Consider the following 57671-nt stretch of genomic DNA (forward strand, 5'->3'; position numbering starts at 1 on the left):
TCCTTAGCTAGTAAAAAAAACCGACTTACCTCGCTGCTTTCTGCTGTGATTGATCGCGTGCATACACTCGCTCTCTCTAGATTGATCTGGCAAGTAAGCCGTTCTCAAAAATCTATCTCAGAAAATCTAAGGCTGGTTGCCAATTTGGCAGCTTAATTATTAACGCAAGTTGCTACTTATAAACTTCGACGTTGCTAATTGCTAATTGCTAATTGCTAATATAGGATTTTTACTGATTTCGCCATTAGCCTCGTGACCCAGGCGGTCGCCTGGGAACGCCATTAGCTTCTATTCATGAGATAACTAGCAACTTGAGTTATTAGTAATTTTTGGCACGTACTTTGCTTCTTAGCGAGCGCTCACCCCGATCTATAATCTTTTTGTAACATTTCTTGACAAAAACCTCACAAATTACTCACATTCTTTGTGTATCTTAAAATGCGGAATTGTTAAGAGAGCGACGGACAGGGTGCAATTAGAAAAATGAGCCATCGCACAGAAACTTCCCATAAAAACAACCACCCTTTGGTTCAGCCAATCCACACCGCTGTCAAGGGAAGGGCTAGGTTTAAAGTCAACGGACTTTACCATTCGGAATCTCTCAAACAACACTTAGAATTCAACCTGGCTAAGGACTTTGGCATCGTGCAAGTTCGTGCCAACCCCTTAACTGGCAATATTCTCGTCTTTTTCGCTCCAAATCGCAGCTTTTACCATATCGCCACCCAGATCGAACGCCTTGTATTAGACTACAGAAAACAAGGCGGGGAATATAGGCTGTGGTCGCAAGAAGTTGGTAGGATGAAACTAGGAGCAGAGGCGCAACTTGCACTAACTACCATTGACCGCACCCGGAAATATATAGTAGGAACAGACCTCCCTGTTGTCTCAACCCAAGAACGGGTCAAAAATCTACCTAAAGACAGAAGCAATTTAAGCCAGATTATGGTTTATGTGGAAAACCCGCTCGCTGCGGCTCAAGGGCAAAAAATTGCACCCTGGCATCTAAAATCGGCAGACTCTATCATTGCTGATTTTAAAACATCAAAAACAGCGGGATTGTCGAGCAAATCTGCGAGAGAAAAGCTCAAGCAATACGGGGAGAATGTTTTATCCGAATCGGTTCCGCGCTCGGGATTAAGTATTTTTATCGACCAGTTTAAATCCCTTCCAGTCGGTCTTTTAACCGTCGCGGCAGCTTGTTCGGTTGTCACGGGAGGAGTTGCAGATGCAGTGGTGATTATGGGCGTGGTTGTTATTAATGCCATCATCGGTTACGCCACAGAAAGCAAATCAGAAAAGATAATTCATTCGCTGAAAAGTCTGGTTAAACCATCAGCATTGGCAATCCGAGATGGGACTCAAATAGAAATTAGCGCTGCTGAAGTTGTTCCGGGGGATATTTTAGTACTCAAACCGGGCAGTTATGTCGCCGCAGATGCCAGATTAATCGAAGCAAATCGTTTGAGCGTGGATGAATCTGCGCTGACGGGTGAAAGTATGCCGGTGAATAAAACAATTGAAACCCTCGTCAGCGAAGATGTTCCTTTGGGCGATCGCGCGAACATGGTTTACATGGGAACATTAGTCACCGGGGGACAAGGTTATGCCGTTGTCGTCGCCACGGGAAAATATACCGAAATGGGCAAGATCCAAACCCTCGTAGGCGAAGCGGAAATACCCGAAACCCCAATGCAAAAACAACTCGACCAAGCTGGAAATCAACTCGTTTTAATATGCGGGGCAGTCTGCGGCGTTGTCTTTGCGATCGGACTTTGGCGCGGATATGGTTTCCTGGAAATGCTCAAAACATCCATATCCCTGGCAGTTGCAGCAGTTCCCGAAGGACTACCAGCAGTTGCTACCACCACCCTCGCCCTGGGTATTGCCAAGATGCGGCAGCACAACGTCCTCATCCGCCGCCTCGATGCCGTAGAAACTTTGGGTTCGGTTCAGGTTATTTGCATGGATAAAACCGGAACGCTGACGGCAAACAAAATGTCGGTGGTAGAAGTATGCACGAATAATCAATGCATCAAGGTTTCTGAGGGTCAATTTATTAGATTGCTCCCTACAAAGTTAAGGGCAGGCGAGACGCCTACCCCACAAGATTTTGAAGAGAATTCTATTAGACCTATCCCAAATCTACAGTTAAGGGCAGGCGAGACGCCTACCCCACAAGATTTTGAAGAGAATTCTATTAGACCTATCCCAAATCTACAGTTAAGCGCAGGTGAGACGCCTACCCCACCAGAGTTGGAAGAGAATTCTATTAGACCTATCCCAAATCTACAGTTAAGGGCAGGCGAGACGCCTACCCCACAAGAGTTGGAAGAGAAGATCGACCCCTATGCTTGCGATGAACTTTTAAAACTAATTCACGTATCGGTTCTCTGCAATGAAAGCGAAGTCAACGGACAGCAAAATGGCGAATATGTCGTTCGCGGATCTGCTACGGAAAATGCCTTAATCCATCTGGCAATCGGTGCGGGGGTCAATGTCAAAAACCTGAGAGAAAAATATCCGCTGGTGGACATCAAGCACCGATCCGAAACCCAAAATTACATGACCACGCTGCATTTGAACCAGCACCACCAGTTGCTTGCGGTTAAGGGAAGTCCCACAGAAGTGCTGGATATGTGCAGCTGGCAGATTAAAGATGGGGAAATTGTTCCCCTCGCAGAAGCAGATAGACTGGCGATCGAGACCGAAAACGATCGCATGGCAGGTAAGGCACTGCGAGTGCTGGGGGTCGCTTATGCTCATTTCGAGAATGGCGAAAATCTCCCCGCGTCCCCCATTCCCCCCGTCCCCGCCTCCTCTTCCTCCCCTCCGGAAAACTTGATTTGGTTGGGACTTATCGGTATGGCAGACCCCATCCGCAGCGGCGTCAAAGCGTTGATAGGCGACTTCCATCAAGCGGGAATCGAGACGGTGATGATTACCGGCGACCAAAGTCCTACCGCCTACGCCATCGGGAAAGAATTGAATCTGAGTCAGGGCGAACCTCTGGAAATTATCGATTCTACCCAGTTGGGCAAACTCGACCCAGAAGTGATGAAAGCATTGTGCGATCGCATCCATATTTTCGCTCGCATCAGTCCCGCCAATAAACTACAAATCGTCCAATCTTTGCAAAGTGCGGGCAAAGTAGTCGCCATGACGGGAGATGGCATCAACGACGCCCCCGCTTTAAAAGCAGCTGATGTTGGCGTTGCAATGGGACATACGGGAACCGATGTCGCCAGAGAAGTCGCAGATGTTGTCTTGCAAGACGATAAGTTAGAAACCACCATCATCGCTGTCAGTCAAGGGCGCACCATCTACAACAACATTCGCAAATCCGTTCATTTCCTCCTTTCCACCAACATGAGCGAAATTATCGTCATGCTTACCGCTACCGCAGGTGGAATAGGTCAACCTTTAAATGCGGTGCAATTGTTGTGGTTGAATCTAGTTACCGATATTTTCCCCGGTCTTGCCCTCGCCCTGGAACAACCAGAACCAGATGTATTGAGTCAACCACCCAGAAATCCCGATGAACCTATTATAAAAGCATCGGATTTTAAGGGAATTTTATTAGAATCGGCGACTATTTCTGCTAGTTCCTTGGCAGCTTACGGTTACGCCCTGAGCAAATACGGGATCGGCCCCCAAGCAAGTACGATCGGTTTTATGAGTTTAACCTCGGCGCAACTGTTGCACGCCCTCTACTGTCGGTCTAAAACACACAGTATTTATAGCGGCAAAAAACTGCCCCCCAATCAATATTTAACCCTTGCCCTCGGCGGTTCTTTCGCCCTGCAAATTTTAGCCGCAGTTGTACCGGGTTTGAGGGGTCTATTGCAAATCGCCCCGATCAATATAGTTGATACTGCTGTCATCGGTACAAGCGCCGTGCTGCCTTTGTTACTCAATGAAGCAACAAAGGAATTAGCGTCAGCAGAACAAATGGCTAGTAGTCATATCATGTCCCCATAGTTAGGACTGACGCAAAGATGCAAAGACGCGGGGACGCTCTGAGTTTTAATTAAGGGTTATTTGCCGGACATGATATCAGAAGTCAGTGAAAATCAGCCAATTACCAACCAGCAATTACCAATTAGCAATTAGCAATTAGCAATTAGCAATTATGAAAAAAGACTTCATGTTCACATCCGAGTCCGTCACCGAAGGACACCCGGATAAACTATGCGACCAAATCAGCGATGGGATTATCGATCAATTCTTGCGGCGAGACCCCTTTGCCAGAGCGATCGCAGAATGTGCCGTATCTACGGGTATCGTCTTTATATCGGCGAGGTTTGAATCCGATGCGATCGTCGATTTCACTAAAATCGCCCGACAAGCGATTAAACAAGCAGGTTATGAGGAACCTGATTTTAATGCCAAAACTTGCAGCATCATCACAAGTTTAAAAGAATTGCCGCCTAACAAGCAGCGCTATTTAGATGAAAAACAACTATCAGAAGCAGAGATCGAACAAATTCCCGTGCAGGATCAGGTGACGGTGTTTGGATTTGCCTGCAATCAAACCCCCGCCTTGATGCCCCTACCGATTTGGTTAGCACACCAGTTAGCAAAGCGGTTGACTGCCGTGCGGTTGGAGAAAATAGTGCCATACCTTGCCCCGGATGGCAAGACACAGGTCGGGGTGGAGTATTGCGATCGCAAACCCAATAGAATTCACAGCATCACCATTCTGGCAAGTCTGGATAAACTCTCAGCATCCGATGCACCCGATTTCCAGCAACTCCAGAAGGAAATTCGGGAAACCGCGATCGATTTTGTCTTTCAAAATCTAGCAATTAAACCAGATGAAAAAACCAGAATTTTCATCAATTTTGACGATCCCTTTGCCATCGGCGGTCCGGCGGTGCATTCTGGACTGACGGGGAGGAAAAATGCCATCGACACCTACGGAGAATATGCGCGCCACAGCGGTGCCGCCCTCAGCGGCAAAGACCCGACCCGCATCGACCGAGTAGGAGCATACGCCGCCCGCTATGCTGCCAAAAATATCGTAGCAGCTGGTCTTGCCGATGAATGCGAAGTGCAGTTGAGCTACTCCATCGGATTTTCCAGACCTGTTAGTATTCAGGTAGAAACCTTTGGCACGGGCAAAATCCCCGATGAGGAAATTACCGGAATTTTACAGCAGTATTTTGATTTCCGCCTCGCCGGAATCATCAAGCAGTTTAATCTTAGATTCCTACCTGCGATCGTCAAAGGTGGATTCTACAGAAAACTAGCAGTTTACGGTCATATGGGTCGCATCGATATTCCGCTTGTTCCTTGGGAAGAAACAGATAAAGTTCCTCTTTTGCAGGGATTGATTTTTCAGTCCTTGAAATAGTGATATCATGTCCGGTTACATCGGAATCATTAGTAGGGAACGTCAGTAAGCTTTGTCGCCAGCGCCAAGTTCCTCGGTTGCCGTGGCCCTACAGCTGTAATTCCAATGCAACCGGAAACGATATGAAGTGCCGCCAGGAAAATCGACTTTGGTTTCAAAAAGGGATGGTTATCGTAACCCATCCCCAAAAAAATTTTGCTAGCTTTGCCATCAGCTTCCTTCGCCCTTGTTGTTGGTCGCTAAGCTAACCAACCTCCGGATGAGTTACACTCGCTTCGAGTTCCTTCACCTTTTCCGCAGCAAGTTCGGCCTTAGCTTCGGCTAGGACATCCTCAAAGTTTTCGCCAACTTCTGCCAGCACTCCCTTGCCCTTTTCATAAAGGACAATTCCACCTTTGATCATTGTCTTGGCTATCGGCTTACCCATCCCTGCCGCCACTGGAATAATGACAGGCAGAAGCACGATCGCTGCAATACCAGGAACGCCAAGACCTTCGACTAAATCTTCAAGTTCGGGGACAATTTTAGGTGCCATAGGTTTTTACCTCTCGGCTCCATGCACTTTTATTCTATCACCCTTGAACTAAAAATATTTAAATCCTGAATAATTTATATTAATATTTATGTGTAAATTAGGCTGGAATTTGGGAGCAAAAAGGATACATAATTATATTGAAACAATTCTCAAGTTGCTAGTTATAAACTTGGGGGTTGCTAATTACTAATTCCCAGAGATATTCGTAATATCACGATTGAGCCATTAGCCATTAGCCATTAGTAGAAACAATACAAAGGAGGAGATGAGCCGATGTCAGCCTCTAAAGCTTCAATTTCTGAAACAGCTGCTCAGTACCTAGTGCCGCGAGTTCCCTTTGCCTTCGCCGAAGATAGCGTGGGCTCGACCCTCGCCAGCCTTCCGGGCAATGCCTTCGATTCTATCGAAGCGGTTTACGTTCTGGACAGCCAAGGGCATCTATGGGGTTTAATTCGCTTGCTCGACTTGCTGAGAGCGCCAAGAGACAAGACCTTAGGCGAGGTGATGACTGCTCAACCCCCAATGGTTAATCCCCAGGAGGATCAAGAACGGGTGGCGGGGTTGGCAGTACAATACGGTTTGACTGATGTCCCCGTGGTCGATATGCAAGGACGCCTGTTGGGAGTTGTCCCAGCACAGGCTTTAATTGGCATCTTACTCCCTTCCCGCCGGAAGAATTTGTACTGAATGAACCGCGAAGACGCGAAGAACACGAAGGAAGAGAAAAGAAGAAGTACATAATTTTCTAGCGGGATGGGAGTAAGAAGGGAACATATCGAGGATCTGGATCGGCTGGCAGGTATTCAGCGAGAGAATACTCACGCGCACCACGCCCTAGAGGCTGCCCCAACTCGGAGGGCAGGCGATCGCCTGCCGTGGCTGCTGGTTGGACTCGTCGGCAGCATCTTGGCTACATTCGTCGTCTCGCGCTTTGAACAAGTTCTCGCAACCCGCGTCTTTGTTTCCTTTTTCGTACCCGGAATTGTCTACCTGGCAGATGCCATCGGCACGCAAACAGAAGCAATTGTGGTGCGGGGCTTATCTTTTAACCACTCCTCCTTGCAGAAATTGCTAACCGGGGAAATATGGACGGGATTGCTGATCGGACTTGCTCTTGGTGGCCTGAGTTTTCCTTTGGTATTGGCAGCTTTTGGCAATCTCAAGCTGGCTAGTGCGGTGGCGCTAGCCATTCTGACTGCTGGGGGAATTGCTACCACCGTTGGTCTGCTTTTTCCCTGGCTGCTCTTCCGTGCTGGCAAAGACCCAGCTTTTGGATCGGGGCCAGTCGCCACCATCATTCAGGATGTGCTGAGCTTGCTAATTTATTTCATCATTATTCAACTTCTTGCGGTCTGAATAGCTTAACCAAAACAACCCTTCACATATTGCTCGGTGACCTCTTGGGTCGGACTTTCAAAAATCACACAGGTGCGGTCGTATTCCACCAGTTCGCCTGTACGGCTTCCTTCTTTCATTTCCAGGTTGAAGAATGCTGTCATGTCGGCAAGTCGCGAAGCTTGCTGCATGTTGTGGGTGACGATCGCAATCGTACAAAAGTGCTTGAGTTCCCGCATCAAGTCTTCAATTTGCAAGGTCGAAAGCGGGTCGAGAGCAGAACATGGTTCATCCATCAGAATGATTTCCGGTTGCAAGGCAATGGCTCGCGCAATGCACAACCGCTGCTGTTGCCCACCTGATAGATCCAAACCGCTATCTTTGAGCTTATCTTTGACTTCATCCCAAAGAAACGCCTGACGCAATGACTGCTCTACCATCTCATCGATGTTACCTTTGTAGTCGTTAACCCGAAGACCAAAGGCAATGTTGTCGTAAATAGACTTGGGAAAGGGATTCGGCTTTTGGAACACCATGCCAATGCGGCGGCGAATAGCGATCGCATCCTCTTGCGGGTGATAAATATTGCAACCATTAAACAGGATTTGCCCTTCTAAGCGAGTCCCTGGAATCAGATCGTTCAGACGATTAAAACACCGCAGTAGGGTACTTTTGCCGCAGCCAGAAGGCCCAATAAAAGCTGTAATCTGGTTTTTGTAAATCAGCAGGTCAACATTACGTAACGCCAGGGAATCACCGTAATAAAACTCCCGCACCTGCGCGTGCAAGATCGCCTCTAAAATAGTTTTAGAGGCCGTCGCGGTAGGAGAATCTTCTATCATAAGTCCCTCCTAAAGATATACTAGAACTAGCTGCGCTCACCGCTTCCCCATTCGCAACGTTGTTGCACCAACGTTGTTGCATATCCCAGATGCTGAATTACATACCAAGCGGTAAACAAGCAACTGGCTAAACAAGCAACAGAACGATATCTTTAACCGCAGGTTAGTCCAAACCAGATGATTAGAGTTGATATTCACTATTAATTTTAATTAATTTCATATTTCCAAAATTAAAGAATAGGTTAACTTTTAATTAAATTTAGGTTAAGCTGGGTCAGATATCCGGTTTATTGGTAGAAAGAAGATGAGTTGGGTTGTGCCTGTCTTGCACTCGCTCCCCCATTTATTCTTTGAAAAAAATACTTTTAATTTCTTCTATACACCCAGGACTTTCCATGGCTTTCTCCACTCACATCTTGCACCAGGGCTAACACCTTAGTTTCTGGCAAATAGCTCAACTATACAGCCTAGATTTTTCGTCAAGAAACAAGGGTTTCAAGGCTTGTTGATAATCGTGCAAGATCTGAGTCCACTAACTCCGCAACAACGGTATAAAAAATAACCTTTAATTAACCTTTAATTAACCGAAATTTAACCTAACAATCCGCTGTTGAAGAATATCCGGATAGACATGATTATCTGTGTTTATACTAAGATAGATAAAATCAGGTGCATTGCAGAAGACCTAGCGATCTCTTTGAAATCGCTGTGTAATTAGTTAGACATCAATCAACATTAAATCTAACCCCCTAATCTTTTCCCACCATACCCAATCCACGATAGGGTTTTAGGTGTAGTGGGAATGGAGTGTTGCGTCCCTCTTGTTTTAAGAGAGGGGATGAAGGATAATTGGGAGCGCTATATATGCTGATGCTGACCAAAAGTGTACTGATGGAGCAAGGGCTAAAATTAATCGTCCAATGGGTGATAGAATTTGCACCTCTGATTGCTGTCTTGCTGCAAAAGCAAGATGAAGAAGCTCTCGGTAAATTTAAAACCTTAAAAGCTGGGGACATTCAAGAGTTTCTTCAGAACGTCAAGGGTATGATTGAAACAAAAAATTCACCGAGTAGCTTTGAACAGGAAAAAGCGCTACAGCAGCAATTAGCTGACTACCACCGGGAGACGCAATTAAAATTAGCCGCCTATCAACGGGAAACAACGCTTAAATCCCCGGAAATTCACAAAATAATCGATAACTGGCCTTTAAGATTATACCCTTCTCAAATTCTAGAGTCTCACCCTAATAGCGGACTGATACCCCTGAGAATTTTTCTCAAACCGCCCCAATTACAGCTAGATCAATTTGGCAATGAAATGCCGGAAAATATAGAGATTGAAATGGGGTTAGCTGAAGGAATGCGAGAATTTTTGAATCATCATTATTCTCTGCACAATCAAGTTAGACCTACAGAGTTTTTAGCAGGAGCTTGGGAAAACAAGCAGTTTCACGGTGAAGCTAGCATTAAAGCTTTGTTCGGAATGCTAAAATCAGAACCGACATTAATTTTAGAATCAGAAATTGATGGAAATTATCTGATTTTACGCATGGCATACTGGGGGTTAAACCAAGATAATTACTATTACAAAACCATTGCCAGAATGCCTTACAAAGAAATAGTTTACGAGTCGGCAAAGGAGCGTGCTTTAGCGTGGAAAGAGATTAGGGACAAACTTTTAGCCTTGGGAGAACCAATTGATGAAGTAAACAAGCTGGGAGGAAATAATGCAATTAATTTAGAAATTTTAGAGAAACAAGAAAAATGGAAAGCGCATGGAATTGACGCGAGTCAATTATCGCTACCATACAAAGTTAAGCGGGAAGATTTTGCCAAATTATGGCAGTTTTTAATCAACTGTCACTGTTTGGTAGCGGGTTGGGTGACAGATACTTACCATCTCGTTCATCATGACGTGCCTCCCTTACTGCCAAAATTGTTACCCAATTTGATGCAAGATGTTACTGACTTGCAACTAATACAAGCCATTGTTTCTGGCTATAGACAAGTGTACCAGGCTTTAGCAGAAGAAAGACGTTACTGGGTGCCAGAATTGGCTTTGCAATTAGCTGAAAGTCTGATGCATTTACCCGATAAATCTTGGAGTAAAGAGCAATTCGAATATTCGGTAAATTCGTGGGTGCAACTGCACCAAGTTACACAGGTAGAAGGAAGCGATAGTTTAGAGGCAATGAAGTCAGCTTTGAAGATAGAAGATTATGAATATGTCGAGAAGCTGAAAGAATATTTTGTCGCAATTGAGGATGATGAAAGCGTTGGTAAAGTGCAGGAGTTGTTGCGTGGTATTGCCGATTTAAAACGCAAGTACAGTCTGGAACATATTTCCCCAATTTATAACCTATCAGAACAGACTGGAAAAGTTGCATCAGTTGCCATCAGCGCCGATGGAAATATTCTAGTCAGTAGCTGTTTGGACAAAACAATTAAAGTGTGGGATCTGCAAACGGGAGAACCCATCCGCACCCTGACTGGAAACACAGAAAAAATTGCCTCAGTTGCTATTAGTCCAGACGGGCAATTTATCGCCAGCGGCAGTTCTGACTCTCCTGGAAGTAATGTTAAAGTATGGAATCTGCGGACTGGTAAACTGCTGCCGCTCATTTTTGGGCATAATAATCCAGTCAAATTTGTTGCGATTGATGCCAAAGGACAAGTTGTTTTCAGCGGCAGTAATAAGATAAAACTTTGGAACTTGCAAACAGGAGAACGACTTTGTACCCTATGGCATTCCTGTGCGGTGAATTGCGCTGCAATGAGCAAAGACGGTCAAATTATTGCCAGCGGTCAGAGTGACGGTAAAATTAGAATTTGGCATCCCCAATCAGGGGAACCACGCCGCACTCTTAGCGGACATTCAGGGGAGGTTTATGCAGTTGCAATTAGTCCGGATGAACAAACTTTAGTCAGTGGCGGTGCAGACAAAACAATCAAACTTTGGCATCTCGGCACTGGTGAATTACTTGGCAATTTAGAAGGACATTCACAAGCAGTTTACTCCCTGGCAATTAGTGCCGATGGCAAAACTTTGGTCAGCGGTAGTGCCGATAAAACCATCAAAGTTTGGCATCTGGATACTGGTAAATTGCGCGGCACTCTCACCGCACATTCGGCAGCAGTTAACTCCGTAGCGCTGAGCGCCGATGGGAAAATTTTAGCCAGCGGTAGTGCTGATAAAACGATCAAAATTTGGCAGTTATCTTAATTAGTAACGCAAGTTGCTAGTTATAAACTTGCTAATTGCTAATGGCTAATTGCTAATTGCTAATACAGCATTTTTCCTAACAATAGCCATTAGCCATTAGCCATTAGCTCCAAGTTTGAGATAATATCATGTCCGGTTGCATCAGTTGTATATAGTTAATTGTGGGAAACACTGTTTTTTCCCTCCCACCTGCTCACCCTAAGCTTAACGCTACCGAAGCAAGCGGACATGATATATAGCGGATTTCATTCGGATGAGGTACACCTTGGTTTGTGTAGCGGCACCCTTAAGGGTGCCGCTACACAAACCAAGCGAAAACGCTGTACCTCACGCGGCTGCAAGCCGCTGTAACTAGCAACTTGAGTTAGTAGTAAGGCACCATCTCGACCTAAGTAATTAGTAGGGTGCGTTATCAGCGGAGTACGGCACCATCTCGACCAGATCTGGCTGCCTAATATCATGTCCGCGAGAGATCGGTAGTGTATGGATAGCTAATTGCAAGCTTGCTAATTGCGAGCTTTTCAATTGCCAAAAGAGCTGCTCAGTAATTATTGACTGTTTCTTTTTTATTTAGCCATTAGCGATTAGCTATTAGCAGTTACACTATTGGACACTATATAAGTTGCTGCGTTACGAAGAAAGCTAACGCACCGTACATTTAGCGAAAATTAACTTTGGCGAAGTGCTTCCACGAGATGACGTATCCGTTCAATATCAACTAAGGCAGAATTGAGTTTAGTTTGCCTCAAATCTGGTGATAAATCGGGTTGTTGAGCCAGACTTTCTATGCAAACTTGGATGGTAGATAAAAGATCGTTCAACTCATGATTGGCGTTCGTGCATTGGTTGCAGTGGGTAATATCGCCAGTTACAAGCGCTTGGGAAAGTTCGGATTGTTCTCGCTTTAGTTGCTCAATCGTGCGCTGTAATATTTCGATCGTCCCGTACATTTCTACAGGGTCAAACACGCGCAGCAGATCTGTTTCGGTGATGATTCCCAATCCTTGACCCCAATTCCAAGATACAACTAACCGTCGCACGTTACGCTGTTGCATTTCTTGATAGGCTTTGTATAAAGAATCTTCAGGACTGAGCAAAAATAGCGGCGTACTCATGACAGTCTGAGCTTGGGTAAGCGCGAAATCAATCTGTAATGATTGCAATTGCACGATATCTCGTTCGGTGACAAGGCCAACGGGTAGAATATTTCCTGCCTCATCTTCTTGTGTAATCACTACGCAACTGATGTGATGGCTTGCCATTAATTGGGCTAAACTCAGTACCGAAGCCGTTACAGGGGCATGAATCGCTTCAGTTGACATTAATTCAGATACGCGGCGTCGTTTGAGGAAATTTGCCGGTCGCAATACCCGCCGAATACTTTCCGGTGAAACGACCCCGATCGGTTCGCCTTTGTCGTTGACAATCGGCAAATGGCGAATCCGATACCGCCGAAATAAAAATAACGCGGCGGAAATATCCTGAAAATCAGCTTGACGTAAAACGATAGGCGCTTGCGTCATCACCGATCCTATTTGCACCCCTTCAAAGTTTACGCCTGCTGCTGTCAGCCGCACGATATCCCGTTCTGTAAAAATTCCTAATAATTCTGTATTCTGCATTACCAATACGTAGCTGGAGAGCTTTGCACCGGAAGTCAGGGTGTCGGATGCTTCCCCCCTAGGTTGAGCGACACCAAGTAGCCGCGTTTGGTTCATCAAAGCGATCGCATTCACCAGCGGGGTGTCTGGTGTCACGATCCGCAGCTGACGGTCAATTGCCGCCTCTACAGCAGGGGCAAAAATCAGCGGGTTATCGAATTGCATAACTGATTTATATAGCGATCGCCAATAGACACTAAAACGATCGGTACTTATAATGAGGGATGTTACAAATACGCAAACTAGAACCCTTACTATTTAATGCTTTGATTTACTTTAAGGTTATGGAGATGAATTTTGCAACTGACCGATTCCCAGGTGTTACGACATTATCTGCTGCACTCAAACTTGGCGGTGCGATCGAGATCACTAGTTTCAAGGCGCTGACGGATCGCTCCCCGTACCCGTAGTTTTAGGGGTTTGAGTCGCGCTAGATACCTTGGGTGTTTTGCCATACAGTCGGTCTAGAACCCGCTTGACGGAGATCCGTTTCCACTGCTGACCCCGCTTGGTGCAATACCCTTGCTGATTCAGCCAGTCGGCTATCTGTTGCAGCGACTTACCAGACTTGTGGTGACGGCGAATTAGCTCGATTACCTGCATCTCGACTGGGTTTTCCACCAGTTCGCCATTGACAGAGGTTTGACCGAAAGCTGGCGAACCATAACCCGCATAGCCACCCTTCGCAGCTTTGAGTTTTCGTCCTCGTTCTAGCCTTTCCCAAGTTGTCAGGTTTTGGAAGTCTTCAGCAGTCATTCTTGTCAAGATTGAGTGTCTTGAATATATAGGGTAAACCAGTCAATCTGCTGGCGAGCGCGATGTATTAAACAACACAATTTATTTGTGTTATGAAGGAAAATTTTGACTCTTACGGGTTGAGGAAATCGCGCTCGCCACAAGACCATCCAGCGATGGTGTAACAACTCTTGGGTTTAACAGTCTTTTAGTAACAACTGCAACAACTGTCGAAACACCAATTCTTGTGAGGAACGCAAATGAGCGAAGTCTGGGAAATTCAAGATAGCGAACTCGATGCAATTTTAACCCGTGAAAGATTTGTTATAACTTATTTAATGACTCCTCGGTCTGACTCATGCCGCCAGCTCGCTCCCATTATGGCTCAACTAGCCCAAGCCTACGAAGACCGTGCCACAATTGTCAAGATCGACATCAACAAAAACAAGATCGCGCCTCAAAAATTAAACGTCTACATCATTCCTGCCGTTCTGATTTTTCAAAATGGTATACTTAGAGAAAAATTATTGGGTGTGGCTACCTATGAAAATTTCAGAACCGCAATTGACCAACATCTTTAGCTCTGATTATAAATAGATCGCCCTATTTTATACCAGGAGTATAATCGATTTGCGTGAGTCACTGACCAGGATAGAGCCTTGAAAAAAATTTTATTGATAGAAGATGATGAATATTTGCGGTTACTGATAGAAAGTTTCCTGAAATATGAAGGATTTAATGTTTTGACGGCAGAGAATGGATTTATTGGTCTAGTTTTAGCTAAAGAACAAAAACCAGATTTAATTGTTTGCGATATTAAGATGCCCGTGCTTGACGGATATGGAGTTCTAGAAAATTTACGCAAAGATTTGAAAATCGGCAAGATTCCTGTATTTTTTATGAGTTTTTATGCCGATGAGGAAATGATCGAACGTGCTTACCAACTCGGGGTAAACGATTATCTCAAAAAACCTGTGGATTTGAATGAATTATTGGCGAAAATAAGGCAGCAATTGAATTTAAATTAAAAGGGATTCATCCGAAAAGCTGACTTGCGGTGCTGATGCTGGCATCGCAATTATCCAAATGCCAACACAGTTTACTAATGTCAGTGTCTGCCATTTCATCTGGTTTTGAACTAGATCTGGTCAAGGTCTGTAGGGCGAAATGAGCTGCGCCATCAAGGATTTTTCTCTGTAACTATAAGAGGATGCGAAGAGACGGTGTTTTAACCCGCCTATTCGCATCCTCTTAGAATCCCCCTTTTTTAGATGGGGGAGAAGTCAATTCTATTACTCGCGATTAAAGCCGCAAATCGGGAGGCAATAGAACCTTGTCAATTACGTGGATAACGCCGTTGCTGGCATTGATATCTGCCTGGGTGACTCTGGCATTATTCACCGTGACTCGATTACCGCTAACTTGAACGTTAACCGCACCTTTTTCAACGGTGTTGACTTCTCCAGATCTTAAATTACTGGAAAGAACCCGCCCCGGAACCACGTGATAGGTCAAAATCTTCACCAGCGTGTCCCTGTTCTGCGGCTGCAACAATTGTTGCAAAATACCCGGACGCTGACGCTCCAGTGCCCCAAATGCGGCATCTGTGGGAGCAAAAACGGTAAATGGCCCTTCTCCAGACAGGGTTTCAGCCAATCCAGCTGCTTGCACAGCTTTTGTCAGCGTGCTGAACGAAGCATTACCAGACGCTATGGTGACAATATTTTGCCCTGGGGTATTTTGACTTGTACGTTCCGATACTGTAGTGGCTTGAGTACCACTAGAACAGTGGTTCTTTACCTGCGCTTCTCCTGGAACGCCGATGAGGACACTCGCTCCCAACACTCCTAAAAGGTAGGGCATCAGTTTCAGCAAACGGGTGCGATTTTGAACAAGCATTAAAAACCTCGCTTTGTGCAAACAAAAAGAACTCGTTTTCCCGCTAGAGGACGCCAATCGGGTCAAAACCCCGACTGCACCCTCTAGCAGTTGGTCGTGGCTCCTTGAGCGCTGTCCCTTCACCTGAATGTCGGCAGCCTTTATGTATTTTAATATTTATTTACAAAAAGTAATAGTTTGGGCAAATTCGAGTCATCCCCCCAGGAGGGGAAAAAGTAACATTTTCTGGAATTACTGGGTGAATTGGTAGAAAAATGGGAAAATTTGGCTGCTCAAACAGTTGTGGCTTCCGCACAAATCTTTGATAGCGATTGGCTCCTAGAAACCGGGTTTCTTTTTCAAGAAACCCGGTTTCTTTGCGTAAGTTCTGAAACCTTTAAGTTCTTAAGTATCATCTGTACCTTTTGGCTATTCCTTCTGATAGAGGTCAGCATTTTAGCCGGTTTGTTAATTTAGACAAAGTTAGGTAAAAAACGAGCGAATAAATCGGAGTGAATACCATGACAGTTGTTGACGCTATTGCTTGGATTGTTTTAGGACTAATTGCGGGAGCGATCGCTAAAGCTATCTACCCCGGTCATCAAGGCGGCGGTATTCTGGCAACTATCGTTTTGGGTATTTTGGGCGCATTGGTAGGAGGCTGGCTGGGTCGCGTCTTGTTCGGGACGAGTGCAGGAGCTTCAGTGGCAGCCTTGACCATACCTAGTATTCTTTTTGCCGTCCTGGGTGCGATCGTTGTCCTTTTTATCTGGGGTTTGTTGACCCGCCAAAGCGCTTAATGATAAAAAGGTCGCTGCTCTTTTACGATCCCGTTAAGAAACCCTCAATCCAATCTGGGGGTTTCTTAGTTTGTAAGTATCAATTGCAACATTAATACCCAGGGGAATTGTCAGGGTAGCACTTAAACTTAAAATTATTGTAGATTTGAGATTTGAGATTGTAGATTTAATTATAGAATATGCAATCTTTAACAAGGTTAAACGCAACGCTAGCAAAAAGAAAACCGGCTTAAAGCGTAAGAGATGGATTAAACTTTAAACGGTGAGCCAGTAAAGGTATTTCAATCAACTTGTTAGGGAGACGCGAATGTTAGAGTTATACCAATTTGAATTGTCACAATACTCGGAAAAAGTACGGCTGATTCTGGATTACAAGGGGCTGGCATACCGTAAAATTGAGGTGACGCCAGGGATTGGACAGTTAGATATTTTCAAAATGTCGGGTCAGAGAAAGGTGCCGGTGCTAAAAGACGGTAACGAGGTAATAGCTGATTCGACAGCGATCGCCAAATACCTCGATCGCAAATACCCAGACCCTCCCCTCATCCCCGCAGATCCCCAACTGCGCGGAGTCTGCTTGCTGATGGAAGAATGGGCAGACGAGTCGATCGGGGTAAAAAGCCGTAAAGTACTATATGGCGCATTGAGTCAAAGCTTGAGTCTCCGCACCGCGCTGTTACCCTCAGCTACACCCGATGTACTCAAAATTTTAGTCGGTTCCGTCCCCAGCGAATTGGTGAACATCCTGGGTTTTGGCATTGGCTACGGCCCCGATGTCGTACAATCGGCTACCGAGGACATCAAGCAAGATCTAGAAGCCCTCTGCCTGCTATTAATGAATAGACCCTATCTAGTCGCAGATCATCCCACCCTGGCAGATTTCGCCGTCGCCGGATTGAGTATGCTGCTGAAGTTTCCCGAGGGAAATTATCTGGATATTCCAGAAAACCTCAAGGGCAAAGGCATCCCCGGTATTGCTGATAGTATGGCTTACGAGACATTTTTCAACTGGCGCGATCGTCTCTACGCCGATTATCGCAAAACCCTCATCCCCAGCAGCAGCACCAGCGCCCCTTCCGCCCCCACTTCAATTCAGATAGATTAACTTAAGTTGCTAGCGATCTTGCGCTTTGCGGCTAATTGCTAATGGCTAATTGCTAATGGAAAGAAGAATGCTAAATTACTGTGCTGATACCGAGCGGGATTAGCTATTAACTATTAGCGATTAGCAAAATCCAAGCTGTAGGGGCACGGCATTACATACGTTGTTAAACTATCCGAGACATCTAGATTGCCGTGCCTCTACTCGCTTTATCCCAACTTCACATTTCGACGCAAAAACCCGCTGTATTGTAAAGCTTTCATGAAGAGAAGCTATCTTAAAATCCCCATTATATTTTCATAGCTTTTCCTTAACGTAGTTCCACTATGTTTTTAGAGTTACCTTCTGTAGTAATACTGATTCCCTGTGAGTAACTTTACAGCGGATTGCTTTTCGAGTGAGGGAAAGCCTTATGGCTTGTTTGTATAGCGGCAGCATTAATGCTGCCGCTATACAAACATGTATAGCGGCAGCAAAAATGCTGCCGCTATACAAACGAATGCGTACCATCAACGGCGGCAATCCACTATATCCGGGGTTTACCAAGAAAGGGAAAAGGAGAGAAATATCAATGCCGAAACTGCCAAAATTGCTATTTGGCGGCTTGCCAATTGCGTGTGCGCTTGGATTTCAAATATTGGTGAGTTATCAAGCGATCGCAGTCGAATTAGTTGGGCGTGCTGTGTTACCCGCCAATACGTTTGCCCCTGGACCAACTTCAGGTCAGTTGATTAGTGGCTCTAGCAATGGTATAACAGTTCCCTTCATTAACAAGCAACCAATACAGGGATTTTCTGCTGTTTTACCCGGCCCTAAACCGGGTACGTTTTTAGTCATGGCAGATAACGGTTTTGGAGGTAAGGGAAACTCTCCCGATTTCCTATTGCGTTTCTATGCCGTACAACCTGATTTTACCACAGGTCAGGTTTTTCCAGTTAATCTTAAAACCGGAGAAAGGCTTGATAGTTTCACCAGCGAAAGCTTTTTCCAACTGAACGATAAAGCAGGCAAAATTAACTTTCCGATTGTGGCAGACCAGGCAATTTATCCAGGTAGCATAACCGCCACAAATCCGAATGGTATCGTTGTAGATCCGGCGATCAAATCCGGTCGCTTACTAACAGGAGGCGACTTGGATTTAGAGTCATTCCGCCGCGTGAGTGACAATACTTACTGGTTTGGAGATGAATTTGGCCCATTTTTAGTACACGTCGATGCTAACGGGCAAGTAATTGATGCACCAATTCCTTTACCAAATTTTCTAGGTTTGGGTGACAAATCTTTAGTTCAATCTCCGGATAATCCCAACTTAACGGGTACTGCAAACCTGCCAAGTTCGAGAGGATTTGAAGGCATGGCGATCAATACCAGCGGCACTAAACTTTATGCCATGTTGGAAGGGGCGCTAGTGCCAGATCGAGAGCGCGATCGCTTGTTGATTAATCAATTCGATTTGGCAACCAAGCAATATACGGGAAAGACTTTTTCCTATCGGTTGGAAAATCCGAATTATGCGATTGGGGATTTAACCGCAATCAATGACAACGAGTTCCTAGTCATAGAACGCGACGGCAAACAAGGCGATCCGAATAACCCAGCTTTCACCGATCCCGCTCAATTCAAACGCATCTACAAAATTGACATTAATAAATTGGACAGCGCCGGATTTGTCCAAAAAGACTTGCTGGTCGATTTGCTAAATATTGCCGACCCCAATGGCATTGGTGGAAATGGCACAGCCAACAACAGGTTTACCTTCCCCTTCGTAACAATTGAGGATGTATTGCCCATTGATAACCAAACTCTACTGGTGATTAATGACAATAACTATCCATTTAGTGTGGGTCGTACTCCCGGTCAAGCGGACAACAGCGAATTTATTCTAATCAAACTGGATAAACCGCTGGCTCTTGCTAATTCTAACGCAACTTCTGTACCTGAATCTAGTAACGCAGCGGGTTTAGGTTTGGTGGGTTTGGGAATGCTAATCGCGCTGAAGCGTAAGTCACGCAAAGAAACCGGGTTTCTCTAAAGAAACCGGGTTTCTCTGAGCAGATTAAACAAATCATACCCAATCAATTTTGGAGTGCATTACCATGTTTCCTTTTGCCAAATTGGCGTTATTAGTGACAGGTGCTTTAACAGTTATACCCGTCGGTGAAGCAGTGGCGGCAACTTTAACAGGTGCGCCGCCGATTGTCATTGGACACCGAGGCGCTAGCGGTTATCTACCAGAACATACCCTAGCAGCTTATGAGTTAGCAATTGATATGGGTGCTGATTTTATTGAACCCGACTTAGTTTCAACAAAGGACGGCGTTTTAATTGCTCGGCACGAAAACGAAATTTCTGCCACCACCGATGTAGCAAATCGTCCAGAATTTGCTAATCGCAAGACTACCAAAGTGGTGGACGGCGTTTCAATAACAGGTTGGTTTACCGAAGATTTCACATTAGCTGAAATCAAGACTCTGCGGGCAAAACAAAATTTCCCGTTTCGGGATCAATCCTTCAATGGATTGTACGAAGTTCCTACCCTGCAAGAGATTATCGATCTAGCCAAGCGGAAAAGTATTGAAACAGGTCGCACTATTGGCATTTATCCTGAAACTAAACACCCAACTTATTTTGATTCGGTTGGGTTGTCTTTGGAAGAACCATTAGTAGCAGTCCTCAAAGCTAACAACTACGATAAAAAAGATTCGCCTGTCTTTATCCAGTCGTTTGAAGTTGGCAACTTAAAAGACTTGAACGCGCTGATTGATGTGCCTCTGGTACAACTGTTAGATGCATTTGATGTTGCCCCAGATGGCAGTTTGATTGAGATTCAACCCTATGATTTTGTGGTCAGTGGCGATCCTCGCACTTACAAGGATTTAAGAACACCTCAAGGATTGGCTGATATTGCCACTTATGCCGATGGAATTGGTCCTTGGAAACGGATGATTGTTTCGGTTAATTCCAATAACCAACTCCTTCCTCCCACTTCCTTGGTTACAGATGCTCATGCTGCTGGTTTACTCGTACATCCTTATACTTTCCGCAACGAAAGTAGATACTTAGCCGCAGATTACAACGGTAATCCAGAACTGGAATACGAACAGTTTTTTAAATTGGGGGTTGATGGCGTATTTAGCGATCATCCAGATACTGCCGTTGCTGTCCGTAACCGCGTCGCTGGTAATCCCACCCAATCGGTTCCCGAACCGAATTTGTTGCTAGGATTTGTCTTTTTACCCCTAGCAGGACTGTTGCGCCGTCGCCAAACTTCGCTGAAAAAGTCTTAAATCTATTCCCGCAACAGTCGGAGAGAGAAACCGAGAAACCGGGTTTCTGGTGAGATATCTAATTATTCAGAGAAACCTGGTTTCTTTACTTACTCCCATCCCACTAGAAGATTATCTACTTCTTCTTTCCTCTTCCTTCGTGTCCTAATTCGCTATCGCGAATCGCTTCGCTAACGCGTCTTCGTGGTTCATTCAATACAAATTCTTCCAGCGGGAAGGGAGTAAGCGCCAGCTTTATGTCCAAAAAGGTTTGAGTTTTGCTCGCAATCAACTCTGTTCTATTCACCGATATTTGAGGAGTGTCACTATGTTTCGTTTTTCCCGATTACTATTGCTAGTCACAGCAGCTATGGCAGTTTTTCCATCTGGCGATCTGCTAGCAGCAACTTTAACAGGTGCGCCACCAATTGTGATTGGACACCGAGGCGCTAGCGGTTATCGTCCCGAACATACGCTAGCAGCTTATGAGTTAGCGATTGATATGGGTGCTGATTTTATTGAACCGGATCTGGTTTCGACAAAAGACGGGGTTTTGATTGCTCGTCATGAAAATGCGATCGCCATCCTCAATCCCACAACAGGTGCGATAACCGAGGCAACTACAAACGTCGCTGAACTGCCACAGTTTGCTAACCGCAAAACCACCAAAGTAATTGACGGCGTATCAATAACTGGCTGGTTCACTGAAGACTTTACTTTAGCAGAACTTAAAACACTACGCGCCAAAGAACGAATTCCCCAAATTCGTCCCCAAAACACAGCCTTTGATGGACTATTTGAAATTCCCACCCTTCAAGAAGTCATCGATTTAGCCAAGCGCAAAAGTGCAGAAACAGGTCGGACAATTGGCATCTATCCAGAAACTAAGCATCCCTCTTATTTTGATGCCATCGGGCTATCGATGGAAGAGCCTCTTGTTGCTACTCTGACAGCGAATGGATATTCTGGACAGAATGCACCTGTGTTTATCCAATCTTTTGAAGTTGGAAACCTGAAAGATTTAAGCACGAAAACCAATTTACCCCTCGTCCAATTGCTTAACGCTAGTGGCAAGCCTTATGATTTCGTTCTCAGTGGCGATTCTCGCACCTATGCAGACTTGGCGACACCGGCGGGTTTGGCACAAATTGCTGCATATGCTCAGGGAGTAGGTACTAACAAAAACCTGTTGATTCCCAGAGATAGTAACAGCAAACTGTTAGCACCTACCTCTTTAGTTGCCGATGCTCATGCAGCGAATTTGCTCGTCCACGCCTGGACTTTCCGTAATGAAGATACCTTTCTACCATTGGACTTCAAAGGGAATCCAGCAGGAGAATACGAAAGATTCTTTAGCTTAGGGATTGATGGTTTATTTAGCGATAATCCAGATACTGCCGTTGCTGTCCGTAACCGCGTCGCTGGTAATCCCACCCAATCCGTTCCCGAACCCAATTTGTTGCTAGGATTTGTCTTTTTACCCCTAGCGGGACTATGGCGCCGTCGCCAAACTTCGCTGAAAAAGTCTTAAATCAGGACTTACGCAACTGGCACATTAAACGAGGTTTGTAGTAGCGCTAAAGCGCCAATAAGGCGCTTTAGCGCTACTACAAACCTCAAAAACAACACGGGTAGTGTGACAGTTGCGTAAGTCCTAAAATCTGTTTCGATTACAGCGGATTGCACTCGGATGAGGTACACCTTTGTTTGTGTAGCGGCACCGTTAACGGTGCCGCTACACAAACAAAGCGAAAATGCTCTACCTCACTCATTTGTAATCCGCTGTATCTATCTCTCTGGGGCGAGAAGTTTTTGTCAAAGAGCTATGCTGAGATTAGAGCAACAGCAATAGCTCATGAAAGCTAAAATTTCTCGCCTCATGAAAGGAGCAGGAAGTGCGATCGCGCTATTTTTGATCGCAAGTTGTACCATAGGGCAAAACTCCCCCGACGCCTCCACTACAGCATCTAGTAACGATGTTGCCGCTGCACAGGGCTTTCAAAAAGCTACTGTGCTAACCGGGTTAGAACATCCCTGGAGCATAGCATGGCTGCCCGACGGGGCGATGCTGATTACAGAACGACCAGGGCGGCTGCGTATCGTCCGCAATGGGGCGCTGGTGCCGACACCGATTGCAGGGGTTCCCCCAGTCTTAGCGGTTAGCCAAGGCGGGTTAATGGATGTTTCGCTTCACCCGCGCTTCGCTCAAAATCGCTTTGTTTATCTCACCTATTCCCACGGCACAATCGATGCCAATCGCACCCGCATCGCCCGTGCCACATTTGATGGTAAAGCGCTGCGGGACTTGCGGGTGATTTTTGAGGTTTCCCAACCCAAACAAGGGGGACAGCACTTTGGCTCGCGCATTCTCTGGTTACCCGACAATACCATGCTGGTGGCAATCGGCGATGGTGGCAACCCACCGCTGCAACTCGGCGGCGACCTCATCCGCAAACAAGCTCAAAACCTCGGCAGTCGTCTCGGTAAGATTGTGCGCCTTGCCGACGATGGTTCCATACCCAGGAACAATCCTTTCGTAGCATCCGCGAATGCTGACCCAGCCGTGTGGAGTTACGGGCATCGTAACATCCAGGGACTCGCCTTCGATCCGGCAACTAATCGGGTGTGGGCGACGGAACATGGCTCGCGCGGGGGGGATGAACTCAACGTCCCCGCAGCGGGCAAAAATTATGGCTGGCCTGTAGTGACTCACAGTCGCGAATATACTGGGGGTGAAATTTCCAACCGGCGATCGCAACCGGGAATGGTAGACCCTAAACTGGTATGGACACCATCGATCGCACCTTCGGGTCTGACCTTCTACACAGGTTCGCGCTTCGCGCAATGGAAAGGCGATTTATTTGCCGGTGGGTTGGTATCTCGGGATATTCGCCGCATCGACATAGACGACAAAGGCAATGTCTTAAGCCAGCAATCAATCAATATCGGTCAGCGCGTCCGAGATGTGCGGACTGGTCTTGACGGTCTGTTGTACATCCTCACCGATGAACCCAATGGACAACTGATTCGTCTTGAACCACGCCCAGCAGGAAGCTAACTTATTAGCGATGTCAACCCAACTAACACGATGGTGGCGCAAAAGTCGTAGGCATGGTAACTTTTTTGCTGGCTTAGTAGCGATTTTTGGCAGTGGCAATCATAAACAGGACTTACGCAAAAAAACAAAGGGCGATCCGACAAATCTTGGGTTTAGAGCAGCGAGATTGACCCAGTGGGTTTTTGGCTCCGCGTGCCTAAGTCCTGATAAATATTGCCTCAAGAACAATATCTCTCAATTGCCGCCGAGTCGAGCCGAGCCGAATTGATTGTCAGCTAAAGGACTCTAGTCTGTTTGGCACAACCGTTGAGCAAATACCTCAGTTACGAGGAGCTAAAGTTGTAGCATCCACAAAGTAGGAAAAGTCGGAAAAGTAGTCAGGATAATACTGTTATATTTTTTAATTATTTTATAGCGTATTGCAGCCGTATGAGGTACACCTTCGACCAGTGTGCGGGCACCATGCGCGGGTGCCCGCACACTGGTCGAAACCCAAGGGCTGTACCTCACTGACTTGCAATCTGCTGTAATCTTGAAAATTGCCAAATATTTGGCTAATTTATCAATTAAATTTAAGTAGGGTATAGCCATATTTAATCAAACAGGAAACCTATGGGACAAACTGTATTCAATATCCCCCCCCAGCACGAACAAAAAATAGCCATTATTGGAGCCGGTGCTATGGGAGTATCAATAGCCTGTATTTTGGCTAGACTAGGAATTGCTCATGTAACTATTTTTGAAGCTGAATCAAAGCCTTTTAACAGTCGAGGAGCTTCGATTAATAATACAGGAATTTTGCATCATTTTGTTTATGGTGGACATCAAAAAACTTTAGAACAGCTTTTTTATCAAGGTATTTTGAAAGCTAATGCCCGAATATGTTTTTGGAGATAGTCAGATAAATTATTTGGTTCCCAATGACAAAGAAAATACCGCCATCAACCAAGAGGGGGTGACCTTCAAGGATGTTGCTGCTTCCTTAGTAAAGATTTATAAGATACATTTAGAAAACTATCCAGATGAAAATTTTTGGGGGCAGCCAGAAGAACTGGTAAAAATAATAGATGAAGATGGGATGAATTATTTATTGAATAACGAGCTGCCAAACATAAAAAATAACTGGCTTATTGACCAACAAAAAAATCCTTTCGCTGGGGCAGTTAAAATCAGACAATCTGTGTTAAATATCGGCGATTATGTTTGTCACATGATTAAATTAATTGAGGTGGTGTCGGGTCAAAAAATGTGGGAAATTAACTGCGGTCAAAGAGTCTACAATATAGACATAAATAACCAAGGGTTTTACCTCAAAATTGCTAGCAGTAATTCACTGAATTTTGCTCCGGTAATTGCGGGTTATGCCAGGGGGTTAGAAATACCAATTCCATCAATAAAAGACAAACAACAAAAAGAAGGAAATCTAGTAAAACTTAAAATTTATGGATTATACAAGATTCCTCCAGCCCTTAAATTGCAGATGCCCTCACTCGAAGAAAGTTTTTCAAGTACCATACTGATTCGAGGTCAATATGGAGGAATAATTAAGGTGGGATATGGTTTTATAGCTATTTTTTCTGGAACCCATTATAACCAAGCTGAATTCGAGTTTCCTTTGGATGAAGTGCCAAAAAATATCCCGACAGAATGGTGGCAAAATGTGGATAGTATAATGGGGAGGACTGAAAAAGAGGTTCTGGCATCTATAAAATATGATATTTCTAGATGGATTCCTTGGGTCAAGGAACTTGAAGATGTTAAGCTCAAAACAGCTGTTCAAGTGTATCCTGGTCGAAAACCTGCCAACGATCTAGAGGCGGCCCAACGCGATGAGAATCCTGTTCGCTATATGTATCAGCATAAAAATGGGGGTAAATATATTCACATTCCAGGGTTTAAATTGACATCAATACCCTATAATGCTTTTCAGGTTGTACTCGAAATATTATCAATTTATATAGTCAAAGGAATTTTAACTCAAGAGCAAGTTGATCGACACATAAGGCTAGACAAAAACTCTCAGATAATTCTCTCCCGTGAAATGGAATGCGTACTGGGTAAAGATTTGCCTCAAGCGGAAATTTCTGAAAGAGAAAAAATTGTGGAAGAATGGAATATTTATTAATCGAACTTCCCTCCAGAGGAGTTGCTCAAATTTGTGGCGCATGGGAAAAATTCTGGGTTCCCATTCTCTACAAAGGCAAAATCACCGCTGAACCGCTCAAAGATATAAGATAGGCCACAGGGTTACCAATTGGATTCATGACATTACATAAACCCTTAGGTTCGGTTATTCAAGGTTCCCTCAGTGAGGGATTGGAAGTACGACTGCACCCGGATGTCTCGGTGGAAGAGATGCGGGTGGGTAAGTTTTTGATCGTGGAAGGCGCGCGATCGCGTTTTTTCTGCCTCCTTACCGATGTATCGTTAGGAACTTCCAGCACCCGTATTATTGCCAATCCACCAGACCCCAACGACGACTTGTTGCGCGAAGTTCTCGCTGGTAGCGGCACTTATGGCACGCTCGAACTCTCTCCCATGTTGATGTTTACGCCTCACGAAGCAATAGGAGAGAATGGCAACGGGCGTTACCCTCAGGCAGAGCCTGGGAGAGCGGCATTACCAGGCAGGAGCCAGGGAACGAGTCAAGCTAAAAAATCCAATCTGGCATCGTTTGAAGCCCAAAGTAGCGACAATAGCCAATTGCTGCCAGTTAAAACAATTCCCAGCCACTTCAGCCAAGTTTACGACGCCAGCGAGCGGGACTTCCGCGCCGTTTTTGGCTGGGAAGATGACCCCCATCGTCGCAACTTTGCCATCGGTCAACCTTTGGATATGGATGTTCCCATCTGTATCGATTTAGACCGATTTGTCGAACGCAGCAATGGCGTGTTTGGTAAATCCGGCACGGGGAAATCTTTCCTCACCCGCCTGCTGCTATCGGGGATTATCCGCAAGCAAGCTGCCGTTAATCTGATTTTTGACATGCACTCGGAATATGGCTGGGAAGCCGTCAGCGAAGGCAAGCAATTCAGTACTGTTAAAGGCTTGCGTCAGCTATTCCCCAACCAAGTGCAAGTATATACCCTCGACCCCCAATCTACGAAGCGTCGCGGCGTGCGGGATGCCCACGAACTTTATCTCAGCTACGACCAGCTGGAAGTTGAAGATATCATGCTGGTGCGGCAAGAGTTAAATCTTTCTGAAGCCAGTTTGGAAAATGCCATTATTCTGCGTAACGAGTTTGGCAAATCTTGGATTACCCAGTTGCTGAGTATGACTAACGACGAAATCCAGATGTTCTGCGACGAAAAGCGGGGTAACAAGTCCTCGATTATGGCGCTGCAACGCAAACTCTTGCGCTTGGACGATCTAAAATACATGCGAACTGCAACTCCCCACAATTATATCAATCAGATTTTAGAATCTTTAAACGCCGGGAAGCATGTGGTGATTGAATTTGGTTCCCAATCCAACATGCTGTCTTATATGCTGGCAACAAACGTGATATCCCGCCGCATCCACGCCAGTTACGTCCACAAAGCCGAAAAATTCTTGCAGTCGAAAAATCCTAGCCATCGCCCGCGCCAACTCGTAATCACGATTGAAGAAGCCCACCGCTTCCTGGATTCTAGCGTTGTCCGCCAAACGATTTTCGGCACCATCGCCCGCGAAATGCGGAAATACTTCGTCACCCTCTTGGTGGTAGATCAGCGTCCCTCTGGAATTGACAACGAAGTCATGTCCCAAATCGGTACTCGCATCACCGCTCTACTCAACGACGAAAAAGACATCGACGCCATCTTTACCGGCGTCTCCGGCGCTCTTAGCCTGCGATCCGTTTTAGCTAAACTCGACTCCAAGCAACAAGCCTTAATTTTAGGTCACGCCGTCCCCATGCCCGTCGTCGTCCGCACTCGCCCCTACGACGAAAATTTCTATCGAGAAATCGGCGACACCCCCTGGGACGAAAAATCCGACGACGAAGTCTTCGCCGCCGCCGAATCCGCCAAAGCGGATTTAGGCTTTTAAGGCTATTGACATTGAGGTTTGAATATGGTATTAATTACATTTCCTACTAATGCCAATTCCACCCTATGACCAATTACCCATTACCAATTAGCAAAAAGGCGGATATCCCGACCTGACGGGCTTTGACCATTTCGGTTATCCCCATGACTAATATCTGGACGCCCAGGGATAACTGGTCGAAAATAGTAGTATTGAGAGCTAGATCCCAAACTTTCTTAAGAAGACTTAAAACAAATCGGGATCGCCGCTGCAATAGTTCAAAGTATATTTGGGAAATATTATACCTAAGGACAAACTTTTTATCTGTAGCATGGTCTAAATGTGTAGTATAGAATGATAGTAGGTAAAGTCATAGCGACTTCGAGTTGTGTGAGCGAACCAGAACTAGGCTTTACCCAGGATTCCGATCTAAGTGCCGCCTTCCATAGAAAGGATTCAACCGAGTTGCAATTGGAGGAGGGGAAAAACACCAAGCAAAGCCTCCCGATCGAGACGCAGATCTGCTGGAAGGGGAGGCAGTGCAACTACTACACCTATGGCGGGATGAATCGTTACAGATAAGTCAGATAGGCTCTTAGTAGTCAGGCGTCCAGACCAAAGCTCAAAAGCCCAGCCACCAATACTTTATTTGTTGAAAAAGGTCAATACGCATCCATGCCAACTGTTAACACCGAAAACCAAACTGCCAACACCAAATTCACGGCAGATATGGTTCGTACCTATCTCCGTGAAATTGGTCGCGTGCCCCTGCTGACCCGGGAACAAGAGATTGTCTTTGGCAAGCAAGTGCAACAAATGATGCACCTGATGGAAGCAAAGGACGCCCTGACTAAAAAACTGCGCCGCAAACCAACCGAGAAAGAGTGGGCAGAACAGGTGGGTCTAAGCGAAACAGAGCTTGCCGACATTGTCCGTCGGGGTCAGCGCGCCAAGCAAAAGATGATTGAAGCGAACCTGCGCTTGGTGGTAGCGATCGCCAAAAAATACCAGAAGCGTAACCTGGAATTCTTGGATTTGATCCAAGAAGGTACTTTAGGGTTAGAACGGGGTGTAGAGAAATTTGACCCGACGCGGGGATACAAGTTTTCCACCTACGCTTACTGGTGGATCAGACAAGCGATCACGCGAGCGATTGCTCAGCAAGGTCGCACGATTCGGCTACCGATCCACATCACCGAAAAACTCAACAAAATCAAGAAAGTGCAGCGCGAACTAGCCCAACAGCTAGGTCGTAGCGCCACTCCCGCTGAAATTGCCTCCGCATTGGAGTTAGAACCCGCCCAGATCCGCGAGTACCTGACCATTGCCCGTCAACCAGTTTCCCTCGACGTGCGCGTGGGAGACAACCAAGACACCGAACTGCAAGACCTGTTGGAAGATGAAGGGCCATCGCCAGAAAATTTCATCACCCAAGAGTCCCTGCGCCAGGATCTCGAAGATCTCTTAGCCGGATTGACCCCCCAGCAGCGGCAAGTCCTCACCCTGCGTTTCGGCTTGACCGATGGCAACGCTCTGTCACTCGCCAAAGTCGGCGAACAACTCAACCTCAGCCGCGAACGAGTGCGCCAACTCGAACGCCAAGCTCTCGACCACCTGCGCCGTCACCGTGCCAACGTGCGGGAATACCTAGCAGGTTAAGAAGCTTGACAGTTAGCACCGCAGCCTTAAACCAGGTGCAAAAAGGAGAGGGAAAGCAGATGCTCTCCCTTTTCCATATCGATCGCCCATGACCAATCGCCGATTGTATTGTAAACAATTGTAACAAAATTTCACCGCCATCGGAAATATTTAGTAACGCGACTGTATTCAATCAGAGTCGAGAGGTACAACCGCGATCGTCATAAACCTATGACGTCTGCTGGTGAAGATATCGCCTCCTCCCATCGAGGGGGCGATTTATTTAAGCAGCCAAAGGCGATCGCGGCAGAAACAAAAGTTAATCTCATGCCATCGATTCATCCTGTAGCGCGAATCGTACTGCGTAAATAGTGAGTTAATTTGTAAATAAGACCTATTTCAGAGTGCATTTAGAAACAGCGGGGGGAAAACAATGTTTAAGTCTCTTGTTAACTCTTTTTTAGATCAGCCCATGCCATCTAGCTGCTTGAAACTCCCGCTCGCAGGTCTAATGTTGATCGTGGGCGTGGGGGCGGGCAACGCTACCCCCGCACCGACCAATAACCATCAAACTCAAGTTGCTCAAGCTACCCCAAACAATCAAACCCCTGATGGCGTTTACCTGTACGGTCAATCTTCTCAACCAGAGGAAATTGGCAAAGAATATATGGTGTTTGAGGTGCGTCGGGGTCGCGTAATCGGCGCAGTTTATATGCCTCAATCAGAGTTTAATTGTTTTCACGGCAGGCTGGCGTCGAGGAAGTTAGATCTGATGGTAAATAATCCCTTCGCAGAAACTGCTGACTCTAGTCCCCCCGAAAACCGATCCAATGAATTTGCCGCTGTTGGTGATTATCCCCGCATTGGCAATGGAGATGACCCGATAAACTTCCCGCTGACCGTTAACTTGCAAGACTATCAACGGATAGCCACAGTCAGCGAGAACGACCAGCGGATTTTGGGTATTTGTAAAGCGAACCATCAAGAGCAAGTTTGGAGCCGATAGAAATTTCAGATTGGGTAATGGGTAATTGGTAATAGGAAGAGTTCTTACCAATTAGCAATTAGCAATTAGCAATTAGCAATTAGCAATTAGCAATTACCAATCCAAAATCAATATTCAATTCCTGGTTGAGCTTTAACGCCTTGTTCGCGAAACGGATGCTTGACGAGCGTCATTTCAGTAACTAAATCTGCTCGTTCAATTAAAGCTGGTGGTGCGCCTCTGCCGGTGAGAATGAGGTGGGAGTCGGCAGGTTTTTCATCCAGTCCGGATAGAACCTGCTCGACGGTTAAATAACCCAGCTTTAGCGCTACGTTGACTTCATCTAACAGCACCAATTTATAATCTGGATTGCGGACAAATGTAAGCGCTTTATTCCAAGCTACTTGTGCGGTTTCGATATCTCGCTGTCGGTCTTGAGTTTCCCAGGTGAAGCCTTCTCCCATTGCATGAAATTCTAGCTGTGCGGGCCAAAGGCTGAAAACGGCTTTTTCTGCCGGTTCCCAAGCGCCTTTGATGAATTGGACGATCGCAACTTTATAGCCGTGACCGAGCGATCGCAACACCATCCCCAACGCGGCGGTAGTTTTTCCCTTCCCGTTACCCGTGTGGACGATAATTAAGCCTTTTTCATGCGATCGCTCTTGCAAGCGTTGTTCCTGCACTTCCTTGCGCCGCTGCATCTTTTTGCGATACTGTTCCTCTGTCATGGTTCTGGACCCTGCTTCTTCAATCAAGCGTTCGGCTTGTGAACTACCGCACACTTCCTAGCGGGTAAGTGTGATGGCTCTCCCAATTCATCGGGAATTGCCGCCAGAACCGGAGTTCTCTTGGTCTTACATCCCCTCCAAGGGCAGGAGTCCTGGTTCCCAAGACCCATACTTTTTCTTGCAACCTGTACCGATTAGCTTGGTTTTCGCTGATGGCATTGAGGGTCAAGATGTATCAAATATACCATATAATTTGAAACGCTATCTAAATTCATCAATTTTGCCCCTGCGAGACTGCTTTTTAAAATTTTACTAATTTTTTTTGGGCTATTGTTAATAATTTTTATTATAATATTGCCATAGTTTATGATAATAAAACCGTGGAGATTAACAGAATTACGGTAATTCAAGGAGATATTAACTCAAGTTGCTAGTTATCTCTCTGGGAGCGGCTAATGGCTAATGGCTAATGGCGAGATTGGTAAAAATCCAAGATTAGCAATTAGCAATTAGCAAGCTGGCAACGCCCTTGTTTATAACTAGCAACTTGCGTTATTACCCAACAAAAAGTCGATGCAATTGTTAATGCGGCTAATAGTTTTCTTTTAGGTGGTGGGGGAGTGGATGGTGCGATTCATCGTGCAGCGGGGTCAGAACTTTTAGCAGAATGTCGAAAACTCAACGGTTGTAAAACAGGGGATGCGAAAATTACCTTTGGTTATAATTTACCAGCTAAATGGGTAATTCATACCGTTGGGCCGATTTGGCAAGGGGGAAATCAAAACGAGGATGAACTGTTAGGGAGTTGTTATCGTCGTAGCTTGGAATTGGCAGAGCAGTATTCTATCGGTACAATTGCGTTTCCTGCCATCAGTACGGGGATATATGGGTTTCCGATGGAGAGGGCAGCTGGGATTGCGATCGCTGAAATTAAGGTGTTTATGGAAAAAAATACATCAATTGAGCAAGTCATCCTCGTTTGCTTTGGTGAAAAAGCCTACGAATGTTACCTGAGTGCGATGCAACAGAACGGTCAAGTCTAACTGGGTATTGTGATTTTTGGCTAACAGCTGAAGTATTGGAAGTGGTGCGATCGCAAGATTTGCAATGATATCATGTCCGGTTGCATCGGTATCTTCAGGGGGCGACAAGGAGGCTAAAAAGCTTGCTGTATGACTTCAGCATCGGAAACGAGTTCTGACATCAGGGTAGCAACCGAAACGATCTTTGTCGCCCTACCAGCATTGCTTCCGGCAAAAATCGGCTCTCCCGTACCTGTGCTAAATTATTAGGAAAGTGCCATAAAAGTAAAGCTCTGATTTCAAAATTATCAAAATTCCTAAAACCAAAGCCACAAGGTTTTAATACTTTTAATTTGTGATTAATGCCTTCCACTATTCCATTAGTTATTCTTCTCTCAAAATAACCAACTATCTCGGAAAACCAACGCTTAATCGTTGACACAGTATTTCGGTAATATTGTTCAGCTTTCTTTAACCAATCAATTAGTTTTAATGTTCCTTCTCCCAAAGTTTTACTTGACTCAAATAAGAGATGGAATTCCTCTTTCAAATCGTGCCTGCCACACTCGGTGAAGCTTCTTTCACCTGTGCTAATTTTTCTTTTTGCTTGTTAGATAACTTATCCTCGGCTTTCAGCAATATATATTTACTTCCTTTTAAACTACTAAATAATTTAGCTCTGGACTTAGCATTTAGAGATTCTGCTGTTTTCTTTTGAGAAATTCTCCCTTGATTTAACTCTTCATGAACTATTTTTGTCAGATGAAATCTATCCACAGTCACTACTGCATTTGGACATATTCTTTGTCCTAAAGATTTATAGTTACCAGTCATATCCATACTGACTTCTTCTATCTGAGACAATACTTTTTCTCCCCATTGCTGCATCACTTTTTCTATTTCTGATTGGGTTCGAGATGACACTAATCCCACTAACTTATGTGTTTCTAAATCGACTAAAACGACAATAAATTTTCCTTGTCCTTTTACTAAACTAATTTCATCTATCCCTAAAATTTTTATTTTACATTAACTGGCAGTATTTTTTGGGCTACAGCTATTACCATTGACCATACTTCTTCTTCTGTTAATCGATTATTTTTGGCTTTGCTCACATCACTATGAATAACTTGCTCTGTAATAGCCTCGGTATATCTATAAGTAAACCGTTTTCTCTCTCCTACAAAATTCAAAGTTTCACTAAAAGGTTTTTGGCATTTTTCACACTTGAATCTTCGCCGATTTAATTTCAGAACAACTTCTCTATCTCCCATTGGTAAATCTCTTACTAAATGGCTTTTATTTTGATGAATGCGATGGCTTATCTCGCCACACCGGGGGCAAGTCGCTGTTTTTTTCTCTAGGTTTACAGATAATATTAATGTTTCTTTTGTTTCTTTACTATCTTCTACTATTACACCAGGTAAATTTAGTATTTTTGTCATCCCTCTTTTCAGAATTGATTTCAATTTTACTTTTGAGCGTTATTTTAATAGTTTAGCACAGGTACGGAAGAACCCAAACTCCCGATTCATTTTATCGCCGTTTGGCGATCGACCTTCAGACCAAATAAGAACTTTTTAGCTGCCATTGCTTTCAACCTTACTTCAGTGAAGCTGCCATTTCTGTTGCTACTAACTGTCCATTCAGAGAGGATTCAACGATGGCTTGATTGCTGACTAAAAAAGCAGCAATTTCTGCGGCAGCCGATCGTCCATCGGTAATAGATTCCACAATTGCTTTTGGCCCCGTTGCCGCACCCGCGAGAAAAATCCCTCTCCGGGCAGAGGCATTATTAGAATATTGCTGATGTGCGGTGGTGTAGAAGCGATCGCAACCCACACTTAAACCTGCAATTTCTGCTAACTCGGCATTACCTTCCATTCCCACCATCAAAACCAAAAGATCGACACTCAACCGCATCGGTTTTGCTGTCAAAGTATCTTCTAAGCGCAACAATAAACTGCCATCATTTTTCTCACCAGCCTCAGAAAGCCGACCGCGAATAAACTGCACTCCATACTTTTCTTGCGATGTGCGATACAGTTCCTCATAACCGCGACCGAACACTCGGATATCCATATAAAGGCAGTAAATTTCGCAATCGGGATTTTGTTGTTTAATCTCGATTCCAACTTTAATCGCATTGGTACAACAAACTCGCGAACAATAATTATTGTTGACTTTTTCATCGCGAGAACCAACGCAGTGAACCATCGCCACTTTCTTCGGCGCTTTACCGCTTCTGGTTTTAACGCTTTGCGCCTTCAGCATTGCATCCAATTCTACTGAAGTAATGCAATTATCGTAGATCCCGTATCCATATTCTTCTTTAAATGCAGCATCGAAATGCTTAAAGCCAGTTGCTACCAAAATCGCCGCCGCATCAATTTCTTCACCTGTTGAAGTCATGACTTTAAAATTGGGTGCCGTTCCTTCAATTCGAGTCACTGTAGCATTATTTAAAATTCTGGTTTTACCCAAACCTTGCTTCAGATTGGCGATGATTTCGGCAGCATCGGTAAAGTCAGGAAACACTTTGTACCATTTATTTAAATGTCCCCCAACTTCGGCTTTTTTCTCAATCAAAACTACATCATATCCAAAATCTTGAAGTCTTCCAGCCGCAGCCATTCCAGCAGGGCCACCGCCAATTACAACAACACTTTTACCCATTGTCTTCGCTCCTGGTTAAATTCTTAAATTTTGCATTTTTGACTGGTTTAAAAGGGTCTTCTGCGTTCTTCAGCCTTCTTGGATTTATCCTAAGGAATGCCGATTTTATCTAACAAAGGCTCAATAGGACTTTTGCATTCAATCCGCAATCTTTGAAGGGGTCATAGCCTAATAGCAACCCGGTCAATTGTGCGTAGTCTAAGATGCTGACGTTAAACTCTTTTCCCAAAACTTCTTTAATCGTTCCTTGTTCGGCATCCAAAAATACCGTACATCCGGGACAATTGGTAAGGATTAAGTTGCAATCCGGATGGGTTTCTTTCAGACTTTTCATTTTTTTGTAAACGCTACTTGCGGTGTAGTCTCTGTTTTCTGGAAACGCACATTGCCGAAAACCCATACCACAGCAATGCCTTCTTTCTGGATAATCAACTATTTCCGCACCGAAAGCTTCTAGCATTCCCACTAAAACTTGCGGAAATTCAGCCCCACCCATGCACTCGCCGGGGAAAATTTTCGCATAATGGCATCCAATGTGATCGACTGCCTTGATTCCCTTCAAGCTATATTTTGCTTTTGCTGCCAGCTGATACCGATTAGCAAAAAACACATCGGAAGCATGAACAACAGAAGGTCTTCCCCCCGATACGCGAGGAATCCAAAATTCGCGTCCTGTCGTTTCTTTTAATGTCTTTTCTGTGTATTCTCTCCACTCTGGTTCTTCTTCCCAAAGTTTAATCATTTCCGTGTAATTAGCAAAGGAAGTGACACAGAATGAGAAGAGATTATCGACACCTAATTCATGATGGGCAACGGAAAAATTCCTCGCCGCCATCACCATTTGTGTTTCCAGGTTTGACACATCCCCGTGATATCCAATTGCCCCACAGGAAGTATGTCCAGGCGCTTCCCGCAGTTCCATTCCCAAATCGTTTTTCAAAATCTTATAAGCAATACCTTCGGTGTAGGGTGCGGCACTTTGTAAAAAACAGCTACGGAAGCAACCCCACAATTTCCCGCCTTCTTCGTCTACAGTTGGTACGTGCTTTTGATGTCTTTCCCAAGCTTTGTTTTTTCCTTCTACTTTCACGATCTTTTCCTCTTATTTGCTTTCTTTGATTTCGGAGTTTCTGCTATCCCCAGTTTCTAACCAGGTTTGCCAATATTTTTCCACTTCTGCCTTGCTGCCAAGTTTCTTTTCCATGCCTTTTTCAACGGCTTCCATTAAAGCGATCGCACCCGTCTTCTGATAAATTGCCCGCACTTCTTCCATGTCTGTTTCGGGAATAACTCGGTGCGAACCTGGGCTATTTTCCAAATTCATCGGCACATCCCACCATTGCCGCATTTCTGCTCTATGTTCGTAATAGTATTCCCAGTTTTCTCCCAGTTCGGGAAAGTGTGCATGCGTAATATTTTCAGCTAACAAGGTATAACCTCGTTTCAGTATATTTTCCCCAAATACTCGCTTGGCAAATAATTGCTGTCTGCCTTTTTCTGACTCGGCAAAGTAACCGTAACGAATTGACATTCGACGCAGTGCCAGAACTACTGAGGCAGTATTGTTACCTCTCGGACACCTGGTTTTACACGAAAAACATTGCCCGCAAAACCAAATTTTGTCTGACTTGAGCAACTCTTCAATCTGCTCGTCATCTTCCGATTGCACAATGTTCATGACTTCTCTAGGAGAGTAGTCATTAAACTCGGCTGCTGGACAAACCGCAGTACATACACCGCAGTTCAAGCAGGCATTCATGCCGTGCTGGTACAAAATGTCTTGTTTAAGTTCGTTAAATAGTTGACCCATAAATCAACCCCTTCATTTCAGCCTCTGAATGATGCTTTCGTCATCCTGTTATATAGCCATATATTTATGTGGTCAGGTAAAAATGGTTTGGTAAATAAGTAATTGTACTTAATTTGGCGGGGAAGCTAGGAGAGCGATCGCAAGTCTAGGGTGGCGGGAGGTAGAGCGATCGCTAAGCCCAATCCAATCCCGCCACCGCGATCGCATCGTAGAGTTTGTTTCGTTCAGATCTGGCATCAGTTTCCCAACCCGCCCGGAAATAAATTTCCGGGCTAATAGCGAAAGTCGGTTAAAACCGACTCATATCATGTCCGCTAGCAACGGTAGTGTATAGTTTTTAATGCTGTAGGGGCGGGTTTTACCAACAATTAAGTGGAAAGAAACCGGGTTTCTGTGAAAAATTGTTGAGCAAGGAAAGAGATCTATGAAGAAACAAAGGTGATGATCTTGTTAAACCCTTCCTTTGCTGACGCTACCGATGCCTAAGGACATGACATCAATGCCATCAAACCAGTTTGTTTTAACGGACTTTCGCTGCTCGCTGTGAGAATTTATTCTCTGGCGGGCTAATGCGAAAGGTGCAAGATCTCAATTTTGTTTTTCTAGGAAATGTTGTCTAGAAGTTGGCAGTATTTTTCTGATGTTTGAGTTTTTGCTTAACTAACAGCCAGTGTTTTCTTGGCTACTCCTGCAATGTGAGGACTGACGATGGGAAATGAAATGCGAAATTGCTGATAATTGACTGACTCAAATCCAGCATTTTCTAACGCGCTCCAGGTTGTTCGGTTAGGATGGCAGTTATCGAACGCGACTTTCCAGACAGGCTCAATGCTATCCTGAATTCGGCGCGTCCAAGTGCAACAATCGGCGGCAACGTGTTCCATAAAAATGAAACTGCCACCGGGTTTGAGAATGCGCTTAATTTCTTGTAAACTGCGATCGAGATTGTTAACAGAACAGAGAACATGGGTGCTAACGGCGCTATCAATGCTATTATCTTTGACGGGTAATTCTTCAGCACTTCCTCTGTACAATCCGATATTTTTAAGCCCCTGACGATCGGCCTCTTGTTCGAGATACTGGTGCATAAAAGGATTCGGATCAACGCCTATCCAATCAATATCTTTTGGGTAATAGGAGAGATTAGCTCCAGCGCCGGGGCCGATTTCTAATACTTTTCCTTGCAAAGAACCCAAAAGTGCTTGTTTTAGCTCTCCCATTGTCGAATAACTCGCGCAATTTATCAGTGCGATCGCGCTGTTATCGGTCGAATTAGCTTTCGACATTCCCCAAGCAAACAAACGTTTTTGAATTTGAGATAAATTGGTAAGTTTCATCAATCTTTCTCCAGTAATAACCACGGCTAATTCTAGCCATAATGGCTGCTATGAGTGTTCGTGCTTGTGTTCGCCTTTTTCCTATGATTGTTAAACCCACCAAGGAGTTGTGCCTGTGCGCGGATCAATTTCCGTCCAAGGCGAAATCCAGATTGCATTGTCTTTCACTGCCACCCGAACTAATTTGAGCGGCAGAGGTGCTGGCCCACGCACTACGGTACCATCTGCGCTATAACGAGAACCGTGACAAGGACATTGAAATTCTTGGTCGATTTCGTTCCAAGGAAAAGTGCAACCCAAGTGGGTGCAGTTATCGACAATTCCCATATTGTCGAGAGTGCCGTCCTGTTTCAGGATTAAGTAAGTGGGTTCCCCAGCTAACCCAGCTACTAAGGCGCGAGTTCCGGCTGGTTCTGCTAGAATTTGGCTGGCAGGAATGGGGTTGCCTAATATATCTTTGGCAAGGATAGCTCCTCCTTCGCCGCTTTCATCTGGTGGGATAAAATATTTGGCTACTGGATAAAGTGCAGCAGAGGCAGTAGAGGCGACGACAGCACCAGTGAGAAAATTGAGCAACTGGCGGCGAGAGATAGAAGGATTTTCGAGGGGAAAGCTATTATCCATTCTTGATTCTCCTTAATTTCTGATTTTGGCGCTTTCTTTCAGTGAAAATTACGCTGGATGACTCTTTCTTTTGAGAGCAAACAAATTTCTTCTGCCAAGGAAACGCTCAAAGTCTTGCACAACCGAGCGAGAGAGTTTCCATCTGGAGAATTAAATTTATATTTCTTTATAATTTATTATAACTATTTAGTTAAATAATGCAAGAAAACTGGAAAATAATTTTTTTCAACGTTGTGCTAATTAATATCATGTCAGGTCGATTACCCATAATCATCAGCCGGGACACGGCACGATTAACGTTATCTGCTTGTCCGAGATATCTCTGATGCCGTGTCCCTACACAACGACTCTGTGAGGTTTTTTATGATGGGCAATTCAACGGACATGATATAACCCATTTAGCATTAATTAACTAAAAAATTAACTCCCACATTCCAAAAAACGCATTGCTTGGTCAGTAGTTAGGAAAATATGGTCTTTGCCTAACTCATCTACAAATCCAACTTTTAGCAATCCATCCATCACCGGGCCTTTGACTTCAGACATATAGAATTCAATCCCCCTAGTCTTTAAGTCAACAATCAAATTCTTGAGTGTTTCCAAGGCACTGCCATCAATTGAATTAACCGCACTACATACCAATACTAAATATTTCACCTCCGGACGAGCGGTTACTCCAAGGAGTAAGTATTCTTCCAGATATTTAGTATTGACAAAGTAAAGGCTGGCATCAACTCGGACAGCCAAAACGTGAGGACAAGTTTTAACATTGTGGCGCAGGACATTGCGAAAATGCTCGGTTTCTCCCACTCTACCCACAACGGCGATGTGCGGTTTGCTCGTGCGCCACAGGTGCAATAAAATTGACACGGCAGCACCAATTAAAATGCCTTTCTCAACGCTGGTTAGGAGGACTGGAAAAAATGCTGCCATCCAAGCGATCGCATCGGCTCGATTATACACCCACAACCGTTGCAGCGTTCCAAAGTCTAAGAGATTAGCCACTGCCATCACAATAATCGCCGCTAGACAAGCTTGGGGTAAAAAGTAAAACAACGGCGTGAGAAACATCAAGACAAGCGCCACAATTGATGCCGTAATGATGGATGCTAAAGGAGTATTAGCATTAGCTGAAAAGTTTACGCCCGATCGGCTCACGCCTCCAGTAACGGGATACCCTCCCGTCAACGCTGCACTCAGATTCGCAGCTCCCAAAGCAATGAATTCCTGGTTTGGATCAACCTTTTGTCGTCGCTTACTGGCTAAAAACTTACCGACTGAAAAGGCTTCCATAAAACCCACAAAGCTAATCGCAAAAGCAGCTGGAAGCAGTGCAGAAATTGTATTCCCATCCAGAACGGGAAATGTGAGGGAGGGTAAACCTTTAGGGATATCGCCAACAACTTTTACCCCAGCAACTCGATCCAGGTGCAAAAGCCAAACTAGCAGCGAACTGCCAATGACTAGGAGCAGTGGCGCACTTTTAGTCAGCGGCATAATCGTTAACTCATGAAAGCCGCATTTCTGGAGTTGTTTGCCCAATATTTTGGGGAAATAAACCAATATTAGAATGCTGACAAATCCCAACAAAAGCGTCACCCAGTTAATCGCACCTATTCCTTGTACTAGATAAACCAGCAACTGGATAAACGATTCTGTCTGAGGAATTTTCAGTCCTAGCAGATGTTTCACCTGACTAAAACCGATGACAATCGCCGCTGCACTAATAAACCCAGAAATGACTGCTTCACTGAGAAAATTAACCAGCAACCCCAAGCGAAAGATACCCATAAGAATATCGATCGCACCGATTGTCAGTGCCAGCAACAATGCCATTCCCAAATATTGAGGGGTGTTTTCGGCAGCGAGGGGAGCAATAGCTGCACCCACCATCAATGAATCTAATGCTACCGGAGCAACCGAAATCAAACGGCTAGTGCCGATCAAGGCATAAACAACTGGGGGCAAAATACTCGCATATAGTCCGATTTCGGGGGGTAAACCTGCTAATAAAGCATAGGCCATTGCTTGAGGAATTAGCACAGTCCCAACTACAATCCCGGCAGTTAGATCGCCTGCCAAATACTCCCTTTGGTAATGCAAACCCCAATCGAGAATCGGAAAAAAGCGGCTCCAGCGAACTAACCAGGTTTGGTCGTGCGATCGCAAGGCGTCTGTCTTGTTATCCAACATTTCAGTAGCTCAAACTCTTAAAATCTTCTACGAAATTATCTTTGAGATAAACTCTTATAGGTCAGCGAACCAGCAATCAACGCCAGCACAAATAACACTGGATTCCACATACCTAAAACCAAGGCAGTAATACCTGGACCAGGACAGTATCCGGCAATCCCCCAACCCACGCCGAAGATTGCAGCCCCAATAACTAAAGGCAGATCGATATCTTTTTTAGTGGGTAAATAAAACTTGTCTGCCCATATCGGATGGGAACGCCGCAGCACAAACCGGAAGGCAATTATCGTCACCCCGACGGCTCCACCCAAGACAAATAATAAGGTTGGGTCCCAAACTCCCGTAACATCTAGGAAACCCAGGACGCGATCGCGGTCGATCATCTGCGAAAGTCCTAGTCCTAGACCAAATAACAATCCTGCTAATAAAGCGATCAAATTGTCTTTCATAAAGTCAACCCCAGTACGCGACGCACAATAAACACTGTGAGAATCGCAGTTATGAGGAAGATGAGAACCGCAACTAAGGATCGCAGGGATAATCGACCTAGCCCACACACCCCATGACCGCTGGTGCAACCGCTGCCCATGCGGGTGCCGAAACCGACGAGAAAACCGCCTGCGATCGCTGCCCAAGGAACGAATGTAGACTTTGGAGTTGGCTGAGATGCCAGCCCATATTCGTAGATCGTGCCACCTAGTAACATCCCCAGGATGAACATCCAGCGCCAGATTTCATCTTTCCTAAAGGTAATCGCACTATTGAGAATGCCACTAATACCAGCAATACGACCATTGAATGCCAGCAAGAGGGTAGCGCTGAACCCAATTAGTAGACCACCAATAAGGGCAGTTAACCAATTAAACTCTGCCATGATATTTCCTCCAGAATCGCTATTAACCCAAGTGGCTAGTTATCTCGCCAAGAGCGGCTAATAGCTAATGGCTAATGGCTCATGTCAGCAAAAATTTTACATTAGCAATTAGCAATTAGCAATTAGCAAGGCCGAATTTTATAACTAGCAACTTACGTTATTACTTTTTCCACTGCAAGAACTTGATGTAATCCCCCTCGAATTGCTCTCCCTTCAGCATTCGATGCCAGTAAATCCAAGGTAGAGCCGTTGTCTTCATTTTCCACATAATCCAGCGTTCTTTAATAGGATTAAGCGGAAAACTAGAAAGCGGCACGCTATTGTAGCCATTAAACTCTGCCATGATCGTCCTGTCATACCCTGTAATTAAAGGGCAGCAAGTATAACCGTCATACTTATTTAGTAAGGGCTTTGAGCCAATTAAAGCCAATAAATTTTCTGCTACAATCGGCGCTTGTTTGCGAATTGCCGCAGCGGTTTTGGACGTGGGTAACGAAGAAGCATCTCCCAAACCAAATACGTTGGGATATCGATTATGTTGTAGCGTATATTTATCTACATCCACCCAGCCATAGGGATTATTTGGTATTGCCAAAGGACTTTGTTTAATCAAGTCAGGAGCGCTCTGGGGCGGTGCCACGTGAATCATGTCGTACTTGTAGCTGACTCGATCGATGACGTTGCCGTTATTATCAAAAATCTCAAAAATCGCTGTTTTAGTGTCAGCTTGAATCGCTTTCAGGTTGTGGCGAAACTTAACCTCAATTTCCCGCCTTTTGACCACTCCATCTAACAATGCTGAATATTCCGGCACCGAAAACATCGTATTTGCTGGCGTCAAGAACATCACATTACTGCGCTGACGAACTCCCGAGCGACTGCGGAAGGCATCATCCGCCATGTACATGATTTTTTGCGGTGCGCCCCCGCATTTAATTGGTGTATTGGGATAGGTAAATAGGGCATTTCCACCGGCAAATTTGCGGATTAATTCCCAGGTATAGGGGGCAAAATCAGCAGAATAGTTGCTGGTAACGCCATCCTTACCGATTGATTCTTTAAGTCCTTGAATCAGATGCCAGTCAATCTGAATGCCGGGGCAAATTACTAAATAGTCATATTTAACCTGGATACCTGCTGCGGTTATGACTGCATTGTTATCGGGGTCTAGTTTAATTGCGCGGTCTTTGATCCAGGTGGTTTGTTGCGGAATGACGTCTCTTTGCTGTTTAACGGTATCCTCAATCCGAAAAACCCCTCCTCCTGTCAGCGTCCAACCGGGTTGGTAGTAGTGCTGGTCGGATGGATCGATGATAGCGATATCTAGGGAGGTGTCTCTTTTCAACAGTAGAGAAGCGGTGGCAATCCCGGCAGCGCCTCCACCCAGGATAGCGATTTGATAGTGAACTGTTTTATTGATGGCGGGGACTGTCGCCGAAGCAGGTGTCTGGGACTGTTGCGGAGTTGATATTACCATTTCTGTTTGTTTTGTTTGAGAAGGGTTTGCGCGATCGCTTACTGTTACAATGCTCTGGCTGCTTGAGTAAATGTACTTAGTAACCAAGTCAAAGCTCCTCGTTGCTCTTGCCAAACCACATCAATGATATTACTATATAGTCGTATAACAATCAATGTAAAACGCCCTGGAACAAGAAAATGATTCCTGACTGGAATCCCCTGGGTTTAGACCTTGTCATTACCCAGATCTCACAGCCTTGTCGCTACCCATATAGCGGATTGCAGTCGCATGAGGTACACCGCCTTTTGTGTAGCGGCACCCTTAAGGGTGCCGCTACACAAAAGGCGCCAAAAGGCTGTACCTAGACGAGCTTGCAATCTGCTGTAAAACCTGCCGGAGAATAAATTCCAAGGGCTTTTAGCTCAAGTCCACTCAAGTGGACTCGCAAGATTTGTTTAGTCCACTTGAGTGGACTTTCGCTACTCGCTGTGGGATTTCAATCCCTGGCGGGGTGACAGGTAAAGCGTCAATCAGACTTCTGTAGGACTTACGCAGCAACACTAAATGTGGTGGTTGCGGTGCGTTACGAAGAAAGCTAACGCACCCTACAGGTAGAACCTTTGCGTAAGTCCTGTTCTGAAAAAATCTCGGTAACAACAAGAGCTTTAGACATGGGGTGTCTCCGCGTCTTTGCGTCCTCTTCAACCTTCACTTATCAAACAGATTTGCCACAAGGAACAAAAGATATGCTATTCCGCCAACTGTACGACAATGAAACTAGCACTTACACATATTTAATTGCCGATGAAAATACCAAAGAAGCCGTTTTGGTCGATCCAGTACTCGAGCAAGTAGAACGCGATTGGAAATTGATTCAGGAATTGGGGCTAAAGCTGCGCTACTGCTTGGAAACCCATATTCACGCCGACCACATTACGGGAACCCAAAAGCTGCGGGAACTGACATCTTGCGAGGGAATAGTGCCGGAAAATGCCCAGGTGGCTTGCGCCAACCGCTCGATCAAAGATGGGGAAGTTTTACAATTGGGAGATGTTGAAATTAAAGCGATCGCTACTTTAGGTCACACTGACAGCCATATGTCTTACTAAGAATAGCGGGACGATGAAAGCCCTGTCTCTGAGCGAGCAGGGATGAAATCGGACGCGAGCAACTTTAGTTGCAGTCTTTCGTAACGTTTTATTTTTAGGTAGTTGATAGATGCCTAACCCAAAGTAAAATGATTATAGGTCGATAAAACAACGCCATGATTGTCTACGAATTCAAAATCAAAGGAAAAATTGAACAATACCGTTCAATTGATGAAGCAATCCGAACATTTCAATTCATTCGCAACAAAACAATTAGATTTTGGATGGACAATCGTGGCGTTAAACTGTCTGAATTTAGCAAGCAGAGTGCCATCCTAGCCAAAGAGTTCGATTTTGTAGATAAACTTAATTCTCAAGCTAGACAAGCAGCGACCGAGCGGGCATCGTTTTCGGTGCAGCGATTTTACGATAACTGTAAATCTGGCAAGCTGGGAAATATTGGCTATCCCAAGTTCCAGAAGCGCAACCGCTCCGTGGAATACAAGACTACCGGATGGAAACTATCAGACAACCGCAAATACATCAACTTTACCGATAAATGCGGTATTGGTAGATTAAAACTGATAGGAACGCGAGATCTCCACTATTACCAGATCGAACAGATTAAACGGGTAAGAATAGTGCGGCGTAGCGATGGTTATTACGCTCAGTTTGTCATCCAAGCAGAGCGAAATATTAATGTTAAACCTACTGGTAAAGTCATAGGGTTGGATGTTGGATTAGCTGCCTTCTATACAGATTCCGAAGGAAACAAGGTAAAAAATCCCCGCCACCTACGTAAATCCGAGAAGGCTTTAAAAAGGTTGCATTGTCGCGTTTCTAGGAAAAAGAAAGGCTCCAACAATCGCCGAAAGGCAATTAAAAGGTTGGGGCGCAAGCATCTAAAAGTTTCCCGCCAGCGTCAAGACTTTGCTGTCAAGACGGCATTGTGCGTAGTGAAATCGAGGGATTTTGTGGCGTTTGAGAAACTGCAAGTGAGGAATATGGTGAGAAATCGCCATTTAGCCAAGTCGATTAGCGATGCTGCATGGGCGCAGTTCACCGAATGGTTGGAATATTTGGGCAAGGTGTATGGGAAAGTGGTGGTAGGAGTACCACCTCAATATACCAGTCAAACTTGTTCCGGATGCGGTGAAATAGTGAAAAAGTCGCTGTCTGTTCGCACCCATATTTGTCAATGTGGATGCGTCTTAGACCGCGACTTTAATGCAGCGATAAATATTTTGGAAAAGGCGCTAAAACAAACTGGCTATAAGTTAACAAGTACCGTGGGGCACGCGGAAACTTCTCACGCTTGGGGAGAGATGATTCTCTACCCAGATTTGGTAACAAGTCTGGGCAAAATCGCTCGCTGAACCAAGAATCTCCCGCTCTTCAGACGGGAGAGTGTCAATTGGTGAATCAAGACAGAGTGCTAACCGGAGATTCCCTATTGATTCGCGGTTGCGGACGTACTGATTTCCAAAGCGGCAATCCCAGTTTGATGTACGACCACGTTACTCAAAAACTATTTACCCTGCCAGACAAGACACTCGTTTATCCGGGTCACGACTACAGAGGGCATACGGTTTCTACTATTGGCGAAGAAAAGAAATATAATCCCCGATTTGTTGGTAAAGACCGGGCAAGCTTCATTGAATTCATGGGTAACCTTAACCTGCCAATTCCTCAAAAAATCGCTGAAGCGGTGCCTGCTAACCAACAATGTGGAGACGTATCAGTAATAGCTAAAGTCTAACAACTTAATCTAAAGTAGTTAATTCTAACTTTGCCGGATTTTGAGTTGTTTTATCTGCTGGTTTTGTTTCTGAATTTGGGATAACAGGGAGTGACAAACTAAGTCGCACAATTCAAACAAAAAAGGATTGGCAATTTCGTAGTAAACGCTTACTCCAATCTGCGTGCGACTTACAATTCCCGCTTGAGCCAGCAACTTTAAATGCTTGGAAACATTGGCTTGCCCCAAACCCGTTTCCTCCATAATTTGGGTGACGTTTTTCGACCCCGACTTGAGACAGCAGACAATTTGTAATCGACTGACTTCCGATAAAACCTTAAAAAAGTCAGCCACATAAGCCAAAGCCTCTGGAGGAAGTTTTGAAATTCCCTCTTCTTTAGAGGGCTGCGTCGAAAAAACTGAGTTGTTCAAGGAAGTTTTAGCCATAGATCGAGTAACTTAACTTTCGCATTACTATTTTACTATATGGTCAAACAAGTTAGCCGCCTGAGCATCCAAGTTTGAGGAGGGACTCATGTCACAGCGGATTGCTTTTCGTGTGAGGGAAAGCCTTATGGCTTCGTTTGTGTAGCGGCAGCGTTAACGCTGCCGCTACACAAACGAAGGTGTACCTCATGTGCAATCCGCTATAGATCGGGCTAGAGATGGTTCAAGCACCAACCTGCCAGTGCCTGCGAGCATACGGGTGATATGATGTCCGCGCTCATTGCCCATAATAAAAAAACCTCACAGAGTTGTTGCGTAGGGACACGGCATCATACATATCTCGGACAAACAGATAACGTTAATAATGCCGTGTCCCGGCTTGGGATCGTGGGTAATCGACCGGACATGATATGAGGGGATATTGTTTGCCAACCCGTTCGAGAGCAAGAACTTGAGCGGATCTTTATGTTTAAATGAAAATATAACTAATTAATAAAAAAAGGATGAAAGTAGTTGTAATTGGTGCAGGGTTGGGGGGACTCCCTAGGGCTTACGAACTACGACACAGGCTGCCAGCAGAACATACGGTAACGTTAATTTCGGATCGACCTAAATTTACTTTTATACCTCGGTTAATTCGGGTAGCGCTGAATCTGAACCCTCTGGAAGAGCTTCAGCTAGACCTGGCAGAATTGACAAAGCGGCACGGGTTGGAATGGATTGGGGGAAAAGTGACAGCCCTCGACCCTAACGCCAAACGCATCACGGTAGGAGAAAGCCAAACCGTTGATTACGACTACGTTGCGATCGCTACAGGTCCTTTTTTAGCTTTTGATGCTATCCCCGGATTGGGGCCGCATGGGGGTTACACTCACTCGGTTTGCACGCCAGATTGCGCTCTGAAAGCGCGAGCAGCTTGGCTGAAGTTTTTAGCAGATCCGGGCGATCTGGTAGTCGGAGCAGTACCCGGTGTCGGTTGTTTTGGCCCTGCTTATGAGTTTTTATTAATGGCAGAGTGGGAATTGCGCCGCCTGGGTTTGCGCGACCAAGTATCGATTACTTTCATTACGCCAGAACCCTACGCGGGACATTTAGGATTAGATGGGCTAAGTAACTCCAGAGAATTGACAGAAAAACTGCTACAATAACGAGGAATTAAAGTAGTGAATCAGGCCAGAATTACTGCTGTTGATTCTCAAGCGATCGCGCTAGCCGATGGGCGAAAAATCCCTTTCAAATATGCAATGGTTCTGCCTGCTTTTGAGGGAGCCAAATTTATCCAAGATGTACCTGGATTGGGTAATGAAAAAAGATTGATTACCGTCCTACCTACCTACGAACATCCCAAATATCCTTCAATTTATGCCTTGGGGGTGAGCGTAGAATTGCCCCAACCCAAACAAGCTACCACTGCTCTGAGCTTACCCAAAACCGGACAAATGACAGAAGCAATGGGATTAGCAGTAGCCCACAACATTGCTGTAGCGTTAGGAGCAATTCAAGATGCTTGGAGGTCCCCAACTCTGGAAGCTGTTTGTTTCGCTGAGTTTGGGGATACTGGTATTGCCTACGTTGCTGCTCCCATCTTGCCCGATCCCGTAACGGGTAAGCGACGTTACTCTTATGCAGGACAGGGACGATGGGTCAACTGGGTAAAAGCAGCGTTTGAAAAGTACTTTCTCCTCAAGATGAAATGGGGGTTGGGGTTACCTTGGTTTGAAATTTTGGCTTTAAGAATTGTATTCGGATTATCCCTGCTAAAAAATTGCGAGTCGCGATCAAAAACACCTATCCCTTCCTGGCTCGATTGAGCAAGTCATCCTCGTTTGCTTTATTCAACAAGCTGACAACTGCTACTTGAGTGCGATGCCAGGAATCGGTCATATGATGTCCGTTGAATTGCCCATCATAAAAAAACCTCACAGAGTCGTTGCGTAGGGACACGGCATCTGACGATATCTCGGACAAACAGATAATACCAAATCCGGGTTTTAAACCCCCTTTATTTTATAGCCCGCGAAGGCGGGCTTTGTTTGTGTAGCCGCGAATGCGAGTCGTTCGGCATAAAAGGGGCGATCAAAGCGGATTTGGTATAACTTTAATCATGCCGTGTCCCGGCTGATGATTATGGGTAATCGACCGGACATGATATCAAGTCTAATTTTCATCAAGGCGGAAATGTTTTTGCCGGGTAGTGCGTTTAATATGTGGCTAATCGATCTGATGCAGAACTATGTCGCGCCATTTGGAAAGATTGCTGCATATTGATACGTTGTTGCGAAGTGAATATCGACCGACTACCGGGAAACTGGCGCAAGTGTTGGAAGTGAGCGATCGCAGCCATTCCCGCAATTTCCGGATTGCACGCTGGAATAGATCATAGGCTACTGCCAGCAGCATTTACTTTTTGGACAATTTAGCTAATTTTAAGCGAAATATTGCCTTTTATTGACGATTGAGCATTTTTATGCTGGTTATCTAACCAAAAGTCTGCTTTTTAGAAGCTTACACAAACGCTCATCAGTTCATCATCACATTTCTCACAAACCTAATTCACCCGAAGGGGTTAATGCAGAGCCTGCTCGAATTTGCTAACATAACAAATATTGTGTCCAGATAATTTTTTAGTGTTATTCCAAATAATCGTGGGGTAGGTAGCGTTCATACAATACCCTACTACTTAGATTTAAACCGATAATTTTGGTCAAAGACAAAAAGTGTTCGGCTAGCTTAAACTGGAGAAATAGCCCATGAAAGACTCAAATGGTTTACTGAAAATTTCAGGTTGCGAGAACCCTGAACGCAGCGGGGATGTGGTTTTTGTTCACGGACTGGGCGGCAATCCACGAGACACGTGGCATTACAAGAAGGGAAAGAGTGATGATTTCTTCTGGCCTGCTAAGCTTGGAGAAGATCTGCCAGAGTTTGATATTTGGTCATTGGGGTATGCGGTTGAACCTTCAGCTTGGAAAGGAAATACACTGCCCCTAGCTGATAGAGCAACTAACACATTAAAAACTCTGGGTATATATGGGATTGGTAAACGCCCGGTGATTTTCATTACTCACAGTATGGGCGGACTCCTTGTTAAACAGATGCTTCGCCACGCACAGGATTATGGTAATCCAAAGTGGAAAGCTATTGTAGATCAAACGAAAGGCATTGTTTTCCTTTCAACTCCTCATTCTGGCGCTGACCTTGCCAACTGGGTTAACTATATTGGTGGTATTCTCCGAACTACAGTAAGCGTTAGAGAGCTTGAGGCCAACCATTCCCGTTTACGTGAACTCAACAACCTGTATCGGAATCACGAATTGCTGTGCAAAATCCCAATGGAGGTTTACTTTGAAACAGAAAAAACCAACGGAGTTTTAGTTGTAGATGAAACCAGTGCAGATCCAGGCATTAAAGGTGTAATTCCTGTGGGTATTGATTATGCTAATCATATCTCAATTTGTAAACCAGAGTCAAAAGAGAGTCTAGTTTATCTTGGAGTAAAGCAATTCATTGAAGAAGACTGCTTAAAAGTTCTTAAGCAACCAATTCAACTTGAAGATAAGGATAAATTACATGAAACAATAACTACTGATAATCGTCGTATTGGTAACTATTTGGAGAGTGGGGCACGCATTCATGGCCCTGTAGCTGGGCGCGATCAGACCAATAACTATAAGTAGCATAGGCTTCTGAAGAAATTCTTTTCGGCTTCCAACACCCCACCAGAATGTGGGGTGTATAGAGAAGTCTTTGTGAAGATGACGGAGTTAATTAAGTGAGCGAGCAGTCAAGTCAAGAACAAACCCCATCGGCATCAACTACGCCTCAACCTAATACTGAAAATGAGAATACTAAGGCATCAGATCGAATAAGTATAGAAGATGCAATTGAGCGCATCATTAAAGGCGATAAAATCGGAAATATTGAAGAATTATATCGAGAACTGAAAGCCACGACAGTTTATATCGATAATCGCCGTATCGGTAATTATTTAGAGCATGATGCGCGTATTTATGGCAATGTTGCTGGGCGCGATCAGAGAAACCATACAAGGGATTCAGCTAAAGGCATTGCTGTTAAAGAAATAGCGGGTCAAATATTAATTGAGGAGGTGGAAAAAGTTCGCAGTGTTTATGTTGAAACTGCCAGCTACACCCAGGCAAAAAGCATTTTAAGCGAGAAGCATGTTCTAATTTTGTGTGGCGATTCAAACTATGGCAAACAAACTACTGCGATTCACCTGCTTGTGAGCCTGACTGCTGAAGAGATTTTTGAAATAAACCCAACAGTAGAAGACCTCAGTTCATTTCAGTGTGAATCAACGCAGATGTATGTGATTGACACTCTTGCACCTGATAGTGCAGAAAAACTCAATAGTTATGTGCTGAATAGTCTGAGTCAGAGACTGAGGGAGCAACAAAGCTATCTTGTCATAACGGTAGATAGTCGTGCGCGTATTTCCCAAGAAACTTTGGGCAGGTATATCCTCAATTGGAGGAACTTACCAACTTGTGAAGAACTGCTAAAAAAACATCTTGCATGGTATATAAAAGACCAAGCAATGCTTAATAGCAGTCACACTTTAACTCAGATAGACTCAGTACGAGAATGGCTAACAAATAAATTACTGCCTGGTGATGTGGATCGGTTAGCAGAACTTCTTGCCAAAGTGGTGAAGAGCGAACTAACCCTTGAAGACGCGCTGGCACGTTTCAGCCTGCGGACAAACGAAGAAGTTGAATCATGGTTTGACAAGCACTCAGATCTGAATCAGCATATGTTTATGATTACTGTGGCAGTTTTGAATGGGATTAACTATCAAGAGGTTATCAATGCTAGTCAAAATTTACAATCGCTCATAAAGCCTCCTTCAGATGAGGAAAAATCATCTGTTCCTACAAGCAAACGTAGCCAAAAACTAAAAGAATTTCGTACTCATTTAGTTCAGGGATATCAAAATACTGAGTTTGGGCTGAGTCCGGTTGAACTGATTGAGTTGGATAATCCTACATTTCAGCCAGCTATCTTATCTTATGTTTGGCACGAGTACGATCAATATCGCGAACGGCTGCTTAAATGGTTGCACCAGCTAGGATCGCACCGTAACTTTGAGGTGCGGATCAGAGCAGCAGCAGCAGTTGGTGAACTGAGCAAGTATGCCTTTGGAGATGTTCTAGATCAAGTTGTACGACCTTGGGCAAACTGTCAAGATCGGCAGTTGCAAAGACTAGCGGCACTAGCCTTAAGTATTCCAGTATTTGAAAGCAATCTTGCTCCACAGGTGCTAAAGTTACTGCATTCCTGGAGTACGTTAAAAAATAACTTAAACTTACCTTGGACAGCAGCAACTGCTTATTCCGGATATGTTGGGTTGCGATTTCCTGATATTGCGCTTAGGGATCTGTTTGCGATCGCTCAGTCTGGAGAAGGACAATTACTATCAGCAGTAGCCGAGGGCGTAGCTAGTATTTTTAATGCTGGCTTCCATTTTACCGTTCTGAATGCGCTCAAAGCATGGACAGAGCAGGCAAATACTGAGGTGACAGCCCAGTTTGGTTTGCTAATCTTTTGGGTACTCATACGTGAGGCAAAAGTTGCGACAGACTCGAACAAGGATAACTGGCCTACATTACTTTGGCTTGTCTGGGAAGAAAAGAAACTTGTCAAGGAAAATCCCAAGACAGATCAAGTATACGAAGACTTAGTGACTTGCCTATTGCAGCGAGCCTTAAATCTAAAAGTAACACGCAAACTTGTTTTACAGGAAATCCGCAAATGGCTTCAACTCGTAGATGACGATCCCGAACATAAACTGTACGAAACAGTAGGCTCAATCATATTTACATTAGCTGCTCAAGGAACTGGGCGTGAACGAGAACGTATCACTTACAACCTTGAACAATGGAAATCGGTTGAACAGCCTAACGCTGCAAACAAGATTTTATCAAAAATCAAAAAGTATTTGAATATTTAGTACAGGAGGTAACACGATGGCAGACACATACAATCCAATCCTCAGCAGAGAAGAGATTGGTCGTTGGCGGCTATTTCAGTCACGTCCAGTGCCAGATCCAGGAACCGCACTTGTTTTCTCTGGTGAGGGACAACCTTTACTCAGCATCAAACAAGGTCAAAGGGGACCGACTAGCGGCGAAATTGTTTGGGGTAAATATAATCTGCTTTATAAGGTAGATATGACTGAACACCCGTTAAGTTTTCAGTGCAACATCCCTTGTGCAACAGATGCTTTTGACTTCCACGCCGAGGTCAGGTTCATTTGTTCGGTGCGCGAACCGGAAATGATTGTACGACGCAATGTAACTGACGTTCGTCAATTCCTAGAACCCTTGATCGTCGAGGTCATGCGGAGCATCAGCCGTAACTATGAGGTTGAAGAAAGCGAAGTTGCGGAACGTCAGATTAGCAATAGGGTCAAGCAAGAAATCTATGATGCAGGATTCCAACTCAATCGCTTCGTACTTACACTGTATTTAGAACAAGAAGTACGCGACCGAATTCGAGAGAAAAAACGCATTCAAGATACAACTGAAATAGAAAAAACCAAAATCAAAAGCCAGATAGAACTGGAAGAACAAGCACAAAAGTTAGCGATGCAACGCCAACAATTCGAGCTTGAACTCATGAAAGTCAAGATAGACTTCTATAGTCCAATGCTCCAAGCTGGCAATTGGCAAATGCTCGCCATGCAACTCGCGCAAAATCCTCAAGATATTGCAGTCGTAGTAGAAGAAATTAATCGCCAGAAGCAAATTGACAGAGAGCATCAGATGAAAATGCTGAAAATGCTGCTAGATGAAGATGCTTTGGAAGGTTCTCAGATTAGTGAAGTTGGAAAACGTGTGCTGCAAGGTTTAATTGCCATGACTGAACAGTATACACCTGCACTGGGAAGCGGTTCGGCTAACAAATCAGAAAGTAAAAAAAACAACTCAAAAGTAGATGAATCTGACAATCAAACCCCAAAGGTTACCAAACCAGATTTTAACTACGATGAGGATGAGTAGTTTTTCTACACACGAGAGAGGCAAATATTAATCATGAGCGAGTTCCTACAAACCATTCTTCGACCAATCTGGGAACTGCTTGTGCCAATACCAATGCCGTGGCGGGCTTTAATTATTTTGTTGCTTTTAATGCCCGCCCTATCCTGGCTTTTTTGGCGAGCATTTCCCTGCTTACTGGCTAAACTTTCACAACTGTTTTTTATCTGTACAGAAGTTGTGGCAAAACTTCTGCTTTGGTTGGAAAACTTGGTCACACAATCTGTGCGAAAACGAGGCAGTCAACCGCCGAACGTCATTTACATTTTTGACGACTTGATCGGCGGAATAGTGCTTCTTGTTAATGCAGCAACCCAAAAGCTGGATAAAATTTTTAGGTATGCGTTAACCCAACGATGGCTACCTCGTAAAGGATGGTTTGTAACAGCAGCGATTTTATTACCATTCCTCTGGTATGTACGTCCTATCCTTGGAGAAACTACGGTTGCTAAATTTATTAATAGTGGATTGATGTGGTGGGACTCGTTTGAAGGCTGGGTGCTGACTGGCAAATGGATACCCTATACTCTAAGTAGACCTTCACCTGAACAATTCGTCCGAGATTATTTTTCAGCTATTAATAATGGTCAGTATTCAGCAGCATGGAATCTTTTAACACCTGAATACCAAAGAACTGGGCCAGGTAGTTACAATGAATATTTAGATTGGTGGGAAAGAAAGGTCGAGCGAGTAGAGATTAATCAACTAAGCCAATTCTCACAAGATCTTAAATATGCAACCGTAGATGTTCGTTTGCAATACTTTATGAAAAGAACTCAAAAGTTATCTAAACCAGAATCTGTACGCTACTTTTTGATTTGGGATATTCAAACTGGCACGTGGTTGATTAATGATTCTAAATACCTTTAGCTGTGGGCTATTCCCCCATTGATATCCTGCTTTTAGTCAGACGAATTGGGTGCAGGACTGGGTTGTGGCAGTGGCGATCGCAAGGCTTTGATCGCACATCAAGCAGCTATCTTCATTCATTCAGCGTTGCTCGCGCCATTAAAACAGAACAAAAACCCGTTATAATACACTGTAATTACCTTTGATGCTATCAAGCGTCGCTGGCTAAAATTGTAATAAAATTTTATTTTTTTATACAAATTAATAATCAATGCCAAACATTCAGTTAGATTTAGCCCTTAATCGCTTAGGGGATTTTACCGAAGAAATTACAGCATTCTGCACGAGGTGGCGCATCATAGAGTTAGCACTATTTGGCTCAGTTCTGCGATCTGATTTTTGCCCAGAAACAAGCGACATAGATGTGCTGGTAACTTTTGCGCCTGACTACCGATGGAAATTTGATGACGCGATGCAGATGCAGGAGGAACTTGAAACTTTATTTGGGCGCAAAGTAGATATCCTTAGCAAGCAATCTATTGAACAAAGCATTAACTGGATCAGGAAACAGGAAATTCTTAACTCGGCACAGGTGATTTATGCCAGCAAATAGAGATATGGCTTCTCTGTTGGATATTGTGCAAGCTTGCCAGATGATTCAACGCTACATCGCAGGAATTGACCGCGATGGGTTAGCAGCTTCTGATGAAAAACAAGCTGCTATTCTTTATCGAATTATGGTCATCGGTGAGACAACGAAACGCATTTCAAATGAATTTCGCGCTCAACATCCAGAAATCCCCTGGAAAGATATGGCGGGGATGAGAGATTGGGTTTCTCATGCCTATGACCGAGTAGATTTAGACATCGTTTGGGATGTTGCCCAAAACAAAATCCCTCAACTGCTAGTTCAGCTTGAACCACTGATTTCAACCAATTAAAATACCCTCAATATAACCCGTATTTGATATCATGTCCTTAAGCAACGGTTATGTAACTGCTAATAGCTAATAGTTGGCTGCTCTGGAGGCAATTAACAGTTAGCAATTAGCAATTAGCCATCCATACACTACCGATCCCACCGGAAATGATATGATTCTGCGATCGCCTGCTCTTTTCTCAGAAAAGCTATAATAAAAATTATTACCTAATAGTCAAACAATTTCATTCTATAACAAAGCTCCCATTCTACTTAGCTATTAACTTATGAATGAATCCAGACTCGATTTATCAAAACCTATTGGCGAGTGTTCTACTCAGGAATTACTAGAAGCTTTGATGCTGCAACGAGGACGGTTTAATTTGTTTGATGCAGAGCGGGTGCTGCATGACCTCTACGCCAATAGAAATTTGTGGATTTCTTTCTTTATGGGGCCACAAATTGTAGAGGATGCAGAATATTGCTTGAACGGCTTATTTCGGACGCTGCGGAGTATTAGCTATCGGTGGCACGCCGATACTCTCTACGTTCATGCTCAAGATGATGATTGCGTTTATCCATTAGTTGAATTGGGGAAAGTTTGGCAATGCGATGATGTGGAAGTCTTTGATCGAAAGCGTACAGGCGAACTGATGGGGCGGTATCCCGCACCATCCCCCGTAGTTGTTTATTGGTGGGATTAACACAATCAGGACTTACGCACGCGGGGCCAAAAACAAAGGTGATGCGTCAATCTTAGAAACAAAGGTGATGGCTGGAATCTCTGTTACAAGTCGAAGATGTTTCAGAGAAACCGGGAATATGAGCCAAGATTTTTCATATCACCTTTGTTTTTTTGCGTAAGTCCTGACAATGTTTTAACTTCCCTATGAGTGCTAGGTAGTTACAGCTACCCAAAACCTTTTAATTACTCTCTGGTATTTGACTTTATCGAGAACTCTACACCTAAATTTTTAGCGATCGCTCAAAAACACAACCCCATAACATCAGCCTTCTCGCTAATATTGATCCGGCGTCTACAAAAGAATTGTCCAGACAATACCATGTCAAAACCACAAGGTCGCAAAATCGCCCCCGTCCCTATTCCCAAAGGGATAGATGTTGTCGATTTAATCGAAAATTACTTTACCGCTTACAACTCTGCCCGACTGCGGGAAATCTGTCAATTACTCAGTCGCGAAGTCTTCCAAGAAGGCGTCACCGTGGGATTGAGTCTATCCGGTGCCATGACACCCGCCGGATTCGGAATTTCTGCCCTCGCACCCCTGATTCGCAATGGTTATATCGACTGGATGATCAGCACTGGTGCGAATCTTTACCACGATATGCACTATGGATTGGGTTTTGAACTGTTCGCGGGCAACCCATTTTTAGACGACATCAAGTTGCGCGAAGAAGGCACGATTCGCATTTATGACATTATTTTCGGCTACGATGTGCTGTTGGAAACCGATGCCTTCATTCGCAAGATTCTGCAAGCAGAACCGTTTCAGAAGCGCATGGGAACCGCTGAATTTCACTATCTGCTGGGTAAGTACGTGCGGGAAGTGGAAAAGCAAGTCGGCGTCAAGCATTCTTCCTTATTGGCGACGGCGTATGAATGCGGCGTGCCGATTTATACTTCTTCTCCGGGGGATAGTTCGATTGGCATGAACGTGGCGGCGTTGGCGTTGGAAGGGTCTAAATTGGTAATCGATCCGGCGATAGATGTGAACGAAACGGCAGCGATTGCATACTACGCCCGCGAAACCCCAAACCCCGACATAGAAGGTAAAAGCGCTGCGATTATTTTAGGCGGCGGTAGTCCCAAAAACTTCCTACTGCAAACTCAACCCCAAATTCACGAAGTTTTGGGATTAGAAGAACGAGGACACGATTATTTTGTGCAAATTACCGATGCGCGTCCCGATACCGGCGGTTTATCCGGCGCCACGCCTAGCGAAGCCGTCAGCTGGGGTAAAGTTGACCCAGAAGAATTACCCAACACCATCGTTTGCTACACCGACAGCACGATCGCATTACCTTTAATTACCGCCTATGTCCTCACCGAATGCGAACCTCGTTCGTTGAAACGGTTGTGCGATCGCCGCCAAGATATGCTACAAAACCTCCAAGCCGCATATCTAGCAGCCAAAACTCAACCATCGGATCAAGTCCCCGCAGCGGTTGCAGAAATGGCTTCTGAACAACCCGTGGCAACTTATCCTTGCGGCAGGGTAATTCCCCATAACCCGTAGCAGCAGGGGAGCAGATGAGCAGGGGAGCAGGTGAGCAGGTGAGCGGGTGAGCGGGTGAGCGGGTGAGCGGGTGAGATGGGGAGCAGGGGAGCAGGGGAGCAGGGGAGCAGGGGAGCAGGGGAGCAGGGGAGTGGGTGAGCAGGTGAGCGCGCGAGCAGGTGAGCGCG

54 protein-coding genes and 3 pseudogenes are annotated in these 57671 nt (G+C 44.8%); 36 read left to right on the forward strand and 21 right to left on the reverse strand.

Features of this window, described 5'->3' with window-relative positions; genetic code table 11:
* Nucleotides 1-945: 945 nt before the first annotated feature.
* Nucleotides 946-3981, forward strand: a complete 3036-nt coding sequence (locus MiSe_RS13030; protein WP_444980493.1) for a cation-translocating P-type ATPase — start codon at nt 946-948, stop codon at nt 3979-3981.
* Nucleotides 3982-4132: 151 nt separating this feature from the next.
* On the forward strand, nt 4133-5356 hold the full coding sequence (metK, locus tag MiSe_RS13035; RefSeq protein WP_226579831.1) for a methionine adenosyltransferase: 1224 nt from the start codon (nt 4133-4135) through the stop codon (nt 5354-5356).
* Nucleotides 5357-5600: 244 nt separating this feature from the next.
* On the opposite strand, the gene MiSe_RS13040 is transcribed toward metK, so the two are convergent.
* Nucleotides 5601-5891: a DUF5132 domain-containing protein gene (locus MiSe_RS13040; RefSeq protein WP_226579834.1), complete on the reverse strand. Its 291-nt coding sequence runs from the start codon at nt 5889-5891 to the stop codon at nt 5601-5603.
* A gap of 273 nt (nt 5892-6164) precedes the next feature.
* Between MiSe_RS13040 and MiSe_RS13045 the strand changes: the two genes are divergently transcribed.
* On the forward strand, nt 6165-6578 hold the full coding sequence (locus tag MiSe_RS13045; protein WP_226579837.1) for a CBS domain-containing protein: 414 nt from the start codon (nt 6165-6167) through the stop codon (nt 6576-6578).
* 66 nt (nt 6579-6644) lie between these two features.
* Nucleotides 6645-7247: a magnesium transporter gene (locus MiSe_RS13050; protein ID WP_226579840.1), complete on the forward strand. Its 603-nt coding sequence runs from the start codon at nt 6645-6647 to the stop codon at nt 7245-7247.
* Between the two features lie 5 nt (nt 7248-7252).
* Here MiSe_RS13050 and pstB read toward each other — a convergent pair whose 3' ends face one another.
* Entirely contained in the window at nt 7253-8068 is an 816-nt protein-coding gene (pstB, locus tag MiSe_RS13055) for a phosphate ABC transporter ATP-binding protein PstB (RefSeq protein ID WP_226579844.1), read from the reverse strand.
* An 864-nt stretch (nt 8069-8932) separates the two neighbouring features.
* Between pstB and MiSe_RS13060 the strand changes: the two genes are divergently transcribed.
* On the forward strand, nt 8933-11290 hold the full coding sequence (locus MiSe_RS13060; RefSeq protein ID WP_226579847.1) for a WD40 repeat domain-containing protein: 2358 nt from the start codon (nt 8933-8935) through the stop codon (nt 11288-11290).
* A gap of 668 nt (nt 11291-11958) precedes the next feature.
* Here MiSe_RS13060 and MiSe_RS13065 read toward each other — a convergent pair.
* Nucleotides 11959-13116: a CBS domain-containing protein gene (locus tag MiSe_RS13065; protein WP_226579850.1), complete on the reverse strand. Its 1158-nt coding sequence runs from the start codon at nt 13114-13116 to the stop codon at nt 11959-11961.
* Nucleotides 13117-13326: 210 nt separating this feature from the next.
* Nucleotides 13327-13707, reverse strand: a complete 381-nt coding sequence (locus MiSe_RS13070) for a recombinase family protein (protein WP_226579853.1) — start codon at nt 13705-13707, stop codon at nt 13327-13329.
* Nucleotides 13708-13946: 239 nt separating this feature from the next.
* Here MiSe_RS13070 and MiSe_RS13075 point away from each other — a divergent pair, with 239 nt between their 5' ends.
* A complete protein-coding gene (locus MiSe_RS13075; RefSeq protein WP_226579856.1) occupies nt 13947-14267 on the forward strand; it encodes a thioredoxin family protein in 321 nt (106 codons plus the stop codon).
* Nucleotides 14268-14345: 78 nt separating this feature from the next.
* Nucleotides 14346-14714: a response regulator gene (locus MiSe_RS13080; RefSeq protein WP_226579859.1), complete on the forward strand. Its 369-nt coding sequence runs from the start codon at nt 14346-14348 to the stop codon at nt 14712-14714.
* A gap of 274 nt (nt 14715-14988) precedes the next feature.
* Here MiSe_RS13080 and MiSe_RS13085 read toward each other — a convergent pair whose 3' ends face one another.
* The gene (locus MiSe_RS13085) at nt 14989-15585 is read right to left on the reverse strand and encodes a fasciclin domain-containing protein (protein WP_226579862.1); all 597 of its coding nucleotides are present in this window, start codon (nt 15583-15585) and stop codon (nt 14989-14991) included.
* A gap of 500 nt (nt 15586-16085) precedes the next feature.
* Between MiSe_RS13085 and MiSe_RS13090 the strand changes: the two genes are divergently transcribed.
* The 10 genes from MiSe_RS13090 to MiSe_RS13130 all read left to right on the forward strand — a co-directional run bounded on the left by MiSe_RS13090 (nt 16086) and on the right by MiSe_RS13130 (nt 27822).
* On the forward strand, nt 16086-16364 hold the full coding sequence (locus MiSe_RS13090) for a GlsB/YeaQ/YmgE family stress response membrane protein (RefSeq protein WP_226579864.1): 279 nt from the start codon (nt 16086-16088) through the stop codon (nt 16362-16364).
* 307 nt (nt 16365-16671) lie between these two features.
* Entirely contained in the window at nt 16672-17469 is a 798-nt protein-coding gene (locus MiSe_RS13095) for a glutathione S-transferase family protein (protein WP_226579867.1), read from the forward strand.
* Nucleotides 17470-18037: 568 nt separating this feature from the next.
* Nucleotides 18038-19498: an esterase-like activity of phytase family protein gene (locus MiSe_RS13100; protein ID WP_226579870.1), complete on the forward strand. Its 1461-nt coding sequence runs from the start codon at nt 18038-18040 to the stop codon at nt 19496-19498.
* Between the two features lie 64 nt (nt 19499-19562).
* Nucleotides 19563-20753: a glycerophosphodiester phosphodiesterase gene (locus MiSe_RS13105; RefSeq protein ID WP_226579873.1), complete on the forward strand. Its 1191-nt coding sequence runs from the start codon at nt 19563-19565 to the stop codon at nt 20751-20753.
* A gap of 307 nt (nt 20754-21060) precedes the next feature.
* Nucleotides 21061-22263 carry a glycerophosphodiester phosphodiesterase gene (locus tag MiSe_RS13110; RefSeq protein WP_226579876.1) on the forward strand — a complete coding sequence of 401 codons (1203 nt, stop codon included), beginning with the start codon at nt 21061-21063 and terminating at the stop codon, nt 22261-22263.
* Between the two features lie 324 nt (nt 22264-22587).
* A complete protein-coding gene (locus MiSe_RS13115; RefSeq protein WP_226579879.1) occupies nt 22588-23790 on the forward strand; it encodes a PQQ-dependent sugar dehydrogenase in 1203 nt (400 codons plus the stop codon).
* A 612-nt stretch (nt 23791-24402) separates the two neighbouring features.
* Nucleotides 24403-24687, forward strand: a complete 285-nt coding sequence (locus MiSe_RS13120; protein WP_226579882.1) for an FAD-dependent oxidoreductase — start codon at nt 24403-24405, stop codon at nt 24685-24687.
* Nucleotides 24662-25915 carry a hypothetical protein gene (locus tag MiSe_RS13125; RefSeq protein WP_226579885.1) on the forward strand — a complete coding sequence of 418 codons (1254 nt, stop codon included), beginning with the start codon at nt 24662-24664 and terminating at the stop codon, nt 25913-25915. The genes MiSe_RS13120 and MiSe_RS13125 overlap by 26 nt, the downstream gene beginning before the upstream one ends.
* A complete protein-coding gene (locus MiSe_RS50900) occupies nt 25900-26028 on the forward strand; it encodes a hypothetical protein (RefSeq protein ID WP_264196480.1) in 129 nt (42 codons plus the stop codon). The genes MiSe_RS13125 and MiSe_RS50900 overlap by 16 nt, the downstream gene beginning before the upstream one ends.
* Before the next feature lie 24 nt (nt 26029-26052).
* A complete protein-coding gene (locus MiSe_RS13130; RefSeq protein WP_226579888.1) occupies nt 26053-27822 on the forward strand; it encodes a helicase HerA domain-containing protein in 1770 nt (589 codons plus the stop codon).
* Nucleotides 27823-27895: 73 nt separating this feature from the next.
* On the opposite strand, the gene MiSe_RS13135 is transcribed toward MiSe_RS13130, so the two are convergent.
* Nucleotides 27896-28075, reverse strand: a complete 180-nt coding sequence (locus MiSe_RS13135) for a hypothetical protein (protein ID WP_226579890.1) — start codon at nt 28073-28075, stop codon at nt 27896-27898.
* A 401-nt stretch (nt 28076-28476) separates the two neighbouring features.
* On the opposite strand from MiSe_RS13135, the gene MiSe_RS13140 reads away from it, so the two are divergent.
* From MiSe_RS13140 to MiSe_RS13150, 3 genes are all read left to right on the forward strand, one after another.
* Nucleotides 28477-29460: an RNA polymerase sigma factor, RpoD/SigA family gene (locus MiSe_RS13140; RefSeq protein WP_226579893.1), complete on the forward strand. Its 984-nt coding sequence runs from the start codon at nt 28477-28479 to the stop codon at nt 29458-29460.
* Nucleotides 29461-29670: 210 nt separating this feature from the next.
* Complete coding sequence (locus MiSe_RS13145) at nt 29671-29811, forward strand: hypothetical protein (RefSeq protein ID WP_226579896.1); 141 nt, start codon at nt 29671-29673, stop codon at nt 29809-29811.
* Between the two features lie 139 nt (nt 29812-29950).
* On the forward strand, nt 29951-30445 hold the full coding sequence (locus tag MiSe_RS13150; protein ID WP_226579899.1) for a hypothetical protein: 495 nt from the start codon (nt 29951-29953) through the stop codon (nt 30443-30445).
* Between the two features lie 107 nt (nt 30446-30552).
* On the opposite strand, the gene cobO is transcribed toward MiSe_RS13150, so the two are convergent.
* Nucleotides 30553-31152: a cob(I)yrinic acid a,c-diamide adenosyltransferase gene (gene cobO, locus MiSe_RS13155; RefSeq protein WP_226579902.1), complete on the reverse strand. Its 600-nt coding sequence runs from the start codon at nt 31150-31152 to the stop codon at nt 30553-30555.
* A gap of 73 nt (nt 31153-31225) precedes the next feature.
* Between cobO and MiSe_RS13160 the strand changes: the two genes are divergently transcribed.
* Nucleotides 31226-31468 carry a hypothetical protein gene (locus MiSe_RS13160; protein WP_226579904.1) on the forward strand — a complete coding sequence of 81 codons (243 nt, stop codon included), beginning with the start codon at nt 31226-31228 and terminating at the stop codon, nt 31466-31468.
* A 238-nt stretch (nt 31469-31706) separates the two neighbouring features.
* Nucleotides 31707-32195, forward strand: coding sequence for an O-acetyl-ADP-ribose deacetylase (locus MiSe_RS13165; protein WP_226580002.1), 489 nt, complete (start codon nt 31707-31709; stop codon nt 32193-32195).
* A gap of 235 nt (nt 32196-32430) precedes the next feature.
* On the opposite strand, the pseudogene MiSe_RS53785 reads toward MiSe_RS13165, so the two are convergent.
* The 11 genes and pseudogenes from MiSe_RS53785 to MiSe_RS13220 all read right to left on the reverse strand — a co-directional run.
* Nucleotides 32431-33631 (reverse strand): annotated as a pseudogene (locus MiSe_RS53785) (ISL3 family transposase); the annotation flags it as partial.
* Nucleotides 33632-33776: 145 nt separating this feature from the next.
* Complete coding sequence (locus MiSe_RS13180) at nt 33777-34850, reverse strand: FAD-dependent oxidoreductase (RefSeq protein ID WP_226579910.1); 1074 nt, start codon at nt 34848-34850, stop codon at nt 33777-33779.
* Nucleotides 34851-34959: 109 nt separating this feature from the next.
* Complete coding sequence (locus tag MiSe_RS13185) at nt 34960-35940, reverse strand: heterodisulfide reductase-related iron-sulfur binding cluster (RefSeq protein ID WP_226579913.1); 981 nt, start codon at nt 35938-35940, stop codon at nt 34960-34962.
* Between the two features lie 12 nt (nt 35941-35952).
* Entirely contained in the window at nt 35953-36660 is a 708-nt protein-coding gene (locus MiSe_RS13190) for a 4Fe-4S dicluster domain-containing protein (protein ID WP_226579916.1), read from the reverse strand.
* A 108-nt stretch (nt 36661-36768) separates the two neighbouring features.
* Nucleotides 36769-36897, reverse strand: coding sequence for a hypothetical protein (locus MiSe_RS50915; RefSeq protein ID WP_264196482.1), 129 nt, complete (start codon nt 36895-36897; stop codon nt 36769-36771).
* Nucleotides 36898-37316: 419 nt separating this feature from the next.
* Nucleotides 37317-37997 (reverse strand): class I SAM-dependent methyltransferase, encoded by a 681-nt coding sequence (locus MiSe_RS13195; RefSeq protein ID WP_226579919.1) that lies wholly within the window; start codon nt 37995-37997, stop codon nt 37317-37319.
* A 90-nt stretch (nt 37998-38087) separates the two neighbouring features.
* Nucleotides 38088-38621: a cytochrome b6-f complex iron-sulfur subunit gene (petC, locus tag MiSe_RS13200; RefSeq protein ID WP_226579921.1), complete on the reverse strand. Its 534-nt coding sequence runs from the start codon at nt 38619-38621 to the stop codon at nt 38088-38090.
* A gap of 420 nt (nt 38622-39041) precedes the next feature.
* Nucleotides 39042-40814 (reverse strand): SulP family inorganic anion transporter, encoded by a 1773-nt coding sequence (locus MiSe_RS13205; RefSeq protein ID WP_226579924.1) that lies wholly within the window; start codon nt 40812-40814, stop codon nt 39042-39044.
* Between the two features lie 35 nt (nt 40815-40849).
* Nucleotides 40850-41263 (reverse strand): DUF6691 family protein, encoded by a 414-nt coding sequence (locus MiSe_RS13210; protein ID WP_226579927.1) that lies wholly within the window; start codon nt 41261-41263, stop codon nt 40850-40852.
* Nucleotides 41260-41688, reverse strand: coding sequence for a YeeE/YedE family protein (locus MiSe_RS13215; RefSeq protein WP_226579930.1), 429 nt, complete (start codon nt 41686-41688; stop codon nt 41260-41262). Before MiSe_RS13215 ends, MiSe_RS13210 begins: the two co-directional genes overlap by 4 nt.
* A gap of 160 nt (nt 41689-41848) precedes the next feature.
* Nucleotides 41849-43165: an NAD(P)/FAD-dependent oxidoreductase gene (locus MiSe_RS13220; RefSeq protein WP_307731383.1), complete on the reverse strand. Its 1317-nt coding sequence runs from the start codon at nt 43163-43165 to the stop codon at nt 41849-41851.
* Between the two features lie 728 nt (nt 43166-43893).
* Between MiSe_RS13220 and MiSe_RS13225 the strand changes: the two are divergent.
* The 3 genes and pseudogenes from MiSe_RS13225 to MiSe_RS13235 form a co-directional block, all read left to right on the forward strand.
* Nucleotides 43894-44253 (forward strand): annotated as a pseudogene (locus MiSe_RS13225) (MBL fold metallo-hydrolase); the annotation flags it as partial.
* Nucleotides 44254-44411: 158 nt separating this feature from the next.
* Nucleotides 44412-45611: an RNA-guided endonuclease InsQ/TnpB family protein gene (locus MiSe_RS13230; protein ID WP_226579933.1), complete on the forward strand. Its 1200-nt coding sequence runs from the start codon at nt 44412-44414 to the stop codon at nt 45609-45611.
* Between the two features lie 38 nt (nt 45612-45649).
* Nucleotides 45650-45994 (forward strand): annotated as a pseudogene (locus MiSe_RS13235) (MBL fold metallo-hydrolase); the annotation flags it as partial.
* Between the two features lie 24 nt (nt 45995-46018).
* Here MiSe_RS13235 and MiSe_RS13240 read toward each other — a convergent pair.
* Nucleotides 46019-46420, reverse strand: a complete 402-nt coding sequence (locus MiSe_RS13240) for an ArsR/SmtB family transcription factor (protein ID WP_226579935.1) — start codon at nt 46418-46420, stop codon at nt 46019-46021.
* Nucleotides 46421-46720: 300 nt separating this feature from the next.
* The gene (locus MiSe_RS50920) at nt 46721-46852 is read right to left on the reverse strand and encodes a hypothetical protein (RefSeq protein WP_264196483.1); all 132 of its coding nucleotides are present in this window, start codon (nt 46850-46852) and stop codon (nt 46721-46723) included.
* Between the two features lie 71 nt (nt 46853-46923).
* Here MiSe_RS50920 and MiSe_RS13245 point away from each other — a divergent pair, with 71 nt between their 5' ends.
* Both MiSe_RS13245 and MiSe_RS13250 read left to right on the forward strand, forming a co-directional pair.
* Nucleotides 46924-47568, forward strand: a complete 645-nt coding sequence (locus MiSe_RS13245) for an NAD(P)/FAD-dependent oxidoreductase (RefSeq protein ID WP_226579938.1) — start codon at nt 46924-46926, stop codon at nt 47566-47568.
* Nucleotides 47569-47583: 15 nt separating this feature from the next.
* Nucleotides 47584-48231: an NAD(P)/FAD-dependent oxidoreductase gene (locus MiSe_RS13250; protein ID WP_226579942.1), complete on the forward strand. Its 648-nt coding sequence runs from the start codon at nt 47584-47586 to the stop codon at nt 48229-48231.
* Here MiSe_RS13250 and MiSe_RS13255 read toward each other — a convergent pair.
* A complete protein-coding gene (locus MiSe_RS13255) occupies nt 48209-48388 on the reverse strand; it encodes a hypothetical protein (RefSeq protein WP_226579945.1) in 180 nt (59 codons plus the stop codon). The genes MiSe_RS13250 and MiSe_RS13255 overlap by 23 nt on opposite strands.
* Nucleotides 48389-48653: 265 nt before the next feature.
* On the opposite strand from MiSe_RS13255, the gene MiSe_RS13260 reads away from it, so the two are divergent.
* The 9 genes from MiSe_RS13260 to MiSe_RS13300 all read left to right on the forward strand — a co-directional run bounded on the left by MiSe_RS13260 (nt 48654) and on the right by MiSe_RS13300 (nt 57504).
* Nucleotides 48654-48803: a hypothetical protein gene (locus tag MiSe_RS13260; protein WP_226579948.1), complete on the forward strand. Its 150-nt coding sequence runs from the start codon at nt 48654-48656 to the stop codon at nt 48801-48803.
* Between the two features lie 367 nt (nt 48804-49170).
* Nucleotides 49171-50097: an esterase/lipase family protein gene (locus tag MiSe_RS13265; protein WP_226579950.1), complete on the forward strand. Its 927-nt coding sequence runs from the start codon at nt 49171-49173 to the stop codon at nt 50095-50097.
* Nucleotides 50098-50192: 95 nt separating this feature from the next.
* Nucleotides 50193-52391 carry an nSTAND3 domain-containing NTPase gene (locus MiSe_RS13270; protein WP_226579953.1) on the forward strand — a complete coding sequence of 733 codons (2199 nt, stop codon included), beginning with the start codon at nt 50193-50195 and terminating at the stop codon, nt 52389-52391.
* A 16-nt stretch (nt 52392-52407) separates the two neighbouring features.
* Complete coding sequence (locus MiSe_RS13275; RefSeq protein ID WP_226579955.1) at nt 52408-53442, forward strand: SPFH domain-containing protein; 1035 nt, start codon at nt 52408-52410, stop codon at nt 53440-53442.
* An 81-nt stretch (nt 53443-53523) separates the two neighbouring features.
* On the forward strand, nt 53524-54348 hold the full coding sequence (locus tag MiSe_RS13280) for a DUF4829 domain-containing protein (RefSeq protein ID WP_226579958.1): 825 nt from the start codon (nt 53524-53526) through the stop codon (nt 54346-54348).
* Nucleotides 54349-54598: 250 nt separating this feature from the next.
* Nucleotides 54599-54940: a nucleotidyltransferase family protein gene (locus tag MiSe_RS13285; RefSeq protein WP_226579961.1), complete on the forward strand. Its 342-nt coding sequence runs from the start codon at nt 54599-54601 to the stop codon at nt 54938-54940.
* The gene (locus MiSe_RS13290; RefSeq protein ID WP_226579964.1) at nt 54927-55268 is read left to right on the forward strand and encodes a HepT-like ribonuclease domain-containing protein; all 342 of its coding nucleotides are present in this window, start codon (nt 54927-54929) and stop codon (nt 55266-55268) included. Before MiSe_RS13285 ends, MiSe_RS13290 begins: the two co-directional genes overlap by 14 nt.
* A 265-nt stretch (nt 55269-55533) precedes the next feature.
* A complete protein-coding gene (locus MiSe_RS13295; protein ID WP_226579967.1) occupies nt 55534-55950 on the forward strand; it encodes a hypothetical protein in 417 nt (138 codons plus the stop codon).
* 360 nt (nt 55951-56310) lie between these two features.
* On the forward strand, nt 56311-57504 hold the full coding sequence (locus MiSe_RS13300) for a homospermidine biosynthesis protein (RefSeq protein ID WP_226579970.1): 1194 nt from the start codon (nt 56311-56313) through the stop codon (nt 57502-57504).
* The last annotated feature ends 167 nt before the right edge of the window (nt 57505-57671 follow it).

It is taken from the genome of Microseira wollei NIES-4236, assembly GCF_020521235.1.
GTDB lineage: Bacteria > Cyanobacteriota > Cyanobacteriia > Cyanobacteriales > Aerosakkonemataceae > Microseira > Microseira wollei.

Coding starts and splice junctions, on each gene's coding strand:
- MiSe_RS13030 (WP_444980493.1), top strand. CDS start 946: ATGGTTTATGTGGAAAACCCGCTCGCTGCGGCTCAAGGGCAAAAAATT.
- metK (WP_226579831.1), top strand. CDS start 4,133: ATGAAAAAAGACTTCATGTTCACATCCGAGTCCGTCACCGAAGGACAC.
- MiSe_RS13040 (WP_226579834.1), bottom strand. CDS start 5,891: ATGGCACCTAAAATTGTCCCCGAACTTGAAGATTTAGTCGAAGGTCTT.
- MiSe_RS13045 (WP_226579837.1), top strand. CDS start 6,165: ATGTCAGCCTCTAAAGCTTCAATTTCTGAAACAGCTGCTCAGTACCTA.
- MiSe_RS13050 (WP_226579840.1), top strand. CDS start 6,645: ATGGGAGTAAGAAGGGAACATATCGAGGATCTGGATCGGCTGGCAGGT.
- pstB (WP_226579844.1), bottom strand. CDS start 8,068: ATGATAGAAGATTCTCCTACCGCGACGGCCTCTAAAACTATTTTAGAG.
- MiSe_RS13060 (WP_226579847.1), top strand. CDS start 8,933: ATGCTGATGCTGACCAAAAGTGTACTGATGGAGCAAGGGCTAAAATTA.
- MiSe_RS13065 (WP_226579850.1), bottom strand. CDS start 13,116: ATGCAATTCGATAACCCGCTGATTTTTGCCCCTGCTGTAGAGGCGGCA.
- MiSe_RS13070 (WP_226579853.1), bottom strand. CDS start 13,707: ATGACTGCTGAAGACTTCCAAAACCTGACAACTTGGGAAAGGCTAGAA.
- MiSe_RS13075 (WP_226579856.1), top strand. CDS start 13,947: ATGAGCGAAGTCTGGGAAATTCAAGATAGCGAACTCGATGCAATTTTA.
- MiSe_RS13085 (WP_226579862.1), bottom strand. CDS start 15,585: ATGCTTGTTCAAAATCGCACCCGTTTGCTGAAACTGATGCCCTACCTT.
- MiSe_RS13090 (WP_226579864.1), top strand. CDS start 16,086: ATGACAGTTGTTGACGCTATTGCTTGGATTGTTTTAGGACTAATTGCG.
- MiSe_RS13095 (WP_226579867.1), top strand. CDS start 16,672: ATGTTAGAGTTATACCAATTTGAATTGTCACAATACTCGGAAAAAGTA.
- MiSe_RS13100 (WP_226579870.1), top strand. CDS start 18,038: ATGCCGAAACTGCCAAAATTGCTATTTGGCGGCTTGCCAATTGCGTGT.
- MiSe_RS13105 (WP_226579873.1), top strand. CDS start 19,563: ATGTTTCCTTTTGCCAAATTGGCGTTATTAGTGACAGGTGCTTTAACA.
- MiSe_RS13110 (WP_226579876.1), top strand. CDS start 21,061: ATGTTTCGTTTTTCCCGATTACTATTGCTAGTCACAGCAGCTATGGCA.
- MiSe_RS13115 (WP_226579879.1), top strand. CDS start 22,588: ATGAAAGCTAAAATTTCTCGCCTCATGAAAGGAGCAGGAAGTGCGATC.
- MiSe_RS13120 (WP_226579882.1), top strand. CDS start 24,403: ATGGGACAAACTGTATTCAATATCCCCCCCCAGCACGAACAAAAAATA.
- MiSe_RS13125 (WP_226579885.1), top strand. CDS start 24,662: ATGCCCGAATATGTTTTTGGAGATAGTCAGATAAATTATTTGGTTCCC.
- MiSe_RS50900 (WP_264196480.1), top strand. CDS start 25,900: ATGGAATATTTATTAATCGAACTTCCCTCCAGAGGAGTTGCTCAAATT.
- MiSe_RS13130 (WP_226579888.1), top strand. CDS start 26,053: ATGACATTACATAAACCCTTAGGTTCGGTTATTCAAGGTTCCCTCAGT.
- MiSe_RS13140 (WP_226579893.1), top strand. CDS start 28,477: ATGCCAACTGTTAACACCGAAAACCAAACTGCCAACACCAAATTCACG.
- MiSe_RS13145 (WP_226579896.1), top strand. CDS start 29,671: ATGACGTCTGCTGGTGAAGATATCGCCTCCTCCCATCGAGGGGGCGAT.
- MiSe_RS13150 (WP_226579899.1), top strand. CDS start 29,951: ATGTTGATCGTGGGCGTGGGGGCGGGCAACGCTACCCCCGCACCGACC.
- cobO (WP_226579902.1), bottom strand. CDS start 31,152: ATGACAGAGGAACAGTATCGCAAAAAGATGCAGCGGCGCAAGGAAGTG.
- MiSe_RS13160 (WP_226579904.1), top strand. CDS start 31,226: ATGGCTCTCCCAATTCATCGGGAATTGCCGCCAGAACCGGAGTTCTCT.
- MiSe_RS13180 (WP_226579910.1), bottom strand. CDS start 34,850: ATGGGTAAAAGTGTTGTTGTAATTGGCGGTGGCCCTGCTGGAATGGCT.
- MiSe_RS13190 (WP_226579916.1), bottom strand. CDS start 36,660: ATGGGTCAACTATTTAACGAACTTAAACAAGACATTTTGTACCAGCAC.
- MiSe_RS50915 (WP_264196482.1), bottom strand. CDS start 36,897: ATGCCAGATCTGAACGAAACAAACTCTACGATGCGATCGCGGTGGCGG.
- MiSe_RS13195 (WP_226579919.1), bottom strand. CDS start 37,997: ATGAAACTTACCAATTTATCTCAAATTCAAAAACGTTTGTTTGCTTGG.
- petC (WP_226579921.1), bottom strand. CDS start 38,621: ATGGATAATAGCTTTCCCCTCGAAAATCCTTCTATCTCTCGCCGCCAG.
- MiSe_RS13205 (WP_226579924.1), bottom strand. CDS start 40,814: ATGTTGGATAACAAGACAGACGCCTTGCGATCGCACGACCAAACCTGG.
- MiSe_RS13210 (WP_226579927.1), bottom strand. CDS start 41,263: ATGAAAGACAATTTGATCGCTTTATTAGCAGGATTGTTATTTGGTCTA.
- MiSe_RS13215 (WP_226579930.1), bottom strand. CDS start 41,688: ATGGCAGAGTTTAATTGGTTAACTGCCCTTATTGGTGGTCTACTAATT.
- MiSe_RS13220 (WP_307731383.1), bottom strand. CDS start 43,165: ATGGTAATATCAACTCCGCAACAGTCCCAGACACCTGCTTCGGCGACA.
- MiSe_RS13230 (WP_226579933.1), top strand. CDS start 44,412: ATGATTGTCTACGAATTCAAAATCAAAGGAAAAATTGAACAATACCGT.
- MiSe_RS13240 (WP_226579935.1), bottom strand. CDS start 46,420: ATGGCTAAAACTTCCTTGAACAACTCAGTTTTTTCGACGCAGCCCTCT.
- MiSe_RS13245 (WP_226579938.1), top strand. CDS start 46,924: ATGAAAGTAGTTGTAATTGGTGCAGGGTTGGGGGGACTCCCTAGGGCT.
- MiSe_RS13260 (WP_226579948.1), top strand. CDS start 48,654: ATGTCGCGCCATTTGGAAAGATTGCTGCATATTGATACGTTGTTGCGA.
- MiSe_RS13265 (WP_226579950.1), top strand. CDS start 49,171: ATGAAAGACTCAAATGGTTTACTGAAAATTTCAGGTTGCGAGAACCCT.
- MiSe_RS13275 (WP_226579955.1), top strand. CDS start 52,408: ATGGCAGACACATACAATCCAATCCTCAGCAGAGAAGAGATTGGTCGT.
- MiSe_RS13285 (WP_226579961.1), top strand. CDS start 54,599: ATGCCAAACATTCAGTTAGATTTAGCCCTTAATCGCTTAGGGGATTTT.
- MiSe_RS13290 (WP_226579964.1), top strand. CDS start 54,927: ATGCCAGCAAATAGAGATATGGCTTCTCTGTTGGATATTGTGCAAGCT.
- MiSe_RS13295 (WP_226579967.1), top strand. CDS start 55,534: ATGAATGAATCCAGACTCGATTTATCAAAACCTATTGGCGAGTGTTCT.
- MiSe_RS13300 (WP_226579970.1), top strand. CDS start 56,311: ATGTCAAAACCACAAGGTCGCAAAATCGCCCCCGTCCCTATTCCCAAA.